Genomic DNA, 48,656 nt, shown 5'->3' on the forward strand with positions numbered 1-48,656 from the left:
ACCACCGCCGTGCAGGTGGACACGATCGCCGCGTCCGAACGTGACCGCGCGCTGATCATCCCCATCATCCTGGCGGTGATCCTGCTCATCCTCATGGTGTTGCTGCGCAGCATCCTGATGCCCGTGCTGTTGATCGCCACCACCGTGCTGTCCTTCTTCTCCGCGCTCGGCGTGGCCACCCTGGTGTTCCACCTCATGGACATCAACCAGGCAGACCCCACCGTGCCACTGTTCAGCTTCGTGTTCCTCGTGGCGCTGGGGATCGACTACAACATCTTCCTCATGAGCCGCGTGCGCGAGGAAGTCGTCACCGCGGGCCACCGCAAGGGCGTGCTGGCCGGACTCATCACCACCGGCGGGGTCATCACCTCCGCGGGCATCGTGCTGGCCGCGACGTTCGCCGCGCTGGCCGTGCTGCCCATCCTGTTCCTGGTGCAGCTGGCCATCATCGTGACGATCGGCGTGCTCATGGACACGATCATCGTGCGCTCGCTGCTGGTGCCCGCCCTGGCCCTGGACATCGGCCCCCGCTCGTGGTGGCCCTCGCGCGTGGGCACCCCCGGGAAGCACCGCGCCCTGCCGACGACGCCGCGCTGAGCCTTCCTAACGCCGCACGGCTTACGTGCCCGCGGCCCGGGAACGGGCCGAGCGGCGTCGTGCCGGTGCCTTCTTTGTGCGCGCTTCCGCGGGGCCGATAAACTGCGACCATGTCCCAGAACTGTGCTGTCGTCGCCCTGGCCGTGTCCCCGGAGGACGGTGCCACCGAAGCCGTCCTCGACGCCGTGGAACGTGCCGGTGCCGTGGTCGAGACGCACAACTGGGTGCGGGTCACGGGGACCGCGTCGGACGGGCAGGCTGCGGACGTGGAGGGCTACAACGCCCTGACCGTGCGCGTGCAGACCGAGGACCCGCAGCAGTTGCGCCGCGCCTTGCAACCGGACCCGCAGCGGCAGTTGCTGCCGGGGATCGACCTCAACGTGGTGCCGCACACCTGGTTCGACCAGTCCCGCAAGAAGCTCGTGGTGCTGGACGTGGATTCCACACTCATCCGCCAGGAGGTCATCGAACTGCTCGCCGCCCACGTGGGCCGCGAGGCGGAGGTCGCCGCGGTCACGGAACGCGCGATGCGCGGTGAGATCGACTTCGCGGCGTCCCTGCGCGAGCGCGTGGCCGTCCTGGAGGGACTGCCCGCCTCGGCGATCGACGACGTCGCTGCCGCCGTACGGCTCTCACCCGGAGCCAAGGTGCTCGTGCAGACCCTGCTGCGCGAGGGACACGCGGTGGCCGCGGTCTCGGGCGGCTTCAGCCAGGTGCTGGACCCGCTCGCGGCGCACCTGGAACTCACCCGCGCGGCCGCTAACGAGCTCGAGGTCCAGGACGGCGTGCTCACGGGACGCGTGGCCGGGCGCATCGTGGACCGCGCCATGAAGGCGGAGGTCATGGGGCAATGGGCCCAGGAATTGGGCGTGGCACCGGAGGACGTCATGGCCGTGGGGGACGGCGCCAACGACATCGACATGGCCCGCGCAGCCGGGCTGTCCGTGGCGTACCGGGCCAAGCCCGCGCTGCGGGAGGTCGCGGACACCCAGGTGAGCATCCCCAACCTGGACGCCCTGCGCTTCTTCCTGGATCTGTGACCGAGCCGGGCTGCCACGGAGCGCCGGACCGCGAACCGGCGCGCGCGGGGCATTAGAGTTGCCGTCATGAGTTCAGTGCTTGATCTGGTGGACGTCACGGTGGTCCGCGGCGAGAAGACCCTGTTGGACGGCGTGAACTGGACCGTGCGGGACGGGGAACGGTGGGTCATCCTGGGCCCCAACGGCGCGGGTAAGTCCACGCTGTTGTCGATCGCCGCCGCCCGGTTGCACCCCACGCGCGGCATGGTGGACATCCTTGACGAGATCCTCGGCGCGGTGGACGTCTTCGAGCTGCGCCCGCGGATCGGTGTGAGCTCCGCACCCCTGGCCGGTCAGATCCCGCATGCGGAGACCGTGGCCAACGTGGTGCTCACCGCGGCCTACGGCGTCACGGGGCGCTGGCGCGAGGAGTACGACGACGCCGACGTCCAGCGCAGTGAGGAACTGCTCGAGGCCTGGGGCTTGGGGGCCCTGCGCGAGCGCACGTACGGCACCTTGTCCGAGGGCGAGCGAAAGCGTGTTCTGATCGCCCGCGCCCTGATGACCGACCCCGAACTGTTGTTGCTCGACGAACCCGCCGCCGGTCTGGATGTGGGCGGGCGCGAGAAGCTCGTGCAGCGCCTCGATGAACTCGCCCGGGACGAGGCCGCCCCGGCCACGGTCATGGTGACCCACCACCTCGAGGAGGTCCCGGACGGGTTCACCCACGCGCTGTTGCTGCGTGAGGGTGCCATCGTGGCAGCCGGTCCGGTGGCGCAGGTGATGACGCAGAAGAATCTCTCCCACACCTTCGACATGCCCCTCAAGCTCGTGCGCGTGGCCGATCGTTACGCGGCGTTCGCCCGCTGATCCGCCTCCATGCTGACACTGTCCTCAGCCATGGTCCCCACGGAGTTCTTCGGTTCCGGCGGGACCGTGGGCTTCGAGTGGTGGCAGGTGCTGCTGATCCTCGTGGCCGGGTTATGGGCCGGGACGATCAACACCATCGTGGGGTCCGGCACGCTCGTGACGTTCCCGGTGCTCGTGACCATGGGGGTTCCCCCGGTCACGGCGTCCATGTCCAACGCCATGGGGCTGATCGCCGGTAACCTCACCGGCGCGTGGAGCTACCGCAGTGAACTGCGTGGGCTGACCCGCACGCTGTTGAAACTGCTGCCGTGCTCGATCCTGGGCGGTGTGATCGGCGCTTCCCTGCTGCTGCACCTGCCCGAGGAAGTCTTCGGTGTGGCCGCGCCCGTGCTGATCGTGGTCGCGCTGCTATTCGTGGTGTTCCAACCCACGCTCCAGGCCAAGGTCCGCGAGCGCAAGGAACGTCAGGCCCGGGACGCCGCGGCCGGCGGCCTGGATGCCCCGCAGGCGGGGGAGGCGGCCACGGGCACCGAGGCCGTGGACCGGTCCCCGCAGCCCCTGATGTTGTACGTGCTCGTGTTCTTCGCGGGCATCTACGGCGGGTACTTCGTGGCCGCGCAGGGCGTGTTGCTCGTGGGCATCCTGGGTGTGTTCCTGCTGGCCCCGCTGCAATCGGCGAACGCGGTCAAGAACGCCCTGGTCGCGGCGGTGAACATCGTGGCGGCGGTGTCCTACGTGCTGCTCGCATTCGACCGGATCAACTGGTGGGTCGTGGTGTTCATCGCCCTGAGCTCCACTCTGGGGTCGTGGCTGGGCGCCAAGATCGGTAAGCGGCTGTCCCCGGTGGCGCTGCGCGCCGTGATCGTGGTCCTCGGTCTCGTGGCGCTGATCAACATGGTTTCCCAGTTGTTCTGACCCTTCCTCGTCCCCCCTCCTGTCGTCCGACGGGTCCCGTTCTTCCGAAACCCAGTCCGTTCAAAGCCTTGTTCCTCCGATTCCCAGGATGTCCGTGAGCACTCCCGCGCCCCTGTCCGAACGCATCGTCCCGCTGACCGACCCCGCGGACCCGCGCGTGGCCGACTACACGAGCCTCACGGACGTGGCCCTGCGGCGTCGGCTGGAACCCGAGCGCGGGCTCTACCTCGCGGAATCGTCCAAGGTGCTGCGGAGAGCGCTCGACGCCGGCCACCGGCCGCGCTCGTTCTTCATGGCCGAGAAGTGGGTTGAGGGGCTGCGCGACGTGCTCGAACGCTACGACGTGCCCGTGTACGTGGGCTCCGACGAGGTGCTCGAGCGGATCACCGGGTTCCACCTGCATCGCGGCGCGATCGCGGCCATGCAGCGCCCCGAGCCCCTCGAGCTCACCGAGGTCCTCGCACGGTCACGGCGCGTGGCGATCCTCGAGGACATCGTGGACCACACCAACGTGGGCGCGATCTTCCGTTCCGCCGCGGCCCTGGACGTCGACGCCGTTCTGGTCACCCCGCGCTGCGCCGACCCGCTCTACCGCCGGGCCGCGCGGGTGTCCATGGGAACCGTGTTCCAGGTCCCGTGGGTGCGCCTGGAGCACTGGACCGCGGATCTGCAGCAGGTCAAGGATGCAGGGTTCCTCACGGCGGCCCTCGCCCTGTCCGACGACGCCGTCACGGTGGACGAGCTCGCGGCCGAGCACCCGGAGAAGTTGGCGTTGATCCTCGGGACCGAGGGCCAGGGGCTGAGCGCGGCCACGCTGCATCACGCCGAGCGGCACGTGATCATCCCCATGAGCCACGGCGTGGACTCGCTCAACGTGGCCGCGGCGAGCGCGGTGGCGTTCTGGGAGACCCGCCCGCGAGGGTGACCGCCGCGATTTCGTCCGGGTGCCATCCTGGCCCATCTTGCTGCCCCGCACCGCATGTCCACCCATGAACTTCCAGGCACCCTAAGGCCACCCACGAGTTTCTGGGCACCCCGAGGCCATTCGCGGGGGTCTTTCGTGGCCTCGGAGTGCCTAGGAGTTGCCCAGGTGGCCTCGGAGTGCCTCGGAGTTGCTGGACGGCGCGGTGGTAGCTGGGAGCTGCGCGAGGCGCAGAGGTGGCAGTGCGCCGTCGGCGGATACGGGCTGGGAATGACCGCAGGGCGGTTCCCGGGAAGGGAACCGCCCTGCGGCGTTGTAGATGTCCCTCACGAGGGAGGGGCGACCGGGGGAGGGGTCAGCGGGTGGTCCACACGCCGCGGTGGGGGGTCCAGTGGGCGGTCACGCCGTTGGAGAAGCGCTGGAGCACCTCGCCGCCGCTGCGGTACTCATCCGTGACGGGCCAACCCCATCCGCGTTCGAAGCCCGCGCGCTTCCACGCGCCACCGATCCCGCCGGTCTCCTTCACGGCATGAGGGCCCGTGGCGGGGGTCCACAGCACCTTGGTGAGCGAGGACCCGTTGCGGAAGAGCTGGTAGGCGCCGCCGGGGACCCGGCGCTCGTCCGAGCTGGGGTACCCGTAACCGCGCTCGCGGCCGGCGGCGATGAACCTGGAACCGATGGCCGTGGGGTTCTCCACCACGTAGGCGCCCGTGGAGCGGCTCCAGTAAATGGTGGTCTTGCGTCCGTTCTTCACGAACTCTTGGTAGCGACCACCGTTGGCGGCGTTGGCCTCGTTCATCACGGGGTTGCCCCACTTGGCGGCGCCACCGGTGGCACGCCACTTGGAACCGATCCCACCCGCGGCGGTGTAGGACGCCTGGACGGTGGTGCGAGGCGTGACGGCGCGCACGGCGGCGGCGGGGTCCAGGTTGAGCGAACCCAGCGGGCCGCTCGCGGTGGAGGTCAGCAGCTGCTCGATCCGCGCAGGGGTGAGCCCGGGGTCCCGCTGCTTCATGAGCGCCACGGTGCCGGAGACCAGCGGGGTGGCCATCGAGGTCCCGTAGAGGTTGCCGTAAGTAGGAGCACCCGGGACCGTGGTGCCGGAGTTGAACGTGGAGAGCATGGGGTTGGCGACGGTCCCGCCCGGGGCCAGGATGTCCACGACCGCGCCGGTGTTGGAGTAGCCGGCGGTGTAGCCCGTGGTGTCCGAGGCGCCCACCACGATGGTGTTCGCGCAGTTGGCGGGGGCCGTGCCACCGGCGTTGACCGAGCTGTTGCCTGCGGCCACGACCACGGGGACCTTACGGCTGACCGCGGTGTTGATCGCGTTCTGCATCGTGGTGCCGCACTGGCCCGGGTAGTTCAGGGACAGGTTGATCACGGACGCGGGATTGCGGTTGGCCGGCTGTCCGGCCACGGGAGCACCCGCGGACCACGAGATGCCGTCCGCGATGTCCGAGACCCACCCGTTGGTGCACTTGCCGAGCACGCGCACGGGGAGGATCTTGGCGCCGGGTGCCGCGCCGCTGATCCCCGCACCGTTGTGGGTCACACCGGCGGCGAGACCGGCCACGTGGGTCCCGTGCCACGAGGAGTTGCGGGCTCTCGCGGAGCACTCGCCGGGAGCACTCCAGTCGCCCTCGTCGCGGGGGTTGGCGTCACGCAGGTCGTAGTCACGGGAGAGGTTCGTGTCGTTGATGAAGTCCCGTCCGGGCACCACCTTGGAGCCCAAGTCCCCGTGCGGGGTGATCCCGGTGTCCAGCACGGCGATGGTCTGTCCGTTGCCGCGGGACATGTCCCACGCGGCGGGGAAGTTCACGCCGCCCTGCTGGGGGAGCAGGCTCCACTGGAACTGGGTATAGGTGTCGTTGGGCACCCAGGACGCGGAGGCGAGCCGGTCTGCTTCCGCGTATTCGACGGCGGGATTGGCCTCGATCTCGCGCACGAGGTCCTTCTGCTCGGACTCGTCCAACTCGCGGTCTAGTTTGATGACGTCCGCTCGCGTGGTGGTCTGCTTGACGTGTTCCTCGACCTCGGGGGTCTTGGTGTCACCCAGTGCCTGCTGGGCGGCGGTGTCTACGACCTTCTCTTTGGCGGCCTCCGGGGCCGCCGTGTCGCGGAACTTCACGATCACGCGATCGGATTCGGTGGGCGGATCGGAGGGCACCGTGGCGGCGGGGGCATCCGGGCCGGCGGCCGGGTTGGTGGGTGCGGCCACGGCGGGTTGTGCGGTCAGTGCCAATGCGGCGGTGACGGCGAGAGGCAGGACCGCGCGGCGCACCAGGGCGCCCATGGAACCAACCGACGGAGGAGTGGTGGCGGGGGGCAGGGGGGAGTGCAGGTGTGTAGAACTCATAGGTGGGGGAGACCTTTCGGTGGTCCCGGCACGAAAGAGGGGGGGGAGCACCGGAACCTGGGGGGATAGAGCCTCGACCATCCTAGGGGAGAGATCACATTTTGATGACGATTGCATGTTTCATGTCCCCATGTGCCCGCACACGACAACGCCCGGCCCACCGAAGGGTGGACCGGGCGTCAGGGGGAGAAGTCGGACTTACTTGCCGGACTTCCCGAAGTTCGCGAACCGCTGGTTGAAGCGCTCCACACGGCCGGCGGAGTCCATGATGCGCTGCTTGCCGGTGTAGAACGGGTGCGACTCGGAGGAGATCTCCACCTCGATGATGGGGTACTCGTTGCCGTCCTCCCACGTCTCCGTCTTGGAGGAGGTGGCGGTGGAACGGGTCAGCACGACCTTGCCGGACGCGAGATCGCGGAACAGGACCGGGTGATAATCCGGGTGAATGTCAGCCTTCATGGTGTCAACCTTCTGTAGGTGCCTGGATTTTGCCAGGCACGGCGTTGCTCGGATGCGGCGCACCCGAACGTGGGCACACCAACGCACCATGATACGCCCGCAGCGGCGCACAGTCGATCCGGGCCGCGCGCACCCCGCTAGACTGGGCCCGTGAGGACCTCCCCCCGCCCTCCCGTCACCCCCGGGCGCACCGCACCGTCACCCGATCCGTCCCGTTCGTCGCAGACCCCCGCGCTCTCCGGGCCGAGCACATCGTCCCTCCCACACCGCACGCCCCCGGTACGACGCCGCGCGCTCGCCGTCCTGAGCACCGTCCTATTGTGCGCGACCGCCTGCGCGGGACCGCAGCCCGACCCGTCCGCAAAGCCCGCACCCGAGCCCACCGGACCCGTTCCCGGGGTGGTCCGCAATGCGCCGTTGCATGCCGTGGACCCGGGCCTCGTGGCGGCCGCCCGGGACCTCCCCGAGACCTATCCGGGCAGTGCACCCCGCAAGGACGATCCCACCGCGCGGGTGACGCTGGGCCGCGCGAGTCCCGGGGACGAGGACTACCGGCACGGTTCCGTGGGGCTGTCCTTGGAGTCCACGGACCTGGCGGACCCTCGGTTGGGGGAGGACAATCACGACCTCGTCTCGATCCTGCAGTCCCTCCACGAACCGACCCTGCGCTTCGGGGGCAATTCCACGGACCGGCGCTTCTTCTTCACCTCGACCGACGAACCGATCCCCACCAATTGGCCCCTTGCCAAGGGGGAGAAAATCACCAAGGTCACACCGGCGGACCTGGAACGCGTCGCGGCACTCGCGCACCGCACGGGGACGTCCGTGATCCTGAGCGCCAACCTGGCCCGCTACGACCCGGACCGGGCGGCAGATCTGGCCGCACACGCACGTGCGACGTTCGGGGACCGGCTCGTGGGGCTGATGATCGGTAACGAGCCCAACGGGTTTCACCGGGGCTCGGACGACCCCCTCAACGTCAAGGGACCGGAGTGGAACCGGACGGTCTACGCTCGTCAACTCACCGCCTACGCCCGCGCGGTGCACCGGAAGGTTCCGCACCTGCGCATCGTGGCACCGGGGGCCTATTCCGATCCGTGGTGGGAAGTCGCCGCCGAGGCCCCGGGCACGGCTCCCTTCGCGCTCGCACTGCACCAATACCCACTCTCCGAGTGCGGGACGCGGTGGACCCGGCAGAAGCCCACGGTGACCAACGCGGTGGCCCCGCAGACCCGCGAGCGCGTGGACGCCCTGGTCTCCCGCGCCCGCTCCGTGGCGGACGAGCACCGCGTACCGCTGTGGATCACCGAGACCTCGCTGTCCTCGTGCCCCGGCGGGAACCAGATCACGGAGACCCTGGCCGCCGCCGTCTACCAGGCCGACTACTCCGTCCGGGTCCAGGCGCTCGCCGCGGAACGGGTCACCGCGCACTCGTCCCTGGGCCCGTGCCACGGTGGCCCGCCCATGTCCCCGCTGTGCTCGGACGGCACCGTGGGCTCGCCCGGCGAACGCTTCGGGCTGCGCGCCAACGGCCTCGCGCTCGCGTTGATCGCGAGCATTCCGCAGGGCACCATGACTCCGGCGCGCACCGGGTCCGAGGACCTCACGGCGTTCGCGGTGACCCACGCGGACGGGAGCACCTCGCTCGTGCTCTCCGACTTCCGGGACCCGGCCACCGCGGGCCCCCGCACCACCACGGTCACCACGCCCGGGCCGGTGCAGCGCGTCACGCAGTCCCAGTTGCGCGGCGGCTCGTGGCGCGCCACCGCTCCGGTGGGCGACGCCGCGGACGCCCCGGGCTCACCCGACGGCGCTACAGCCGGGGAGCAGGCGACGGACGACGCCGCGCCGGGGGCGACGTCGTCGTACCCCGCGGACCCGCGCGTGCACCTGAGCGTGGAGAACGCACTACGCTCCTCGGCCGACGGCGCGGTGAGCGTGGACGGCTACGGCCTGCCCATCACCCCGCCCGCCGACCGACCCGAGGTCGCTGGGGTGCGGTCGGGAGCGACGTCGTTCGCGGTCTCACTGCCCGCCGGCACCACCACGGTGCTTACCATCGAGACGGAACACGCCACGGCCCGGCCGAGCGCCACCGCGTCACCCTCCGGGGACGGGACCCCCATCCCGAAGGCCACACCGGGGGTGCCCCGGGCCACCACACGCAGCGGAGGTCAGTGAATGAACACGACGAGCGCACACGGGGAGTACAAGGTCCCCGGCGGGAAACTGGTGGTCGCGGACTTCGACGTCACGGACGGACACCTGGAGAACGTGTCCATCAACGGGGACTTCTTCCTGGAACCGGACGAGGCGCTCGCGGACATCAATGCGGCCCTGACCGGTCTGGCCGAGGATACGTCGCCGCAGGACATGGTCGAGCGGATCGAGGCGGCCGTGCCGCGCAACGCCGTGCTGTTCGGCTTCGACGCGCGCGCCGTGGTGATCGCGGTGCGCCGAGCGCTGGCCCGGGCCACGAGCTGGTCCGATCACGCGTGGGAGGTGATCCCCGCGCAGGTGCGCCCCACCCTCGAGAACCTCGCGCTGGACGAGGTGCTCGCCAAGGAGGTGGGCGCGGGACACCGCCGTCCCACGCTGCGGATCTGGGACTGGGACGAACCCGCTGTGGTGATCGGATCGTTCCAGTCCGTGCGCAACGAGGTGGACCCGGAGGGGGCCGCGCGTCACGGGATACAGGTGGTACGCCGGGTCTCCGGGGGTGGGGCCATGTTCATGGAGGCCGGTAACTGCATCACGTACTCGCTGTACGTGCCGCAGACCCTGGTGGACGGGATAAGTTTCGCGGATTCCTACCCGTTCCTGGACGCGTGGGTCATGCAGGCCTTCGCGGACCTGGGGGTCGAGGCGTTCTATGTACCACTCAACGACATCGCCACGCCCCAGGGCAAGATCGGGGGAGCGGCGCAGAAGCGCTTCGCCAACGGCGGGATGGTGCATCACGTGACCATGAGTTACGACATCGACGCCGAGAAGATGACGGACGTGTTGCGCATCGGCAAGGAGAAGCTCTCGGACAAGGGCACCCGCTCCGCGAAGAAGCGCGTGGACCCGTTGCGACGCCAGACGGGGCTGGCCCGCCGGGACGTGATTTCGGCGCTGACCCGCACGTTCACGCAACGCTACTCGGCCGGTGTTGGTAAGGTCTCAGACAGCGAACTCGCCGCCGCCCGGGAGCTGGTGGAGCACAAATTCGGGACCGAGGGATGGATTCACCGCGTGCCGTAGGTACTATGTGCGATAGCAATCAACGGCTCCGCTGACCGACGGCCCGCCCCCCCGGGACGTGATCCCCAGCGTCGCCGTGGCGGCAGCGTTGTCCGGTGAGTGTCGCTCGATTCCGACCCCCCCACCCACGGAGTGCCACGTGTCCATGAACCAGTTCGAGTTCGACGAAGAACAGTCCCGCCCGCGCGGAAAACACACCGGACGCAACATCCTGCTCACGGTGCTGGCCCTCCTGCTGGTGGTGGGCGTGGTCGCCGGTCTGTTCGTGTGGAACCTGGGTCGCAACTTCGATCGTGGGGCCTCGACCCTGGAATCGGCGTTCCCCGAGGAGTCGGCCCGCCCGGCCAAGGGCTCCGCCCAGGACGCCGGCACCACCGTGTTGCTCCTGGGTTCGGACAAGCGCCCCGACGGTGTGGACCCCAACGTCACCGGCTCCCGCGCGGACTCCATCATGCTGCTGCACATCCCCGAGGACGGGGGGCAGATGTACGTCATGTCCATCATGCGCGACACGTGGGTGGACATCCCCGGGGTGGGGGAGTCCAAGATCAACGCCGCCCTGGACCACGGCGGGATGCCGCTCATGGTCAAGACCATCGAGCAGAACTTCGGGACCCGCGTGGACGAGGTCGCGCTCGTGGACTTCGCGGGCTTCGAGGGCCTCACCAACGCCCTGGGCGGGGTGACGGTCAACGTCCCCGAGGCCTTCACCTCCCAGGACGGACACCGCTTCGAGGCCGGGCCCCAGGAGCTGAGCGGGGAACAGGCGCTCGCGTTCGTGCGGGAGCGCTATGCGTTCTCGGACGGTGACTACCAGCGGGTGCGCAATCAGCGCGCGTACCTGCAGGCCATGATCAACAAGCTCGTCAGTGCCGGCACCCTGACCAATCCGCTGAAACTCAACGAGGTGGTCAAGGAGATCTCCCCGTACCTGACCGTGAGTGACGGCCTCACCTCCGGTTGGATCGCCCAACAGGCCCCCAAGCTCGTGGGCCTGAGCAGCAGTGACATCCACATGTTTACGGTGCCCAACAACGGCGTGGGCACCTCCGCAGACGGCCAGTCGATCATCGTCGCGGACACCGACGCCATGCAACGGATCGGCAAGGCCATCTCCGACGGCACCCTGGACCAGTACGCCACGTCCCTGGACCAGCAAGGCCAGTAACCGCTCGACCACCCCCACCCATCCCGACTCGTGACCCCCCGCGAGAGGCCCATGAACCGCACACAACCCCCCGCAACCGGTACCTCACCGGGTGACCAGCCTCCGTTGAGGGTGCTGCTCATGGCCAGTTCCTACTGGCCCGAGCACTCGCCGCCCCAGCGGCGGTGGTACTCGCTCGTGAGCCACCTGCGGGAGCGGGGGTGGACCGTGTCCGTGGTGTGTCCCGTGGCGCACTACGGGGCGGGCCCGGACTACTCGACGCAGACGCGCGGTCGGGCGTGGCGGCGGCAGGCGGGGTTCCTGGGTGAACACATCTACCGGGTGCCCTACGTGTTCCTCGGGGACAATCGTGCCGGGAAGTTGCTGGACCAGCTCGTGAGCGCGGCCGCGTCCGTGGCGCGCGGGCTGTTCACGGGCCGCCAAAACGTCGTGGTGGTCACGGCGCCGTCGTTACCGTTGCTGGCGTCCGCGTTGCTCGTGGCGCGCGTTAAGGGGATCCCCCTGGTCGTGGAGATGCGGGACGCGTGGCCCAACCTGGCCGAGGACGCCTCCCTGGTGCGCGGCGGGTCCAAGTCCGTGGTCAACCGCGCCGTGGTGTACGTGCAGAACCGCGCGGACCTCGTGGTCACGGTGACCCAGGGCTTCGCGCGCACCCTGCGCGAACGAGGGGTGCACAACGTGGTCACGGTGCGCAACGGCATCCTCCTGGAGCGCACACCGCAGCTGCCCCCGCCTCCGGCACGACGGCGCGGGCTGCGGGTGCTGTACCTGGGCAACCACGGCGAGTCCCAGTCCCTGGACCGGCTCATCCGCGCCGCCCACCTGGCCGGGGACTCGGTCCATCTCACACTCGTGGGTCACGGCAGCCGCAAGCCCGCACTGCAGCAGCTGGCGCACCGGCTCGGCGCCAACGTGGAGTTCCTGCCCCCGGAGTACCGCGAGCGCGTGTTCGAGCGCTATCGCGACGCGGATTCGGTTGTGATCTCCCTGCGTGACGACTGGAAGTCGTTCGAGGACACCATCCCCTCCAAGACCTACGAGGTGCTCGCCGTGGGCCGGCACATCACCGCGGTCGTTCGCGGCGAGGCCGCCCACGTGCTCACCGACGCGGGCGAGGGGGACATCGTGGCCTCCGATCCCGAGCAGATCGCCGCGCTGTGGCGCGCGCTCGAGGCCGACCGTTCGCGGCTGGTCCCCAGTGGGTCCGGCCGGGAATGGGTGCGGCACAACGCGGACTACGCGGACCTGTCCGTGCAGTACGACCAGCACCTGCGCGCCACCGTCCGCGAGTACTCGCGCGTGTGCGGTCAGGGCGTGCTGCCCCGCCTGGGCAGGGTGCTGCGTGCCGTCACGCGCGGCGTCGCGGGGGCGGGTTCGCGCGAGTCGCCGTTCACCGCCCGTACGGCCCACGGCGGCGCTGCGCAGGGTCGTCCCGCCGCCGAGGCGGATTCCGGCACCCCTGATACCGACCACGCCTCTCGACGCCAGGGCGTCGCGGACGCGAGCCGCGGGGGCGTCGAGCGGATGGCCTCATGAGCTCACGGCGCCGCGAACGGTCCCGTGAACTCGCGGTCAACGCGTGGCTCACGGCTCGCACGATCGGCCAGCACGTCACCGACGACCCCGTGGTCTTCTGGTTGCAGGTCTCCCGCCGGTTGCCGCGGCGCTGGGTCACCCCCGCGGCCCGCATCCTCTCACGGGTCCCCGGCCCGCGTTGTCTCGCCGCCCGGGCCACCGCCCTGCATGTCCTGGGGGACGACGACGCTGCTCGCGTCGCCCTCTCCCGCGCCCTCGCCTCTGCAGGGGATTCGGAGCTCACGACGCAGGACCCGGGTCACGAGCACCGGGAACACGCAGGGCCGGACCAGACGCGTCCGGGCCCGCCGCGGCCGAGAACGGCGCTGAGCTCCCTGGCGCGGGGGGGCAGGAACGGGGACACATCGGCGTCGTTACGCGGCGGCGCGGAAGTGGCCCTGAGCATGGGGGACACCGGCCTCACCGCGAGCTTGCTCGCCGCACTCCCCGCCGACCATCCGGGAGCGGCTGCGACCCGCGCGCGCCTCGAGTGGTACCACGGCAACGTGGACCGCGCCGTGGAGGTGCTGGGCGACGCCGAGGCCCTCCGGCGGACCACCCGCGGTGAACGAGCCCTCGCGCGCCGCCTGGCCGCCGAGCGGGATCTGCTGGGCGACTTCTTCCCGCGGCTGGAACCTGTACGCGATTACCGGCCCAGGGACCGCACCGTGCTCTACGCCGTGACCAACTCCCTGCCGCACACCGCGAGCGGCTACGCGCAGCGTTCGCACTCGTACCTCACCGCACTGCGGGACGAGGGGTGGGACGTCCACGCCATGACCCGCCCGGGGTACCCCGTGCAGGTGGGCAAGGTGCTCGCCCGCCACACAGACGTCGTGGACGGCATCTCGTACCACCGCGTGCTCCCGCGGCGGCTGTCCGCGACCGCCACGGGACGTGTGCAGCAACACGCGCACGCGCTGCTGGAGCTCGCGCTGCGCACGCGGCCCGCTGTCCTGCACACCACGAGCCACTATGTCAACGCGTTGGCCGTACACGCGGTGGCCCAGGCTTTGGGTATCCCGTGGGTCTACGAGGTTCGCGGACTCCTCGCGGACACGTGGGCCGCGACCCGCCCGCCGGAGGCCCTCACGTCCGAGCGCTACGAGCGCTTCCAGGCTCGCGAGGCGTGGGCTGTGACCACCGCGGACCGCACCGTGACGCTGGGTACGGAAATGGCCCGGCGACTCGAGGAGCTGCCTACACCGGCATCCGCCTCCGAAAACCCCCTGCGCGTGGACCTGGCCCCCAACGCCGTGGGCGGGGCCCTCGTGGAGAACGCACCCTCCCGACACGACGCCCGCGCCGCCCTGGGCCTCGCCCAGGAGACGTTTCTGATCGGCACCGTGACCTCCGTGGTGGACTACGAGGGCATTGATGACCTGTTGCGCGCCGCGGCCCAACTGCGCCCGCACATACCGTCCCTGGCGGTGCTCGTGGTGGGGGACGGCGTGGCCCGCCCCACCCTGCAGCGGTGGGCCCGCGAGCTCGGTCTCGAGGACGTCGTGACCTTCACCGGCCGCGTGGACCGAGCCCTCGCACCGCAGTACACCGCGTCCTTGGACGTCTTTGTGATCCCGCGCAAGGACCGCTCCGTGACCCGCGCGGTGACCCCCCTGAAGCCGGTCGAGGCCATGGCTGCGCGCACCGCCGTGGTCGCAAGTGATCTGCCCGCCCTGCGCGAGAGCGTGCGCCACGACGAGACCGGGCTGCTCACACCGCCCGAGGACCCGGACACCCTTGCCGAGACACTGTTCGGCCTGGCCCGGGACCCCGAGCGCCGCGAACGCCTCGCGAACGCCGGACGGGACTGGGTGGTCGCACACAGGACGTGGCGGGTGATCGCCCAGCAGGCATCCACGCGGTATGGTGAATTGAATGAAGACGTCCCCCGGACAGCGATCTACCCCCCGAGGAGACCGGAGCATGACTAGCAACACCGCCCAGGTCAGCGGGGGACTCGGGCAACCGGAGGACCGCACCGTCGAGACCTTCGACCCCACCGCGATGCACGCCGTGGGCGCCCGCCCGCCCCTGCGTAAGTACCTCCAGGACCTGTGGGCCTCCCGTTACTTCATCCTCTACGACGCCCGCGTCCGCCTGGCCGTGAGCCAGGACCACACCCTGCTGGGCAAGGCATGGATCGTGCTCAACCCACTGCTACTGGGCTTTACGTTCTATCTCATCTTCGGGCTGCTGCTGCGCACCGGCCGGGGAATCGACAACTTCGTCGCGTTCATCGTGCTCGGACTCACGATGTTCTTGTACAGTTCCCGCTCCGTCGTCTCCGTCTCCCGCTCCATGACCTCCGCCAAGGCGCTTGTGCGCGGCTTCATGTTCCCGCGTGCCGCGCTCACGCTGTCCATCGTGGTGCGGGATGCCATGACACAGCTCTACGCTCTCGCGGCGATCCTGGTGTTCCTGCTGATCGTCCCGCCCCTGGAGCCCATCTCGTGGACGTGGCTGCTGCTGATCCCCGTCTTCGTACTTCAGAGCATCTTCAACTGGGGACTGGGCATGCTCCTGGCCCCGGCGGTGCACCGGATCCCGGACGTCTCCAACATCCTGTCCTTCTTCATGCGGCTGTGGATGTACTCGTCCGGTATCTTCTACGACCCTTCCCGCTTCGTGGACGACGAGCGCATTCTGGCCCTGTTCCACTTCAACCCCCTGTACCAGGTGCTCTACATCAGCCGCGATCTGGTGCTGCGCGCGCAGGTTCCCAGCTGGTCCTCGTGGGCCGTGTTGGTCACGGCATCCCTCGGGATCCTGATCATCGGTTTCCTCGTGTTCTGGCGCAACGAGGAGAGCTACGCGGATGAACGCTAGTCACGACGACGTCGCGTCGCACGCCCCGGGTATGTCGGGCGTTTCCGCGCAGCGCCTCAGCGGTGTGCCCGCCCCCGGCGACGGCGCTCCCGCACCTGCGCGGGAACCCGGCGCCGGGCCCGCCGTGGTGATCGACCACGTGAGCATGATTTACAATGTCACGTCCACGGGCGGTGGGGACGAGGTCCCGGTCTCCGCGCCGGTGCGATGGGCCCGGCGAGCGCTCGGGCGGCCCCCGATCGTGCGTAACCTGGCCGTCCACGACGTCACGCTCGCGGTGCACCAGGGCGAGTTCGTGGGGTTCATCGGGCGCAACGGGTCCGGGAAGTCCACGCTCATGAACATCGTGGCCGGGCAGATGAATCCTACGTCGGGGCGGGTCTACTCAGTGGACACCCCTGTGAAACTGGGGGTCAACGTCTCATTGGTGCCGGCGCTGTCCGGGGAGAAGAACATCCGCCTGGGCTGCCTGGCGCAGGGTATGCACCCGCGCCGGGTGGACGAATTGTTGCCCGAGCTGGTGGAGGTAGCTGCGCTGGGCAAAGCCATCCACTGGCCCATGAAGGCGTACTCCTCCGGGATGGCCGCGCGCTTACGGTTCGCCGTGGCCACCGCCACAGACCCGCACATCCTCATCCTGGACGAGGCTCTGTCCACCGGGGACGCCCAGTTCCGCGAACGCGGGCAGGCCCGCATGGCCCAGATCCGCGAACAAGCCGGGTGTGTGCTGTTCGTGTCCCACTCGATGAACGAGGTACGGGAGATGTGCACCCGGGTGGTGTGGCTGGACCAGGGGGACACACTCATGGATGGGGACCCCGAGACCGTCACGGAGGAGTACGAGCAGTTCATGAAGCAGCTCGCCGCCGGCAACAACCTGGCTGCCCACAAACGTAAGTTCGAGCTGATGGATCGGCTCGTGCGCACCGAACTGCGGGAGGTGCACGCGTGAGTCCCCGCTCGCTGACCGGTGATCTGCGCACCCAGTTGTGGCACCTGCGCCACGGCGGGGTGTCCCAGTGGCGGACCTACCGGCGCCGGGCGGGACTGCCCGCGGGACCGTCCGCGAGCGCCGTCGTCACCGGAGCCGGCCGCGACGCCGCCTCCGCCGGGAACGACGGCGCGCAGCGCACGGTCTCGTTCGCGGCGCAGGAGTGGCCCGAGCGCGAACCGGTGCGCGGGGACCTCACCGCCGCGGTGATCCTGGACGACTTCTCCTTGCGTGCCTTCCACTACGAGTGGCACCAGGTGGTGCTCACACGGCGGAACTGGCGCGCCGAACTGGCTGCGCAGCCCGTGGACCTGCTGTTCGTGGAGTCCGCGTGGCACGGCAACGCGGACGAGTGGCAGTACCAACTCACCGGGACCTCGGGCGTGAAGGAGTCGATGCGCGAGCTCGTGGCCCACTGCCGCGAGCAGGGGATCCCTACGGTGTTCTGGAACAAGGAGGACCCGCCACACTACGACGACTTCCTGGAGTGCGCGCGACTGTTCGACACCGTGTTCACCACGGACGTCAACAAGATTCCCGACTACCACCGGGACCTGGGGCACGAGCGTGTGGGGGTGCTGCCCTTCGCCGCGCAACCCGCCGTGCACAACCCCGCGCGGCCCCGGCACGGGTTCCACGAGCGGGACGTGGCCTTCGGGGGGATGTACTTCGCCCACAAGTTCCCCGAGCGGCGCGAGCAGATGGACGTGCTGCTCGGTGGCGCACATGATGCCTCGGCGAAACTTGACAGGGGGCTCGAGATCTTCTCCCGCTACCTGGGCCAGGACGAGCGCTACCAGTTCCCCGAGCCCCTGGACCAGCATGTGGTGGGCTCGCTGGGTTACGACCAAATGCTCACCGCCTACAAGGCGTACCGGGTCTTCCTCAACGTGAACTCGGTCGTGGATTCCCCGTCCATGTGCGCGCGGAGGATCTTCGAGATCACCGCGTGCGGCACTCCCGTGGTCTCCACACCGTCCGAGGCCGTGCGACGGTATTTCTCCCACGACCAACTGTCCGTTGTTGCGGACCGCGAGCACGCCGCGGACGTCATCCGTGCCCTCGTGCGCAGCCCGGAACTGGCAGATCGCATGGTACACCGCGCGCAGCGCGAGATCTGGGCGCAGCACACCTACACGCACCGCGTGGAGACGATCGTGGAACGCGCCGTCCCGCAGCTCGCCGTCGCCCGCACCCGGCCCAGCGTCACCGTGTTGCTGTGCACCAACCGCCCGCATCGACTCCCGGACGCCCTGCGCGGGATCGCGGCCCAGGTGGACGTGGAGCTGGACGTGGTGCTCGTGGCCCACGGCTTCGACCCACGGGCGCGGGACGTCCAGCGCGTCGTCGAGGACTGCGGGATCCAGCGCGTGACCACCGTGGCCGCGGACGCGTCCCTCACGCTGGGGGAGTGCCTCAACCTCGCGGTCGAGCACGCCACCGGGGACGTGCTGTCCAAGATGGACGACGACGACTGCTACGCCCCGCGCTACCTCGCCGACCTCCTGGACGCCCTGCGCTATGCGAACGCGGACGTGGTGGGCAAGCAGGGGCACTACATGTACGTGGAGTCCCAGGACGCCACCCTGGTGCGCTTCCCACACCGAGAGCACCGATACACGGACTTCGTCATGGGGCCCACGATCACGGGCTACCGCGAGGTCTTCCGGCAGATTCCGTTCCAGCGGCGCAGCACGGGGGAGGACACGTCCTTCCTGGCCGCGGTGCGCGAAGCCGGCTACGTCATCTACTCGGCAGACCGCTTCAATTTCGTCCAGTTCCGCGGCTCGGACAGCCACACGTGGCAAGTGTCCGACGCCGCTGCGCTGGCCTCGGGACGTGTCGTCATGTTCGGGGACAGCACCCGTCATGTGACGATATGATCCTAAGGATTCTGCATGTTTACGTTGAAAATGAATGGAAGTTCCGGTCAATCGGAACGAACCAGCAAACGCGTGGTGAGGTGCGTCAATGAGTGAGCCGTTGGAAGTCGTGTTCGTGGGGCTGGGGTACATCGGTCTACCCACCGCGGTGGTCATGGCGAATCACGGGGTACGGGTCCACGGCGTGGACGTGAACGCCTCCGCGGTGGAGCGGATCCAGCGCGGCGAGGTCACGATCGTGGAGCCGGGGCTCGAGGAGCAGCTCAAGAAGGCGATCGACAGCGGCCAGCTCACCGCGACGACCGAGATGCAGCACGGTGACGCGTTCGTGATCGCGGTGCCCACCCCGTTCAAGGAGAACTACGAGGGTGACCTGTCCTACATCCTCTCCGCCGCGGAATCCATCGCCCCGCAGCTGCGCGGGGACGAGACCGTGATCCTCGAATCCACTTCCCCGCCGCGCACCACCCAGACGCTCGCCCGTAAGATCATGGAGCTGCGGCCGGACCTGTCCCTGGACGGCGAGGACGGCAAGCCCGTGGTGTACTTCGCGTACTGCCCCGAGCGCATCCTGCCGGGCAAAGCACTCGAGGAACTGATCAGCAACGACCGCATCATCGGCGGCAGCACCCCCGAGGCCGCGCGCCGCGCCAAGGAGGTCTACGCGTCCTTCTGTCAGGGTGAACTGCTCGCCACGGACGACGTCACGGCGGAGTTGTCCAAGCTCACGGAGAACTCATTCCGTGACGTGAACATCGCGTTCGCCAACGAGCTGTCCCTGATCGCGGACAAGCTGGGCATCGACGTGTGGGAGCTCATCGAGCTGGCCAACCACCACCCCCGTGTGAACATTCTGCAGCCGGGCCCCGGCGTGGGCGGGCACTGCATCGCGGTGGACCCCTGGTTCATCGTGGCCGCCGACCGGGAGAACTCACGCCTGATCCGCACCGCCCGCGAGGTCAACGACGGGAAGCCGAAGTGGGTCATCTCCAAGGTGGAGGAAGCCTGCTCCCACGTTGAGTCCCCGGTGATCGCGGCCCTGGGCCTCGCGTTCAAGGCCAACATCGACGACCTGCGTGAATCCCCGGCCATGAACATCACCAAGGACCTGGCCGAGCACGTGAGCCACGCGACGGTCCTGGCCGTGGAGCCGAACGTCTCCGAGCTGCCGAAGGGTCTGCAAGGCCTACCGAATGTGCAGTTCGCGGACTACCAGGACGCGATCGAGCGCGCGGACGTGATCCTGCTGCTCGTGGACCACGACGAGTTCAAGACCCTGCCGGCCACCGCGCTCAAGGGCAAGGCCGTGGTGGACACCAAGGGTCTGTGGCGCTGAGTCACTGAGGCGGGGGCGGTGGGAGCACCGTCCCCGCCGCCCCCGCATCGTCTTCTCGCGCGCACCCCCGGCGCGCCGTATCCCCCAGGAGCACCCCCATGCATCCAGACGAACGCCGCGATCCGGCCCGGTTGCGGGAACTGGTGTACCGCCAGGTCGCCCGGGATCCGCGTGGCACGTTCGATCAGCTGGAAGCAGCACAACGCAGGATCCGGTCCTTGGAGGCCGCGGCCGCCACGGCCCGGTCTCGGATCGAGAAGCTCACCGCGCAGAACCGCACATTGGCCGCCTCGTCGACGACTACGGAGGAACGGGCATCGGAGTCTGCCGCGGAACCCGCCGGCGACGGAACCGGGGCCCCGGTCGAGGACGGTACGTCGGCGGCCGCCACGAGCCCAGCAACCCGGGTTCACGACGACGCCGCGGCCACCGGCCCGTCGTACCAGACGCCCCACGCGTCGTCGGCCGGTACCGAACCGACCGCAGAGGTCGAGCCCTCCCTCGAGGACGTCCTGGCCACCCTGGAGGCCGAGCCCATCGCGGCGCACTTGTCCGCTGCCCTCAACCGGCTGTGGTATCGCGAAGGGGACATCACACGTGCGGCGGAACTGGTCGACCGCCACCGCGGCCTGCTGCCGGATCTCACCGAGAAACAGCGCTACTTGACCGACCGCATCCTGGGCACCGTGGCATTGGACCGCACTGCGGCGCGACTCGTGCCCCCGCGCTCCCGCGGTGCGGCGTACCTGCCCGAGCGGCAACGCGTCCTGTACTGCGCGTACTCCACGCCGATCTTCCATTCGAACGGGTACAGCGTGCGCACCGAGGGAGTGGTGGCCGGGCTGAAGGCCGCCGGCGCTGACGTGACCGTGATGGGGCGCTCGGGCTATCCGTGGGACATCTCGACCGCGCGCGTCAAGCCTCGCAAGCGGCGCCACGTGGAAACGCGCAACGGCGTGGACTGGGTGCACGTGCCGGAAGGCAACATCAACCACCTCGCGCCGGACGTCTACGTCAATGTCGCGGCCGATGCCGTGGTGCGGCAGGCCCGGTTGCTGCGCCCGTCCGTGATCCACGCGGCGTCGAACTACCTCAACGCGCTTCCGGCGCTGGTCGCCGCCCGGCGGCTCGGTGTGCCGTTCGTCTACGAGGTGAGGGGTTTGTGGGAGGTCACGGAGGCCTCTCTGAAACCGGGATGGGACGAGACGCAGCGGTATGTGAACCAGGCAGCCATGGAGACCCTGGTCGCTCGTGAGGCGGATGCCGTGCTGGCCATCACGCAAGAGGTCGCGGACGAGCTCGTGCGCCGTGGGGTGTCCGAGAACAAGATCACGCTGCTGCCCAATGGTGTGAACACGGATGAATTCCTGCCGCTGCCCCGGGACACCGGCTACGCCGCGAAACGCGGGATCCGCACGGATGTGCCCGTGATCGGGTTTGCGGGCTCGCTCGTGGCCTACGAGGGTCTGGACACGCTGCTGCAAGCGGCCAACATCCTGCGCGGGCGCAAGGTGGACTTCCAGGTGGTGATCGCCGGCTCCGGTGGGGTGTACCCCGACCTGAAGAGTTATCAGGTCCGCAATAAGCTGCAGTCGCGAGTGAAATTCGTGGGCCGGCGGCCCGCGAGTGAGATCGCCCGGTTCATGAGCTGCGTGGACATCGTGGCGTGCCCCCGCACCAGCTTGCCCGTGACGGAGATGGTTTCGCCGCTCAAGCCACTCGAGGCGTTCAGCGCAGCCAAACCGGTGGTGCTCTCGGACGTCTCACCGCACCGTGCACTCGTGGGTGCCGTGGAGGGAGAGAGCGCCGGGCCGCGCGGTCTGCTGAGCCGAGCCGGGAACCCCAAGTCCCTCGCGAACGCGCTGCAGAAGCTCATCGAGGATCCTGAACTGCGCGTGTCGCAGGGGCAAGCCGGCCGTCTGTGGGCCGTGGACGAGCGGCAGTGGAGGAACCTCGGCCCGGTGGTCCGCCGGGTCTATGCCCAGGCCACGGCGGACCACGACGCCCTGGCACACGGTGGCCGGTCCCTCAAGGATCTGCGGATCGGTCTGATCGCGGACGAGTTCACCACGGAGACCCTGCGCCGCTCGGCCACGATCATCCCGCTCGGCCCGGCCGATTACGCCGAGCAACTGGCCGGCGAGAACCTGGACCTGGTGTTCGTCGAATCGGCGTGGTCGGGCAACGGCGGTGCGTGGCATCACAGGGTGGGGTACTACTCGGACGAGGAGCACACGCAGCTGCGGGACCTCCTGGCGCGGTGCCGCCACGCCGGGATTCCCACCGTGTTCTGGAACAAAGAGGATCCGGTGCACATCAACCGGTTCCGCAGGACCGGGGCGCTGTGCGATCACGTGTTCACCACGGACGCGGACATGATCCCGGAGTATCTTCACGCAGCGCGTTTCCTGAGCGGCGGTCGCGCCGTTACGTCCTCTTCCCTACCCTTCTATGCCCAACCCGCGATCCACAACCCCCTCCCGGGTGCACGGGCGCCGGAGGACACCATTGCCTATGCCGGGACCTACTACGGGCAGCGATACCCCGAGCGCTCCCAGCAGCTCGAGCAATTGCTCGGCACGGCCAAGCCGTACGGGCTGGCCATTTACGACCGGCAATTGGCCATCCCGGACTCACCGTACCGATTCCCACCCGAGTTCAGGCAATGGGTGCGGGGGGCATTGCCCTACGACGAGGTGATCGACAGCTACCGCGCGCACGTGGCCAGCCTCAACGTCAATTCCGCCCCGTACTCACCCACCATGTTCTCCCGCCGGGTCGTGGAGATCGCGGCGTGTGGGGGAGCGGTCCTCTCGAGCTGGGCGCGGGGCATCACCGAGACGTTCGACGGTGGCATTCCCTGCACCAACAACGCGGCATACGCCAAGGCTCTTCTGGGGGCATGGAGCGCCGATCCGGAAGAGCGGTTGCGCGAGGTGTGGCTGCAGCTGCGCACGGTCTTGCGCGCGCACACGGTGGACACAGCCCTGGTGATCCTCGCACGTACCGCGGGTCTACCGATCGAGGCGTTCTCGCTGCCACGGTGGGGTCTCACCGCGCGCCCCGAACAGGTCCCGGGGATCCTGCGTCAATCCGTCCTGCCCAGCACGGTGCGGTTGACGGACGACGACGCCGCTGCCCGCGCCGCGCTCGAGGCGCACGGCGTACGCGTGCTCGGCTATCGCGAACCCTATCCCCACGACGTCGAGTTCTGGGCGTACCCGCCCGAGGACCCCGCACGGACATGGGCGGAGGACCTGCTGCAGACCACGCGCTGGGGGCACTGGGACAAGATCGTTGCGCACTCGCGCGGGGCGGACGAGGATGCTCGAGTGTTCGCGGTTGCCGGTACGAACACGCACGATGCCTGGGGAATGCTTCGGGCGACCCTCGTGAAAGACCCGGACACGTCGTTCCGTGCCGTGGACTCGGCCGCCACCCTCACGGTGACGCTTCCGCCATCGGACGAGCCCACGCGTCAGCTCGTGGCCACCCCGTCCGGTGAGAGTGCGGTGGAGCGGGCCGGCACGATCCTTGTGGCGGGACACGACCTGAAGTTCATCTCCTCGTGGCTGAATCACCTTCGTGCCGCAGGGGCACGAGTGCTGGTGGATCAGTGGGACAACCACGCGCATCACGATGAACAGCGCTCCGCGGAGTTGCTCGCGGAAGCGGACGTGGTGTTCTGCGAATGGGGTCTGGGCAATGCGATCTGGTACTCGGAACACGTGAACGACCACCAGCGGCTGATCGTGCGGGTTCACGCGCAGGAATTGCGCGGGCCCTACCTGCGCCGGATCCGGCACGAGCAGGTGTCCCAGTACGTGTTCGTGAGTGATCTCATGCGCGAGGCCGCGATCACGAGTCACGGGCTTCCCCGCGCCACGTGCACGGTGATCCCCAACGTGGTCCGCACGGCGGACCTGGCCCGTGACAAGCACGAGAGCGCGCTGAAGACCGTGGGGTTCGTGGGGATCGTCCCTCAGTTGAAACGGCTCGACCGCGCCGTGGATCTCATGGAGCAGCTCGTGGCCGTGGATCCCGAGTTCTCGTTGCGGGTCAAGGGTAAGCGTCCCGAGGACTACGAGTGGATGCACAAGCGACCCGAGGAACTCGAGTGGTACCGGGCGTGCTACCGCCGCGTCGACGAGCTCAATCAACGCGCCGGCCGGGAGGTCATCCGCTTCGACCCGCACGGCAACGACATGGCCGAGTGGTACCGGGGTGTGGGATACGGCATCTCGGTGAGCGACCACGAGTCATTCCACCTGACCCTCCCGGATGTCGCAGCATCCGGTGGTGTTCCCGTGTCCCTGGACTGGCCCGGTGCGGATCTCATCTATCCCAGGGAATGGCTGGTCTCGTCCGTCCACGAGATGGCGCAACGCATCCTGGATCTCTCGCGAGACCCGGAGACGCGCCGTTCGTTCAGCCACAACGCACACGACTTCACGACATCCACGTTCGACGCCGCCGCCGTCCATGAGCAGTTGGACCGCGCCCTAGCCCCCATCGGAGGCCCACGATCATGAATGCGCACCCGACCCCAGTGGGCGCCGCCGCCGACCACGCCGACGCGGTCGATGTCCTCAGTGACCTTCTGGCCCAACAAGCGCAGGAAATTCGCCGACTGAGCGAGGAACTGGTGGCCAGTTACGAGAAGGAGATCCGGTTCTTCCAGAACCTCGAGTCCCGGGACGAGCAACTAAAGACGCAGGAACGGACCTACCTGAAGAAGGTGTGGTGGTTGGAGTCCGAACTCCGTAAAACGCGTGAGGAGCGGGACACTGCCCGCGAACAGTGGGAGCGCACTAGGGCCTCGCGTACCTTCAGGTTGCAACGACGCGTGTGGAAGCTGCGGAAGGCGGTGCGGTCATGGCGATGAACATGGACCAGGTGAAGCGACGGCGTGCGAAGGTTCGAACGCGGATCAAGGAACTACAGCTGAGGGAAGCCACGGCTGCAACGGACCAGCACTGGTTCCACTCCCGGGCGTTCAAGGACTACGCGCGCCGTAACCGCACGGACCGGTTGAACCCGGTGATCGCGCAGGAGCAGTATCCCGAGTGGTTGTCACACAACGGGCGAGCCGAGCAGGTCCGCGACCTCGTGGAATCCGTGGCGGGGCTGCCCGATCACACCGGTACCCGTGTCTTGACCCCGCACCCGGCCCGGGTGGCCATGATCGCGGATACGTTCCTGTACGAGACGTACGAGGGCACGGCGAACATCACGTACGTGACACCGGAGAACTTCCGGGACGTGGCTCGCACCAGCGATGTGCTCATCCTGACATCCACGTGGCGGGGCCGGTTCGAGGACTGGCACGGCACCACGGCGTCCGCGGGGCTCGTGCGCTCCGAGGTCATCCCGGCCTTCCGCGCACGCGATGTGCCCGTGATCTTCTACTCCAAGGAAGACCCGCCCAACTACGCCCGGTTCCGTCCCCTCGCCCAGGAAGCGGACGTGATCTTCACGTCCGCACAGGAAATGATCCCGAGCTACGCTGCGGATTGCCCCGAGGTGGGGGACATCCGCCCCCTGACCTTCGGTGTCAACCCCCTACTGCACACGCCCGTAGGATCCCGGCGGGTACGCCACTCCGAAGTCTTGTTCGCCGGGTCCTGGCTCTCTCACAAGTACCCCGCCAGACAATCGGCGGCGCGGTTCCTGTTCTCGGGCGTCCTGGATGCCGGACGGGATCTGTTGATCGTGGATCGGAACTCCTCCCTGGGCGATCCCAAGTACTTCTACCCCCGGGAGTTCGTGGACCACGTGGGCCCAGGGCTGGGCCACCGTGAACTCATGAAGGTCCAACGCAGCGTAGACGTCCATCTCAACCTCAACTCGGTCACCAATTCCGGGACCATGTACGCCAACCGAGTGGTGGAGCTGCAGGCGATGGGCGCGTTCGTTCTCTCCAACTACTCGCTCGCCGTCAACGATCGTTACCCCGAGGTCCAGCTGATCGACCGGCCGCGGGAGGTACCCCTCATCCTGGACGGCATGACGGGGGAGCGGCTCTACCGCGCACAGTCCGACGGTTTGCGGCGCGTGTGGGAACACGACACGGCGTGGCAGCGCATGTCGGACATGCTCTCCGCCGTGGGTGCCCCCGTCGCGTCCTTGCACGAACGAGTGGCGGTCGTTCCGGACGGTGACACCACGATCGACCACGCGCGTGAGATCGCCGACACGCAGACAGCACTCGTGAGCGTCCTCACTCGGGGCGAGTTGGCGCAGCGCCGGGATGACTTCGACGTCGTCGTGCCCGTGTCCGCCGATCATGACTACGCGAGCGGCCACGTGCGCGACCTGCTCAACGTATTCAGGTACGCGGACGTGGACGTGGCCACGAAGAACGGCTTCGAGACGAACGGCGGGATCACGAGCCTCGACGATCACGAGCTCACGGGCCGGGTTCGCAGCAGTGCTCGCAGCGGCCTCCGCGTCCAGGCGGACACCCCGGTGCTGCAGACGTGGCTCGACTCCGGGCGGGTCGAGGGGCGGGCCTACAGCACCGCGCCGTTCGGCGCGGGGCCCCGGGTTGGCGAGCGCATCGAGGTCACGCTCACCGACGCCCCACAGTTGACCGTGGTGGTCCCGGTGTTCAACAACGGCAAACACCTGGTCTCCAAGTGCTTCCGCTCCCTGGAACGCTCCACGATCTTCAGGGACATGGAGATCCTGCTCATCGACGACGGCTCCACCGATCACGACACGGTGCTCGCGGTGCGCGAACTCGCGGCGCGGTACGCCAACGTGCGCGCCCACTTCTTCGAGACAGGCGGATCGGGCAGCGCGTCCCGGCCGCGAAACGAGGGACTGAAACTCGCGACGGCGCCCTACATCACGTACTTGGACCCGGACAACGAAGCGCTCAACGATGGGTTCCGCGTGTTGCTGGAGACCGTCCGCGAGCTAGGGGTGCAATTCGCGATCGGGGACATGATCAAGCTCTCCTCGTACCGCCGGCACGTCCCGAACGTCAAGATCCTGACGAAGAACCTACCGGAGGATCCCACGGGCGGTCTGATGGTCCCGGAGGACGCCCTGCAGCGGATCAACTTCCAGCCCATGAGCATCCAGGCACTCGTGGCGAACACGCAATGGTTGCGCGCCATCGGTCTGCATCAACCGGTGGGTGCCCTGGGCCAGGATTCCCTGGCGTTCCAGCAGATGCTCCACGGGGCCAGGCGGATCGCTACGGTCCGCCTGCCCATCCACGTCTATTACGGGGCCGTGTCCAACTCGATGATCAACACGGTGGGGCCGAGCCTGTTCCGCAAATACCTACCCCTGGAGCACTACCGGGTGGAGTGGCTCCGACGGGAGGGGCTGTACGACGCCTATTGCCATACCCGGGTGGACGCATTCTTCGACGGGTGGCTCGTGAACAAGTTCAACCGTTTCGTGCCCGCGGAGCAGAAGGCCGAGTGTCGCGCGTTGCTGGACGAATTGTGCGCGCTCTACGAGGTTGAACTCACACACGACGACCCGCAGGAGCCGGCGTCGCCACTGCGCGTTGTGCCCCGGCCCGCGGAGGAGCAACTCGCGCCCGCGGATGTCCTCGTCGGCGCGGAGAACTGACCCGCATGGTGAACCTCGACGCGGCTCGGCGACAGGCGCTGGGCACCCACTTCCGTCCATCAGCCGATGAGGACGCCAAGGTCAACGATCTCAAGGCGGGCCGTCTCACCATGGCGCCGCACAAAGCGTGGTCGCTCCCGGAAGAACCCACCTGGCGGGAAAACCCTTTTCAGGACAACAACTGGCAGTTCCAGTACCACATGCTGCGGTGGCTGGACCCGCTGCGGCGCGCCGCCAACCGCGGAGATGTCGAGGCGGCGCAACGGTGGGAATTCTTGGCGCATTCGTGGATCGCCGCCAACCCACCCGGCGCGGGACAGACGCGGTGGTCGTGGATTGACATGAGCGACGGGATTCGAGCCATGGAACTATGTCACGGTCTCACGGTGGTGGGGGAGCAGGAGTGGCTCCTGAGCTCTCTCCACGACCATGTGGCCTGGCTGTCCGAACCCTCCCATCTCAAACGGGGTAATCACGGATTCCACCAACATGTGGGGCTGTTCGTACTGGGCGTGGTATTGGAAGATCCTGAGGTGACCGAACTCGCGCTCGAGCGGCTCTTCGACCAGCTCGCGGCGGCCTACGACGAACAGGGCGCGAATGAAGAGGGTTCTCTCGGCTACCACCTGCAAAACTACGAGTGGTGGAACGATGCTCTGAGACGCCTGGATCTGGAGGGGATTCCCCGCCCGGAACTCTCGCATCGACTCGACCTGGCACCGCAGCTGTTGGCCCACGCGACGAGTCCGCTGGGACGGTTTGCCCGGATCGGGGACACCGACGGTGGCAATCCCCGCAGGATCAACCACCCGCTCACTCGTTTCGTGGTCACTCAAGGGCGAGAGGGAATTAAGCCCGATTCGACCACTGCCATTTACGACGCCGGCTATGCATTCCTGCGTAGTGGTTGGGGAGAAGATCGCCCCTACCAGGATGAAACATTCGTCACGGCGGTATGGGGCCGGCAGGACAAGGTCCACGGTCACCGCGACGGTGGTTCGGTGACTTTTGGTACCGATGGGGTGCAATGGCTCGATGACTCGGGCAAGTACTACTACGGAAAGAGTCCCATGCGGGACTACGTCGTGGGCCGGGAAAGTCACAATGCCGTCGTCATGCCCGGAAAGACGTACCGGAGGGACACCGAGGTCTCCTTAATCGGCCACTCGGAAACCGGTGACCACGTGGACCTGACGTTCAGCGATCCCGGGTACGACGACGTCGGAATCCTTCGGCGACTCATCTACCTCAAGGCCCGGCGTCAACTCCTCGTCCTCGACTCCGTGGAAACCCCGGAATCCACCGTCGTGGAACAGTGCTGGAATTGTGGTCGCGACGTAGAGGCCCAGCGTCTCCGCACGGGTTTCATCCTTCGCCGCGAGAAGAAGAGCATCCACGTGAGCACCTTGAACGGCGGTCCGACGGAGGTCCGCCGCGGGGAAGAGAACCCCCTGGCGGGCTGGACGTCCACGGGATGGCGGAGGGCTTCACCCGTGGAGCAGCTGGCCGTCACCGGGCAGGGACCCTCGTGTTTCTTCCCGACTCTGATCGGCCCGTGGGACGAGGCGGCGGTTGACGTGCTCGGCTCCCGCATGACGCACGTTGCATTGCACGGACGGGTCGAAGACGTGATCCCGTCCGCGCTACTGGCACGGGATCATACGGTTTCAGTCGTCGAACACGCCCAGGACAACACCGGGATGGCGGTCACGGTGTCCCGCACGGACCGTGGCCTGGTACGCGTGGTTGTCCGCGGTGGCGGGCCTCTCTACGCGTTCTACCTCATTCGGTCCGATGGCGCCATTGAACGGACGCCATACAACCGGCGCTCGTCTCACACGTTCTACGCCGACGATTCGGCGTCCTGCCGTATCCGCGTGTTCTCCCGTGACAACGCGCAGACGATCAAGGTAAGGACGGTGACAGCGGCATGACCCCACAGAGAATGCTATACCCATGATGGATATAATATCGGTTTCGAGAAATACTGCGCACGCAAAGAACCCCCAATAAGCCTTTCACGCCCACGTCAGCTGTACGATGACCCGTAGAACCTTGCATAAGCTATCCCCACTTTCGATATACGGAAACCGCCCCGGGTGGTTCGCAAGTTCGCTTCCTCGGGCTATTCGGCGACAATCGCCTATCCATGCAATTTAATTCCTTTTCGCCCCCCACAGAAAGTCTCGGACATGATCTCGCACAGCTCTGCTCGTTCCCTTGCCCGGCGCCTTTTCTTGACCTCAACTGCGGCTGTCATCCTCCCGCTGACGTTGATCGGCTGCGGCTCGTCTCAGCCCGGAGAAACCGCAGCGGGTCAGACGAGCGCCGTGCCGGCTGAACAGACGTCGGCCTCGAACACCCTGCCGGACTTCAATGACAAACCCCTGTACGACGCCATCATCTTCGCGCGGGATAACGACGTCTCCTACACGGTGAAAGACCGCAAGGGACACACCCCAGAAACCAAGAACACGCGAGAATGGAAAGTTGTCTCGCAAACTCCCTCTGCTGGCACGCCTTTCGAACCGCGACACAAGATCGAACTAACCGTAGAAAATTCCAAGTAAGCTATCGAGCAGTTTTCCGGCGGGTTCACGGAGTCGTCGGTCATCTTTCGGAAAGGCCCATGGAGCCAGCAACCTACGAAGTCATCAGGCGCATCACGGACTCATTCGTGCCTGAGATCGCCAACGATGCGGCCCGCCAGCGCGCCCGCTGCTTTCTGAATGAGCGGGTCATCATGCATCCCACACTGGGTGGGATCGACGCCTCTCGGGTGGCGGTGTGGCAGACCCCGCTGCCTCGGACCCACGGACGTTATCTCCATGGCTTCCTGTTCTTCGCGGATTGGCATGCCACCGTTCTCGCCACTCCTGGGGGAAAAGAGACGGCCCATCAGCATGCGCTGAACTTGGTCCTCTCTTGGGCCACTTGCAACACCGGCGTTCCAGGTTCCTCAGACATGGCCTTTCACGATGAAACCACCGCGCAACGAAGCCTACAGATGGCGCGCTTGCTGGATGAGTTCCCGGGTGGTGTGCCCGAGGAGTACGTATCGGCCGTGCAAGCGCTGGTGACGCTGCATGTCGATCTGTTATCGGCTGCCTCGTTCTATGCCGGTAACAACAATCACGGGATGTTCCAGGACATTGCTCTACTTCGCCTGGTGACGTCGGACGTGGGTATGGCAGTCACGGACCCTCAGCACAGGGACGACCTACTGCACCTGGCCGCAGACAGGCTGCACCGTTACTTCACCTCAAGCTTCACCCGCGATGGCGTCCACGTGGAGAACAGCCCGGGATATCACTTGATGGTCAGCCGCTATCTTCGCGATCTGATTCCGGTACTGGACCTGCTGGAACCCGGTACATCCGCATCCTTGCACGGAATCTACGAGGGTGCTGAACGTTTCGCGACCCACATGATCATGCCGAACGGGTTTCTGCCGCCCCTCGGGGACACCAAAGTGGCCCGTGTGAGGGACATGTCCCACAGAAGTACGTTCTCCTCACCGGCCTACGACTATGCCGTCCACCAGGGGACCAGAGGAGTTGCGCCGTCGGAAACCACCGCCGTTTTCCCGGACGGGGGCTATGCGGTGCACCGTTCATCATGGGAAGTCCAAGACGCCGACTGGCTGGTCTTCAAGTCCGGGTACCGGTCGAACTACCACCATCACGCGGATGACCTCTCGTTGCTGGTGTACACCCACGGTCACCTGGTGTTGGGGGAGGCGGGACCATTCGGCTATGACTATTCTGACCCGCTTACCAAGTACGCGTTCTCCCAGTTCGCTCATAATGTCATCACCGTCGATGGCGTCAGCCAACCCCGTGCGGACCGGGAGCCCGGGGGCATCGAGTTCACTGATCACGGAAGCGAACCCACCGGGGAGCTGCTGGTCCAAGGTGTCAACAGACGTTCCGATCATTTCTGCCACATCCGTGACATTTCGACAGCACAGCTAGAAGATGCGCAGGCACCGCGGACCGCTGTCCATGTGGATGATCAGGTCACGACTGACGACGGGCACGAACACGACTACGTTCTTCGTTGGCATCTCGGCGCGGGTACTCGTCCCGTGCTTCGCGGTAACGGCCTGGAACTCTTTGTGGGCTCTCGAAAGGTTCTGGAGATGACCTGGTCTGGGCCTCGGCCTTCCACCACCCGGATTCGCCGGGCCGGGGAAGGCCCGGGTGTTCATGGACATCGTTTCCCCACATTCGGCAAATCCGAACCAGGTGCCGTCCTCGAGATTGCAGCACGAGGTACCTCATTCCGACTCACCACGCTCATCTGTACAGGTGACTTCACCCTGCGTGACTGGGGTGTGGGCGCACCAGGAAGCGCCTGGCGACAGTTCCAAGCTGAGATGCCTGTGAATTACCTACTCGAAACTCATCCCGGCGCACGCAAGCTCGTGGTGGTCTTCTCGGCCATGGCCCCCGTGGGGAGCTTCACGTACAACTATCGGGATGCCGTGTCGGTCCTCGATGCGCACACGCTGTTCGTCATGGACGACTGCGGTGATCAGGGAGCGTATTTCTTCTCTGACCACCGCGACGAGAGCATACGCCGGTCGGTTCTTTCGGCTGTGACGGACGTCAAGGATCGACTGGGAGTGGACTGGTCGGACGTGGCCTTCGTGGGCAGTTCGAAGGGGGGGACGGCGGCTTTGATCTTCGGCGGTACCGTCCCCGTGGGGCGGATCGTGGTGGGAGCGCCGCAGACACGGGTGGGCTCCTTCCTGAAAAAACCTCACCCCAACGTCCTCGAGTACATGACAGGGGGTACGGACGAGGCGGACATTGCATGGGCGGATGAGATCGTGCCTCGGCAGTTGCGCGGTCTCGCACCAAGCACCTCGGTTGAGGTGATCATCGGCACCCGAGACCACCATTATCGAGATCATTTGCCGCTATTGCGCCGGGAGCTATCGGCCATGGGCCATTCGAACCTCCTCGTGCGTGAGGTGCCGGGGCTGACCCACGCCGAGATTGGTCCTCCGTTCCGCCAGTTCATTAGGGAGCGATTGGGCCCGTGGGCCGGTGAGCGTAACCCTGGGGCGCAGACTGCACCCGCAGCGCCCGTTGTCGATGCCATGGCCCGGGGCGCGTGTGTCTCGGCCTCGGTGACGGGCACGGATCTCCCCGTGAGCGCGGCTTACTACCTGTATCGGGGCAAAGAGGCGATTCGCAAAACCGCTTATACGAAATACGCGTACGACATCCAGTTCGACGATGTCCCACCAGGCTTATACCGCGTCCGCTGTTTCCTGCGCACCCAGGTCACCGACACACCTACCGCCGTTTCATCTCCCTCCGTCAGGGTGATATGAGACCGCGCTCGCAAACTGCTGTGAATCTTAATGATGGAGAACGATGGATAACGGGACCGAAGAAGAACTCCATCCTTTGGTGGACCTGAACGAAGCAATCACGTTTCCGGACGCGCTGTCACCTGATTCCTGGGTACGTGTGGACCCCGCGGGTTACCAGCGGTACGTTGAGCTGGACCGCGCCGCCCGTCGCTCCGTAACGGAGGGGTTAGCTGTATGCGCGGGCGTCGTAACGGATGACGTGGACAAGATGCGGTTCATGGCGGGCTTCGCGAGCCAGCGCGCCGTACGCTTCCACTACGTACCCTCGGTGGACACGGCGGATTTGAAGTTGCTGCTTGCTCCGTTCCTCGATCGGGACAATCGGGCACCTTCGATCGTGTACCTGCGTCACGAATTGGAGGAGCTCCCGGGGTTAGGACACGACGTCCACCAATTTTTTGATCGGCTGCCTGAAGGGTCTGCAGCCATGAACCACCATGCACTGCTGATCCCATCGGCCCAGCGTGATGAACAGGGCAGACCAATGCCGCGGAGTATCGCGTCTCATCTGGTTAACGCTGCCTACGACACCGGCGCAGTCCAGATCCTGACGGATGACGTGCATGTGGCCTGGTCGCTGTTGGGGCACAAGAATTTGTCACCTCGCGTGATTTTCGTTGTGCCCGGGCCGACGGGCGACGAATCGGCCGCCACCGGGGCGGAGGACCTGATTCCACTCGCGAAAGTTCTGCGGTCACGCCAAGGGCACCTCCTGTCTGCAGACGCTGCAACTCGAGATTCCATGGAATTGCGACTCGGCATCAGTGATACTCGTGTCTCGCTTTACGTTCCCGAATGGGGAATTCCTGCCGTCCAGGATCTCGCGGAAAGGGCCCGTCCCATGGCGACCTTGGGGCGGGACGTCAACTTGTTGATCGCCGGCCATGACTTCAAGTTCTTGGGTGAGCTGGTTAACGCCTTGCAACGAGTGCACGGGCTCACCCTCTCGTTCGACCGGTGGCAGACCCAACGGCACCAGGATGTGCAGGCATCTGACACCGCCCTGTCAGAAGCGGACGTCATCTTGTGCGAATTCTCGTCGAACAACGCCGTGTGGTACTCCTGGCACAAGCGTCCCGGACAGACATTGATCGTCCACTTCCACGGCTATGAACTCTTCCAGGACATCGTTCACGACATCAACGTGGCCAACGTGGACAAATTCGTATTCGTCTCCGAGTTCTACCGGCAACGCGTGATCCAGGAGCTCGGGTGGCCTGCTGAGCGGACCACTGTCATTCCCAACATGATCGAGGTGGCTGAGTATCTCGGCACCAAGATCGATGATGCACGGTTCCACCTCGGTTTGGCGGGCTACGTCCCCATCCTGAAAAGACCTGACCGGGCCCTCGATCTGCTCGAAACCCTCCTGGAACACGACGACCGCTACGTGCTGCATCTGCGGGGCCGCAACCCTTGGGACTACGCCTGGATGTGGCGCCAACCGGTGGTCCAAGACGCCTATCGGGCGTTCTACGAGCGGCTCATCGATAACCCCGAGTTGCTGGCCCATGTCTCCTTCGACGCGTTCGATCCCGACATGGGGCGGTGGTTCCGCAGGATCGGGTGGATGCTCTCCCCGAGTTCTCGCGAGACCTTCCACCTCGCCCCGGTGGAGGGGCAGGCCAGCGGCGCTGTCCCCGTGGTGTGGGATCGCGAGGGCGCCCGCGAGATCTTTCCCGAAGAATTCGTACATGCGGACACGGCCAGTGCGGCGGATGGCATTCTGCGTGCCAACGCCATCGAGTCAGGTTTCGACCAGGCATCGGCACGCGCCCGACAGGCTGTCCAGCGTTGGGACCTCAGCCGCATAGCCCCACTCTGGGCCGATGTCCTGTTCGCCGGCTCAACGCAACGCCCAGCTGTTGCTGACGAATTCGATCTCACGCGGATGCAGCAGAAATTCGACGAGACCGGTGACGTCGCAATGCTGGACCGGATGCTGTTGCTATTGTTCATCCGCGAGCGCGACCTGGTCGCCGCGGAGGCGCTACTGAACCGGTACCCCGGTCGGGAAGAAGAACTCAGCGCGCGGACCCGTGAACTCTTGTCCGAACATCGGGAGGAACACTTGTTCCGCTCGGGCAGTTTCGTGCGTCCGCTGCGGAGTCCAGGCGCGGCTTACCTGCCCGTCCGGGATACCGCGCTCGTCATTTCCCATGAGACTGCAGGGGTCGGCGGGGACGTCGTTGCCGCCCCGGAGGTCAACGAGGCAGCCGCCCTACGGATCACCACCCTGGGTTCAGCGGCTCCGGCCTCGGACATCGAATCCCTTGTCGCGGACCCAGAACTCCATCCGGTGCAGCAGGTGCAGTGGATCGCCGATGCCGTGACCCGTGCGGCCCGCGTGCACCGGCCGGCCGCGCTCGTCACGTCAGCACACCCCACCACGGCATGGGGGACGGTGCTCGCAGCTCGCAGGCTCGGCGTCCCCGCGATCCTGGCCCCAGCCGGCGGCGAACCCGATACCGCATGGATGCCGGGGTCGGACGAGTTCGACGCCGCGGTCGACACTGCGGCCGAGGTGACCACGGATGTCGTCACAGCTGCAGTATCGGCGCACGCCCATCGCACGGCCGCCACACCGTCTGTGACCCTAGGGGACCTCACTGTGGGTGTGATCGCCGACGAGTTCACGCAGCGGACCGTCGCTGGCCGGTGTCACGTGGTGAGCATCCCCCGCCGTGATGCCTACTTGCACGTGGCGTCCCGGAACCTCGATGTGCTGTTCGTGGAATCCGCGTGGACCGGTCAAAACCGAGAATGGTTCCACGGCGTCGCCTATTACCCGAACGAACGGGACGACATCGAACGCGCCATCGCCACGGCACGGGCGCTCGGAGTCCCGGTGATCTTCTGGAACAAGGAGGACCCGGTCCATTTCCGGTCGTTCGCGCCCACCGCGGCCTTGTGTGATGCCATCTACACCACTGACGCGGATCGAATTCCCGCCTATCTCCAACTACCGGATGGGCATCGACCGGCCACTGTGGCTTCCATGCCGTTCTACGCCGAGCCCGTGCTGCACAATCCGCTGCCTGGTTCGTGGGCTGAAAAGCATACGGTCAGTTATGCCGGTACGTACTACGGAGCCCGCTACGCGCACCGCTCCGCCGAGTTGGACGCGTTGCTCGCCGCAGCCGCCACGCAGGGGTTGACCATTTACGACCGCCAGGTCAACGTGCCCAACTCGCCGTACCACTTCCCCTCGCGCTATGGCGATTTCATCGAGGGCGGACTGAGCTACGACCAAGTTCTCGAGGCTTACAAAGCCCACCCGGTCCACATCAACGTGAACTCGGTGGACGATTCACCCACCATGTTCTCACGACGCGTGGTGGAAATCGCGGCATCCGGAGCAGTCGTGGTCAGCGGAACGGGCCTCGGATTGAGCCGCTGCCTCCCCGCGGTCCCCACGGAGAACGACCCCTCACGGCTCGAGGAGATACTGGCCCCGTGCATGAAGGACCGCGCACATTGGCGTCAGCTCTCCTGGGAGCAGCTGCGGGAAGTACGGCGTTCCTATCTCGCGGAGCACGCGCTCGCCATCATGTTCCGGGGCGTTGGAGTCCCCGTCGCGATACCGGATGACACGGCGTGGAGTGCCGTGGTGGAGAATCTGACGCCCGATGTGGCCGCTGAACTGTTGGCCCAGACCCTTCGACCCCGGAATGTGACCGTGGCGGCCGCCCATGAGGATGCGCTGGTCACTCTTGCTTCAGCCGGCATCCCGGTGGTCTCAGAACCCACAGCGCCTTGGATCTGCACATGGCGCGGGCCCGCGGGGGAGACGTGGGCGGAGGACATCATGCACGCCGCGCGGTTCGCTCCACGAGACGTTCATCGTCTGGGCGCGCGGGTGGGTGAATCCACGGAGCACGGCTTGATGTCGTGGTCGGGCGCCACGAGTGGGCCGGTATTCGTTCGGCGCGGAGGGTCCACGGGGCGCACCCTGGTCTGGCTGTTGCCAGTACCCGAGGAAACGACCCAGGAGGAGAAGAACAATGACTGATCGCACTCGACCGCTGGTGGGTCGCGCCGCGACGCCTGAGCCTCCCGGCATGGGTTCCACGACTCTGGGGGACATTCTGAGTCTCGACGAATGGAAACAGTACAGCGGGCGCCGCGCAGTCATCGCCGCATCGACCTCGCATGGCCGCCAACTGCTTGATGACGCGGGATTCGTGGTGTTCCCTGCTGTTCCGGGCCTGGTGGAAGAGGCGGTGCGCCGACTTCGGCCCGGAGCCCTGATTCTGGACGCAACGGCTTTGGAGGTAGGCCCATGGAGCGGCGCGCTCACCGACGCGGCCCCGGAGCTCGGGGCGGAGCTGATCCGGACGGTTTCAGCCGCGATCGACGCCGACGTGACGGTGTACTGGGTGGGAGAGGCCGCCGACGGAGGTGCCCTGTTCCACGATGTGGTGACGGATGCGGTATTGGTCGTGGCACCCGGTAGCGAACTCTACGCGGGTACCGAGGAGGGCGCACCCGCGAGCCGCCTCGTGAGGGCCCTGCGCTCCATGGCCGGTCGCGTGTTGTAGGTCGGTCACCCACTACGACATGGGCGGACGGTAGATGAGACACCCGGCTCCGGTGTCCCGGATCACCGACGCCAGGGTTGGGGCTACAGATCGGACACCAACCGTACGAGTTCGCCACGGAAATGCTGGTAGACGCCGGATACGTAGTGGAACGGGGTCAGGTTCCAACGATGCTCCCGATCAGCCACCAGAATCTCGACCGGATATGAGATCACATGGCAGGGGATCCGTGCTTCGAACGCGGCGTACATCGCTCGGAGGGCCTCGTTGTGAGCGCGCACGGGGTATTGGGGTTCGAGTCTTTCACCGTGATTGTCCGTCTCCGCCCAATAGATCTTGTTCAGGATCACTCGTTCCGGTTGCACCAGTTCGGCGAACTTCGCAACCGCGTCGTCCCAGAGAGGCATGAACCCGTGGGACAAGGGGGTGAACTCCGTCCCCGAGTCCTTATGCAACCCCGCCTCCTTGGCCTCATTCGATCTGGTGTAGGCGCCGGTGTCATCCACGTGTACCGCCAGCCGTTCGTCGATGAGATCGACGATCATCAGGTGGTGGGGTGTCTCTTCGAGCAATGTGGGCAAACTTTTGTTCAGATCCCGCTCGACCATACGACGTTGGAATGCACTCGACAGCTGCTGCGGGCTCCCGTCGACATCGCCCATGTCCGGCTTCTCGCCCATCGCAGACAGCAAGGGCGACCTGGCCACATAATCGGCCACCTCGGGCATACCACTCAGGTTGAAAGCGTCACGCGTGACGCAACTTCCGTAGATGAATGCCTTGAGCTCAGACAGGCTGGGGTCCTTTCGCTCAACGGGGAGCACGGCAAGCGTATTGTTCATACCGTCACGCACAATCAATTTCAACTCACCGTCGTGACGTACCCTGCGGGGCTCCACGGGAATGGATGTGGCGTCGGAATACCACGCGAGCTGTTCGGACTTCCCGGCTGCAAGTTGCTGCACCCCGAACCTCAGACCGCCGTATCCCGCCTTGACGTCCCCGCCCATTGACACTTCTACGATGCCCGACAGGTTGGCGTACTCGGCATGCACCGAGGGTGCAATCGAATCCCGAAGATTGCGAAGATCCCGGGGCGCCTTTGCGAGGTTTTCCCTCGATCGACACGTGTTCAAAGCCAGACGACGTCCGATCTCCAGCGGTGTTTCCTCGTTCGCGAGGAATGATCTCAGTGATTCCGCCAAGGCATCCGGTTCCAGGGGCGCATGGCCGGCTCCCCAGTCGCACACCTGCACGCAGTGCTGGGGATCGATCATGTAACTGCCCGTCCCGAGGTGCAGAATCCCGTGCGCGGCCACATAGGGCGCACAGTGGGCCACCGTTCGCCAGTCCGATTGGTTCTGCAGGTACAACAGTCGGTCGATACGACCAGGTCTGTGCAGGCGGGGATCATTCAGGTTCTCCATGATGCCCGCTCGGCGGAATTGGACGCGACGCCGGTCTTGCCACTGAGCCGGGGGCACCTCCTCCTCGAACGTCGTCGGGTGGGCGAGGCGAAGGTAGGCGTCCACGAGCTGGCGATTATAGGACCCCAGATCAGTGGGGGGATTCCAGACGAAAGCGGAACCTGCGGTCCGCATCCGCGACGCATACGAAAGCGCGGCGAACGCGCCGTCGGCCCCGCCGATGAGAACGAGTTCGCGGCCCCAAACCCGCGCCATGGTGTCCAACACGGTGAGGATGACATCCGCGGCCCGCGTGCCCTCCATGCCGGCGTACCAGCCCATCTTGAGGGAGTCCGCAAATTCCAGGGATGGGTCTGCGATCTCCACAAATCCATGGGCGACTCGGCGGCCGATGGCTGAGCCCCAGAATCGCGTCGCCCCGGAGGAGGATTCCCGACCGGCCGCGAAGAACACGGGCACGGCGCCCTCATGGTGACCGACGGCCCCGCTCACTCGGAGTTTGAGGTGGCGACCATCACCGATCGGCACGTGATGTTCCCCGGCGTAGTCACGGCTGAGGGCTTCTCCGAGGCCGTCGACGTCATGGTGCACGTGGAGTGTCCGGGTGCGGTCGGGCCCGGTGGCTGACTTGTTCATGTGCGGTGAGCTTTCTCGGGGGATCGCGTTCATCGGGTGTGCTGGGACAGGTAGCGGCCGAACTTGTCCAGCTTGGCGTCGAACTCGTTGAATCGATTGACGAGTGCGGACAACGCATTGGCCAGCGTGTCCAAGGCTTGCGTGGCTTCGTTCCCAGAGGCCGGCATCGCTACGAGAGTAGCTGTCGCGTTGAACACCCCGAGAACCACGTAGTCGTGATCGGCGAGCCAGTGCCGGAGTTGGCGATCCATCTCCTCGTCCCGGGCCTCGATGACGAGAACCGGTCGGTCGCGTCCGATGGTGGCCCGCGCACCGGCCAGAACATCGAGCTCCATCCCCTCGACGTCGATCTTGATCAGGCGTACCGGTACGGTTCGGGACTTCACATCCAGAGTCGTCATGGTGATGGGGCCGCCGTCCCGGGTCTCGAGGCTCGTGCTGCCGACATTCTGTGGATCCCGCGATCTGATACCCAGCCGGCCGCTTGAAGCGCCCACCGCGGACGGGATGATCTCCACCTTCTCATCCAAGAAGTTGTCCATCACATTCGCCGTGAGAGAGGGAAGCAAGACGGGCAGTGCCTCATACGATTCCACCGTGCATCCCATGGGCCCCGCGAAGAAAACAGTATGGTTTCCGATATTGGCTCCGACGTCCAGGACCAGGTCACCGGGTTCGACCAGAGTGGAGATGAACGAAAGTAGCTGTTCCTCGTAGAACTGGCCCGTGCTGTGGAGCATCCGGAAAATGTGATCATCCTCGGTGGTGCCATACATCTTCCACTCCCGGCCTTGAAAAGCCACTATTGTGCTGGGCATTTCCAGTCGCTGGGTGCCCGGCATCCACGGTGAGCGAGCGTCATCGCAGTCGATCGAATCGTTAATGATTCTCACGGTCGTGGCTTTGTCGATGGCATCGTGACCGGCCGCTGCGTCATGGTACTTGTGGATGGTCCAATGCGGTGCGAAATCGGGATGTTGGTAGAGAAAATCCTGGACCTGGCCCAGATCCACCTCGGCATCGTGGTCGGACCCGAGATTCACCCAATAATCCACGTGTGAGGCCGGTGGGGTGCGCAGCATGAGGTCCAGCACGTTGGCGCGTTCCGGATGGCTGTGCTTGAACGCCTCGGCATCCATGCCTCCCAGGCGTTGTTCCGTGAGGGTCGTAACCGTTCGAGGGATCCAGCTCGTCCAGTCGAACTGCGCATTGTTGATCACGGCTCGCGACCCGGGGTCATGAGCGCACAAGGCTACCGACAGAAAACCTCCGCCGGAGGATCCGTAGTACACCCGGTCTGATGATGCATGCACCCCCAAGATTGAAGAAATTTGTTGAATTGCCACGGCCGCGTCCGGGACCATCCAGTAGTCGGGAGATATTTGCCCCCAGGCGAGACTTACGGCCCCTGGGTCGACGGTGGCTGGATCACACACATATATTTGGTGGTGGAATATGTCCTTCCACCAAGAGGACCGTTGGAAAATAGCACGCCCCCCCGATTTCTCGAGTCCTACCGCGGCGTTCGACAAAGTGCACAGTCCGGTCGCTCCATCCCGCCGGACCACGAGTAATGGGATTGTGGCGTGATCGGTCTGGATATCGATCCTGGTGGGTGACTCCGCAGGGAAAGCGGATCCGTTCAATGCAGCGAGGGAATCAACGGAGATGCGCATGTGGGGATGTCCTTCTTCGCTCGTAACGGATCCACGTGGCGACCCACCTCCGCCTCGATGGCGCGCGTTGACAACATGTTCAACGGTAGTGGATTGGGGGAGGGGGTCACTGAAGTTCCGAGGGCAATTCAAAATCTCCAGAGTCTGTTCTTTAGACATCGGATTGTGCCCTGCTACCGGGTCTTCGTATGAATGGATTTCGACGCCCCGAGTCAGCCGTGGGTGGGAACGCACGAATGCCGCGAACATCGGGTGGTCCACCTCGCGGTCGTGTTTGGATGCAAGGTTCACGTAGTAGATGATTCGGACAGGCTTGCGGCGCTTGGCGAGCATGTTCAGCACGTTGGTGCGCACCGGATGCACTTTCCGGAGGCGGCTGGGGAGCATGTTGTCGAACCGAGCTTCGCGCAGCGGGTTGAGACCCGTGGCCATCCAGCGCGTCCAATCGAACTGAGCATTGTTGATGACCGCGGCGGCCCCCGCGTCCCCGGCCATCAGCGCCAGCGCCATGAAGCCACCAGCCGAGGAGCCGTAATACACCCGTCGATACGGTTCTTGCACACCGAGTTGGGCGGACAGCGCCTTCACGGCCCGTGCAGCGTCATAAACCACCCAGTGCTCCTTGCTGAGTTGCCCCCAGGAGAGAGACAGTTGGTCCGCGCCCAACGTGCCGGGGTCGCAGAAGAAGATTTGGTGGTGATCAATCTCGTGCCACCAACTGGATCGCTGAAACACGGGGCGACCCTGCGCGATGTTGTGATCCACTGCTCCGTTGTTGAGTACGACCACCTTGTCGGCTCCTGTCCGAGGGACGACGAGGAACGGTAGTACCGAGTGCTCAGCAATGACATCGATGCGATGCGGGGTGTCGGGTGCGAGGAATTCAAGGTCGTTGTTTTCGAGCGCCTCTAGAGTGACGGTGGTCGTATTCAAGTCGTTCACCGAACGCGTCATAGGGTGAGGCAGCCGGTCATTTGGCGCGTCGCTGTGACCTTGTCCCCGACGATGAACCTCGCGGACCAGCCCATCCCGCGCAGGTCCGCAGGTCCATTTCGAAAGATCAGCATCGACGAGGGCACGGCAACCACCTTGGGGGAGAGGAGTAGTTCGGCACGCCGCACTGGGCGACTCTGTCCCAGTTTAGGGGACACCTCGAGTAGACGGGCTACGACCGTGGAGCACGAACGCCTCCTAGGTACGCGGGGTGATCGGTGCGGTTTCGTACTCTGCGCAGGTGCCGGCCTGTTGTTCGAGAGCGCGTCATAAATACATGATGCTGAAACGCGCCGGAAATGGAGACTTGGGCCGTCATGTCGCGGATCTCCTTCTCGATTCCTTTGCATTATCCCCGTAGAATTTCCGATTGTTATGGAGCGGTGTTCCCTCCCGCGCGCCCACCCCCCTCAATCTTTGGGTGCGGACGAATCGGGTGATTCGTGGGGCACGGGACCCGACATGGACCGGGAGAATCACATGCACCAGCACCAGAAAACGTCCTCGCCCGCCGGGGTCTCTCGGCGCGGCCTTTTCTCGGCGGTGGCGGTCATCGGATCGGGGGCAGCACTAGCGCCGCTCATGCGGCCCGTGGCCGCAGCTGCAGCCGCTGTCGTGCAGGGAACGGAGGCACCGACGGGAAAGCTCGGGCTGTCCGGAACGGTTGTCGCACGCCATCGCAACATCTTCCGCAGCTTCACGCTCACGTCATCCAATGGCATCGGCGTGATCGCGGTGGGACAAAACCGGTACGCAGTCACGTTCAATGCGGGAGACGGGTTGGACACGGTCCAGATCTTCAACGCGGACACGGGCGTGCTCCACTACAAGGCATCAACACCAGCGAAAGTCGGTGGCAACTTCGTCCACGACGGCCAGGGGAACCTCTATTTCTCCGTCGGCAAACTGGTGATGCACCTATCCGTACCCGACAAGACAATTCGACAGCTGGCGAGCGTACAGGGCGGAATCACTGATCTGTACGATTTCCAGCTCGACTACAAGGGGCGACTGTGGGCCGGAACATACCCGACCGGCGTCCTCATATGCCTGGAGCGGGCGACCGGGAGGGAAATCACTCGCACACCGCAGCTGGGAACTGGCAACCACTACGCACGTGGCCTGTCCATTTCTCCCGACCGCAAGACGGTCTGGGCGGGTACGGGGACCGCAGATCCAGACCTGTTCCGCATCGACGTCGATGCCCCCCCATCACCTAGGCGAGTCGGCATTCCCGGTGTCGGGAAGAACTCCACCGTGTCACGCACGGCAGCCAGGGGACGCAAGGTCTTCGTCTGGCACAACGGCAGCACCGGGAAAGAGATCCTCTCGGTCTATGACACGGTGACTCGTACCTGGACGCCGTCCCCGACCTCCTTCGTGGGACGATCCGTGTCCGAAACGGACGCGGCCGGGTACGTCTACGTGAATGCCTGGGGCGTCCTGCGGCGGATGCGCCCGGGCGACGCGGCCATGAAGGCCGAGAACGTGGCCACCGTCTCGGAGAAATCTCTCGTACACCTCGGAATAGCCGGCTCACACCTGTACTTGTTCACCGAGGCGCCGTCCGTGCTGAGGGCGACGAAGATCACCACGGCCGGGGCGCCCGCTAGGAGCGTGGGCTACCGAGTGGTTCCCGTCCCGCTCGTGACGCAATCGATGGTCATTGATCCGCGCACAAACACGCTCTTTTCGGGCGGCTACCGCGGTGACGGACTGTGTTCCACGAATCTGGCCACGGGGGCGTTTGCGCACTCGGCGCCTGCTTCCGGCATCGAACAGATCGAGGGGATGGTCGTCGACGGCGAGAAGCTCTACGTCGGTTCTTACATCTCCAGCGTGATCGTGGAACACCGGACAAACCGCGGTGTCACCGACTCCGCTTCCTACCGCACTCTTGCAAGGCTGGGACCGTCGCACCGTCAATCGCGACCCTTCGGATGGGCGGTCACCACATCACACGTGGTGTTCGGAACCGTGCCGGAGCCCGGGTATCGGGGCGGGGCATTGGGGACCATCGAGCGCTCCACCGGAAAGGTGACGGTCTACAACAAGATCGTGCCGGAGCTGTCGATCGTGGGCCTCGCCGCCGCCGGCGACATCGTTTATGGCTGCACGTCTGCACGGGCCGGGTACGGTGCGGACGATTACGAGGGCGCCTCCGTGGTCTTCGCAGCGGAGGCCCGCACCGGGGCGGTTCGCTGGCGCCGGGCACTGCCCGGTACATCCGAGAATTACGGCCCGGTACTGATGGGCAGCTTCCTCTACGTCGGCACCCTTGACACCGTTGTCGAACTGCGGGCCTCGGATGGCCGCGTCATGCGCACCTTTGTCCTCGATGAGGGACGGTCGGAACGGCCCGCGTGGCAGAACGTGGAACTCGTCCGCATTCCGGGTACCACCAGATTGGCACATCTTGCCTGGGGCACGGTAACGGTCCTGGACATTGCAACCGGGCAGTACGGACGTGTATTGGCCAAAGCGCACAAGCACATGTCTTTCGACTCAACCGGGGCACTGTGGGTGACAACGGGTAACGACGTGGTCAAGTTGCGTCTGGATGCCGTAAATACCTCGGGTGCCATCGGTGCCAAGTATGCCGCCATGGGTGGCGCCCCCATACTGGGTTACCCCGAGGGGCCACAGCTAGCGGTGGCCACGAATTCTGGAATCATGCAGAGGTTCTTCCGAAATGGCAAGGCCACCTCGATCTATTCCTCGTCCAGCACCGGTACGCATGCGGTTGAGACCTCTAGCGCTATAGGCAAGAAATTCGTTGGCCTCGGCAAGGAGGATCGGGGCTATGGACTCCCGAGCACCGACGCTGTGCGATTCTCCGGCGGGGCGTACCAGGTCTTCAACAACGCGGGCCGTACGACTCGGGTGGTCACGACAACCCAGTACGGCACGTTCTCGATCGAAGAATATTGGGGTATTGGCAAGGCATGGGTCGCGGCCGGGCGCGACACAGCCTGGGGCTGGCCGACAGAGGACGAGCACGCCGTGGGCTCCGAGTACGTGCAGAGGTTCTCCAAGAACGTCACCGCGCATCGCGTGCCGGGCAAGTCAGTTTGGATTACGAAGTAGACGGGTATCGTCTGCTTCGGCCGAGGCGACCGTCTCTTTGTTCCCCGAACCTCTGGGGGGGGGGAGAGAACCGGACCTGACAGACCAGTTGGCAGCCGGATGGGACGACATCATCGACGCCTGAGACCAGGAGCTGTTTTCGGCTTCTAGTCCGGAATCGCCGGCCAGTCATCCGAGGCTGGCACCCACGGACGAGTCCCATTTCTTCCAGAAGTAACCCGCGGGGAACCACCAGAATCGCTACCTGGGCCATTGTCCTTGCCATGGTCGCAAACATTGTGTCAACTCGTACGTTTTACCACATTTCCGTGTTGGGATATTTCAGTGTCGACAATCCACGAGGGGTTGGAGAAACCCGGATGAAAACTGCTAGACATTAAAACATTCCGTCCCGCCGTAGGTCCCAGTGACATCAGTGGAGACTCTGCAACTCGATAGCAGTTCGAATTTTTTGTTCACGGGCAGGAAAAGTATAGTTCGATAGCGTCTTTCGACTGCCGCAGAGCCGTCGCAGTGCTGGCCCGTCACTGGCTTTGCTTGAGAATCGAGACCGCCCGTTTGTGTGGCTGCGGCTACGCAACTTCAATCGTTGCAACCGGCGATGCCCGGCTGGAGATTTGGCTGTTCAATCGGTGCCCAGCTATGACACGAATCATTCACGACGGTGGCTGGGGCGCAACCTCGACATCGAGCTGCGAGTGCGGTTCTGACGCTGCGAGCGCCGCCTACTGCGCAGTGGTCAGTGCCGCCGCCCCAACGCCCGATACCGCCACCCCGCATCCTGCCACGCCGCGGGGTCCAAGACGTTGCGGCCGTCGATGATCGTGGGCGTGGACACCAGCTCCGAGACCCGACGGGGGTCCATCTCCCGGAACTCCCGCCACTCCGTGAGCAGCAGGGTCACCTGCGCACCGGAGACGGCGGCGTCGAGCGAGTCCACGTAGTCCAGGCGGGGGTAGCGCTGGGCGGCGTTGGCGTTTGCTTGGGGGTCGTAGAGGCGCACGTCCGCACCCATGGAGTGCAGGCGGGCGGCGATGTCCAGGGCGGGGGAGTCCCGGACGTCGTCGGACTCGGGCTTGAACGCCGCGCCGAGCACGGCAATCTGCGTGCCGTGCAGGGAACCACCGCATTCCTGGACGGCCAGCTGCACGGTGTATTCGCGCCGCCGCAGGTTGATGTCGTCCACCTCGGCCAGGAACCGCAGGGACTGGTCCAGGCCCAACTCGGAGGCGCGGGCGCGCAGCGCGCGGATGTCCTTGGGGAGGCACCCGCCACCGAATCCCACGCCAGCGTTGAGGAACTTGCGACCAATGCGCTCGTCCAACCCGATCGCGTCCGCGAGCGTACGGATGTCCCCGCCCACGGTCTCGGTGATCTCGGACAGCGCGTTGATGAAGCTGATCTTGGTGGCCAGGAAGCTGTTGGCCGCGACCTTCACGAGCTCCGCGGTCGCGTAGTCGGTCACGATGAACGGGATCCCCGCCTCGAGCTGGTGCGCGTACACCTCACGCAGCACGGCCTCGGCGGCCTGCGCCGCGGAGGTGGGGCGACCGGCGTCGTCGTACTCGAGACCCAGGACCATACGGTCGGGACGCAGGGTGTCCTCCACCGCGTGACCTTCGCGCAGGAACTCGGGGTTCCACACGAGGCTCACGCGCGTGCCCGAGGGCGCCGAGGTCAGGGCCAGTTCCTGTAACCGGGCCGCCGAGCCCACGGGAACCGTGGACTTGCCAGCGATCACGCAGTCGTGCGTGGCGGCGCGGGAGATCTGCTCCACGGCCGAGTCCACGTAGGTCATGTCCGCGGCGTGGCCGTTGCGCTTCTGGGGCGTTCCCACCCCGATGAAGTGCACGTCCCCGAAGGCGCCGGCCTCCTCGTAGGACGTGGTGAAGCGCACCGCGCCCGTGGCCACGTGCTTGCGCAGCAGCTCGGGCAGCCCCGGCTCGTGGAAGGGCACCTGCCCGGTGGAGAGCAGATCGATCTTGGCCTGGTCCACGTCCACGCCGAGCACCTCGTGACCGAGCTCGGCCATGGCCACCGCGTGCGTGGCACCGAGGTACCCGGTGCCGATGACTGTCATGCGCATGAAAAGACCGTGATCCTTCCGTTCGAGGCGAGGGGGTCGGGCTTACGCCTGGGAATCGAAGTCCGCCACGCGCCGGCCCACATCGAACATCTGCTCGATCGCGGCCAGGGAGCGCTCGGCGGCCTTGCCGTCACCATACGGGTTCACGGCGTTGGCCATCTCGTGGTAGGCGGCATCGTCGTTGAGCAGGCGGTCCACCTCGGTCACGATCCGCTCCTCGTCCGTACCGATGAGCTTCACGGTCCCGGCCGTCACGGCCTCGGGACGTTCGGTGTTCTCGCGCATCACGAGCACGGGCTTGCCGAGCGACGGCGCTTCCTCCTGCACCCCGCCGGAGTCGGTCAGCACCACGTGCGCCACGGACAGCATGCGGGTGAACTCGCCGTAGGCGAGCGGCTCGGTCACGACCACATTGGGCTTGCCCTCGATGGCCGGCAGCACCGCCTCGCGCACCACCGGGTTGCGGTGGGCGGGCAGCACGATGGTCAGCTCGGGTTCCGCGTCCGCGATCCGGGCCAGGGCGCGTCCGACGCCGCGCATCGCCTCGCCCTGGTTCTCACGACGGTGCGTGGTCACCAACAGCACACGCTTGCCGGAGGACGCGATCTTCTCGAGCTGGGGGTCCGTGAAGGGCAGCTGCTGCTCCACGGTGTGCAGCAGAGCGTCGATCACGGTGTTGCCCGTGACCACGATGTCCTCCTCCGTGATGGCCTCGCGCAGGAGATTCTCCTTGGACGTGGCCGTGGGGGCCAGGTGCAGGGACGTGATCTGCGAGGTGATCTTGCGGTTGGCCTCCTCCGGGAACGGGGAGAACAGGTTGAAGGAACGCAGCCCGGCCTCGGCGTGGATCACGGGGATCCCGCGGTAGAACGCGGCGATCGCCGCAGCGGTGGAGGTGGTGGTGTCACCCTGGACCACCACGGCGTCCGGGGGAGTGTCCTCGAAGATCCGGTCCAGACCCTCGACCGTGCGGGTCAGCACACCGTTCAGGGTTTGGCGGGGCTGGATGATGTTCAGATCGTGGTCCGGCGTGATCCCGAAGATCTCGTTGACCTGGTCCAGCATCTC

The 48,656-nt window shown here is 66.1% G+C and carries 29 protein-coding genes (1 of these 29 running past the window's edge); 23 read left to right on the plus strand and 6 right to left on the minus strand.

The features are described from left to right. From B3I25_RS05795 to B3I25_RS05815, 5 genes are all read left to right on the plus strand, one after another. On the plus strand, positions 1 to 597 hold the end of the coding sequence (locus B3I25_RS05795; RefSeq protein ID WP_286738228.1) for an MMPL family transporter. 1,635 nt of this gene lie to the left of the window's left edge; the window shows 597 of its 2,232 coding nt (coding positions 1,636-2,232); the start codon falls outside the window, past its left edge; it ends in the stop codon at positions 595 to 597. A 110-nt stretch (positions 598 to 707) separates the two neighbouring features. Further along, on the plus strand, positions 708 to 1,637 hold the full coding sequence (gene serB, locus B3I25_RS05800; protein WP_193519513.1) for a phosphoserine phosphatase SerB: 930 nt from the start codon (positions 708 to 710) through the stop codon (positions 1,635 to 1,637). Between the two features lie 66 nt (positions 1,638 to 1,703). Further along, complete coding sequence (locus B3I25_RS05805; RefSeq protein ID WP_131332912.1) at positions 1,704 to 2,486, plus strand: ABC transporter ATP-binding protein; 783 nt, start codon at positions 1,704 to 1,706, stop codon at positions 2,484 to 2,486. A gap of 30 nt (positions 2,487 to 2,516) precedes the next feature. Beyond that, complete coding sequence (locus B3I25_RS05810; RefSeq protein ID WP_286738232.1) at positions 2,517 to 3,401, plus strand: sulfite exporter TauE/SafE family protein; 885 nt, start codon at positions 2,517 to 2,519, stop codon at positions 3,399 to 3,401. Between the two features lie 94 nt (positions 3,402 to 3,495). Further along, positions 3,496 to 4,326, plus strand: a complete 831-nt coding sequence (locus B3I25_RS05815; RefSeq protein WP_286738234.1) for a TrmH family RNA methyltransferase — start codon at positions 3,496 to 3,498, stop codon at positions 4,324 to 4,326. A gap of 352 nt (positions 4,327 to 4,678) precedes the next feature. Here B3I25_RS05815 and B3I25_RS05820 read toward each other — a convergent pair whose 3' ends face one another. Further along, complete coding sequence (locus tag B3I25_RS05820; RefSeq protein ID WP_286738236.1) at positions 4,679 to 6,679, minus strand: S8 family serine peptidase; 2,001 nt, start codon at positions 6,677 to 6,679, stop codon at positions 4,679 to 4,681. A gap of 198 nt (positions 6,680 to 6,877) precedes the next feature. Then, a complete protein-coding gene (locus B3I25_RS05825) occupies positions 6,878 to 7,138 on the minus strand; it encodes a type B 50S ribosomal protein L31 (RefSeq protein WP_035962003.1) in 261 nt (86 codons plus the stop codon). Positions 7,139 to 7,288: 150 nt separating this feature from the next. On the opposite strand from B3I25_RS05825, the gene B3I25_RS05830 reads away from it, so the two are divergent. From B3I25_RS05830 to B3I25_RS05910, 17 genes are all read left to right on the plus strand, one after another. Next, the gene (locus B3I25_RS05830) at positions 7,289 to 9,319 is read left to right on the plus strand and encodes a hypothetical protein (RefSeq protein ID WP_286738237.1); all 2,031 of its coding nucleotides are present in this window, start codon (positions 7,289 to 7,291) and stop codon (positions 9,317 to 9,319) included. After that, on the plus strand, positions 9,320 to 10,384 hold the full coding sequence (locus tag B3I25_RS05835; RefSeq protein ID WP_286738238.1) for a lipoyl protein ligase domain-containing protein: 1,065 nt from the start codon (positions 9,320 to 9,322) through the stop codon (positions 10,382 to 10,384). 145 nt (positions 10,385 to 10,529) lie between these two features. After that, the gene (locus B3I25_RS05840; protein ID WP_286738272.1) at positions 10,530 to 11,552 is read left to right on the plus strand and encodes an LCP family protein; all 1,023 of its coding nucleotides are present in this window, start codon (positions 10,530 to 10,532) and stop codon (positions 11,550 to 11,552) included. A gap of 120 nt (positions 11,553 to 11,672) precedes the next feature. Continuing rightward, a complete protein-coding gene (locus tag B3I25_RS05845; protein ID WP_286738240.1) occupies positions 11,673 to 13,088 on the plus strand; it encodes a glycosyltransferase family 4 protein in 1,416 nt (471 codons plus the stop codon). Beyond that, on the plus strand, positions 13,085 to 15,061 hold the full coding sequence (locus tag B3I25_RS05850; RefSeq protein ID WP_286738242.1) for a glycosyltransferase family 4 protein: 1,977 nt from the start codon (positions 13,085 to 13,087) through the stop codon (positions 15,059 to 15,061). The genes B3I25_RS05845 and B3I25_RS05850 overlap by 4 nt, the downstream gene beginning before the upstream one ends. Further along, entirely contained in the window at positions 15,054 to 15,956 is a 903-nt protein-coding gene (locus B3I25_RS05855) for an ABC transporter permease (protein WP_286738245.1), read from the plus strand. The genes B3I25_RS05850 and B3I25_RS05855 overlap by 8 nt, the downstream gene beginning before the upstream one ends. Further along, complete coding sequence (locus B3I25_RS05860; protein WP_286738246.1) at positions 15,946 to 16,908, plus strand: ABC transporter ATP-binding protein; 963 nt, start codon at positions 15,946 to 15,948, stop codon at positions 16,906 to 16,908. Before B3I25_RS05855 ends, B3I25_RS05860 begins: the two co-directional genes overlap by 11 nt. After that, complete coding sequence (locus B3I25_RS05865; RefSeq protein WP_286738247.1) at positions 16,905 to 18,830, plus strand: glycosyltransferase family protein; 1,926 nt, start codon at positions 16,905 to 16,907, stop codon at positions 18,828 to 18,830. Before B3I25_RS05860 ends, B3I25_RS05865 begins: the two co-directional genes overlap by 4 nt. A gap of 88 nt (positions 18,831 to 18,918) precedes the next feature. Next, positions 18,919 to 20,166, plus strand: a complete 1,248-nt coding sequence (gene wecC / locus B3I25_RS05870; protein ID WP_286738249.1) for a UDP-N-acetyl-D-mannosamine dehydrogenase — start codon at positions 18,919 to 18,921, stop codon at positions 20,164 to 20,166. Between the two features lie 98 nt (positions 20,167 to 20,264). Then, positions 20,265 to 24,698 carry a glycosyltransferase gene (locus B3I25_RS05875; protein ID WP_286738251.1) on the plus strand — a complete coding sequence of 1,478 codons (4,434 nt, stop codon included), beginning with the start codon at positions 20,265 to 20,267 and terminating at the stop codon, positions 24,696 to 24,698. After that, positions 24,695 to 25,051 carry a hypothetical protein gene (locus tag B3I25_RS05880; protein ID WP_131332923.1) on the plus strand — a complete coding sequence of 119 codons (357 nt, stop codon included), beginning with the start codon at positions 24,695 to 24,697 and terminating at the stop codon, positions 25,049 to 25,051. Before B3I25_RS05875 ends, B3I25_RS05880 begins: the two co-directional genes overlap by 4 nt. After that, entirely contained in the window at positions 25,042 to 27,756 is a 2,715-nt protein-coding gene (locus B3I25_RS05885; protein WP_286738254.1) for a glycosyltransferase, read from the plus strand. Before B3I25_RS05880 ends, B3I25_RS05885 begins: the two co-directional genes overlap by 10 nt. Positions 27,757 to 27,761: 5 nt before the next feature. Further along, positions 27,762 to 29,690, plus strand: a complete 1,929-nt coding sequence (locus B3I25_RS05890; protein ID WP_286738255.1) for a heparinase II/III domain-containing protein — start codon at positions 27,762 to 27,764, stop codon at positions 29,688 to 29,690. Between the two features lie 258 nt (positions 29,691 to 29,948). Further along, entirely contained in the window at positions 29,949 to 30,326 is a 378-nt protein-coding gene (locus B3I25_RS05895) for a PASTA domain-containing protein (RefSeq protein ID WP_131332925.1), read from the plus strand. Between the two features lie 107 nt (positions 30,327 to 30,433). Further along, on the plus strand, positions 30,434 to 33,100 hold the full coding sequence (locus tag B3I25_RS05900) for a heparinase II/III domain-containing protein (protein WP_286738258.1): 2,667 nt from the start codon (positions 30,434 to 30,436) through the stop codon (positions 33,098 to 33,100). A 43-nt stretch (positions 33,101 to 33,143) separates the two neighbouring features. After that, the gene (locus B3I25_RS05905; protein ID WP_206478235.1) at positions 33,144 to 37,154 is read left to right on the plus strand and encodes a glycosyltransferase family protein; all 4,011 of its coding nucleotides are present in this window, start codon (positions 33,144 to 33,146) and stop codon (positions 37,152 to 37,154) included. Then, positions 37,147 to 37,683 carry a hypothetical protein gene (locus B3I25_RS05910; RefSeq protein WP_206478236.1) on the plus strand — a complete coding sequence of 179 codons (537 nt, stop codon included), beginning with the start codon at positions 37,147 to 37,149 and terminating at the stop codon, positions 37,681 to 37,683. Before B3I25_RS05905 ends, B3I25_RS05910 begins: the two co-directional genes overlap by 8 nt. An 83-nt stretch (positions 37,684 to 37,766) precedes the next feature. Here B3I25_RS05910 and B3I25_RS05915 read toward each other — a convergent pair whose 3' ends face one another. Next, positions 37,767 to 39,746 carry a DUF6270 domain-containing protein gene (locus tag B3I25_RS05915; protein ID WP_206478237.1) on the minus strand — a complete coding sequence of 660 codons (1,980 nt, stop codon included), beginning with the start codon at positions 39,744 to 39,746 and terminating at the stop codon, positions 37,767 to 37,769. Between the two features lie 29 nt (positions 39,747 to 39,775). Beyond that, entirely contained in the window at positions 39,776 to 42,364 is a 2,589-nt protein-coding gene (locus B3I25_RS05920; RefSeq protein WP_206478238.1) for an FkbM family methyltransferase, read from the minus strand. Between the two features lie 531 nt (positions 42,365 to 42,895). Here B3I25_RS05920 and B3I25_RS05925 point away from each other — a divergent pair. Then, complete coding sequence (locus B3I25_RS05925) at positions 42,896 to 45,502, plus strand: LGFP repeat-containing protein (RefSeq protein WP_286738263.1); 2,607 nt, start codon at positions 42,896 to 42,898, stop codon at positions 45,500 to 45,502. Positions 45,503 to 46,241: 739 nt separating this feature from the next. Here the strand turns inward: B3I25_RS05925 and B3I25_RS05930 are convergent. Beyond that, positions 46,242 to 47,588 carry a UDP-glucose dehydrogenase family protein gene (locus tag B3I25_RS05930; protein WP_286738264.1) on the minus strand — a complete coding sequence of 449 codons (1,347 nt, stop codon included), beginning with the start codon at positions 47,586 to 47,588 and terminating at the stop codon, positions 46,242 to 46,244. Between the two features lie 42 nt (positions 47,589 to 47,630). Next, positions 47,631 to 48,656 (minus strand): non-hydrolyzing UDP-N-acetylglucosamine 2-epimerase (gene wecB / locus B3I25_RS05935; protein WP_286738265.1); only part of this gene is annotated, 1,026 nt, incomplete at its 5' end.

This window comes from Kocuria sp. UBA1838, from assembly GCF_002338785.1.
GTDB classification, from domain to species: Bacteria; Actinomycetota; Actinomycetes; order Actinomycetales; family Micrococcaceae; genus Kocuria; species Kocuria marina.

Excerpts from the sequence above, each read along its gene's own strand:
- B3I25_RS05895 (WP_131332925.1), top strand. The coding sequence starts at position 29,949 with ATGATCTCGCACAGCTCTGCTCGTTCCCTTGCCCGGCGCCTTTTCTTG.
- B3I25_RS05890 (WP_286738255.1), top strand. The coding sequence starts at position 27,762 with ATGGTGAACCTCGACGCGGCTCGGCGACAGGCGCTGGGCACCCACTTC.
- B3I25_RS05875 (WP_286738251.1), top strand. The coding sequence starts at position 20,265 with ATGCATCCAGACGAACGCCGCGATCCGGCCCGGTTGCGGGAACTGGTG.
- B3I25_RS05915 (WP_206478237.1), bottom strand. The coding sequence starts at position 39,746 with ATGAACAAGTCAGCCACCGGGCCCGACCGCACCCGGACACTCCACGTG.
- B3I25_RS05850 (WP_286738242.1), top strand. The coding sequence starts at position 13,085 with ATGAGCTCACGGCGCCGCGAACGGTCCCGTGAACTCGCGGTCAACGCG.
- B3I25_RS05925 (WP_286738263.1), top strand. The coding sequence starts at position 42,896 with ATGCACCAGCACCAGAAAACGTCCTCGCCCGCCGGGGTCTCTCGGCGC.
- B3I25_RS05810 (WP_286738232.1), top strand. The coding sequence starts at position 2,517 with ATGGTCCCCACGGAGTTCTTCGGTTCCGGCGGGACCGTGGGCTTCGAG.
- B3I25_RS05860 (WP_286738246.1), top strand. The coding sequence starts at position 15,946 with ATGAACGCTAGTCACGACGACGTCGCGTCGCACGCCCCGGGTATGTCG.
- B3I25_RS05820 (WP_286738236.1), bottom strand. The coding sequence starts at position 6,679 with ATGAGTTCTACACACCTGCACTCCCCCCTGCCCCCCGCCACCACTCCT.
- B3I25_RS05885 (WP_286738254.1), top strand. The coding sequence starts at position 25,042 with ATGGCGATGAACATGGACCAGGTGAAGCGACGGCGTGCGAAGGTTCGA.
- B3I25_RS05805 (WP_131332912.1), top strand. The coding sequence starts at position 1,704 with ATGAGTTCAGTGCTTGATCTGGTGGACGTCACGGTGGTCCGCGGCGAG.
- wecC (WP_286738249.1), top strand. The coding sequence starts at position 18,919 with ATGAGTGAGCCGTTGGAAGTCGTGTTCGTGGGGCTGGGGTACATCGGT.
- B3I25_RS05825 (WP_035962003.1), bottom strand. The coding sequence starts at position 7,138 with ATGAAGGCTGACATTCACCCGGATTATCACCCGGTCCTGTTCCGCGAT.
- B3I25_RS05910 (WP_206478236.1), top strand. The coding sequence starts at position 37,147 with ATGACTGATCGCACTCGACCGCTGGTGGGTCGCGCCGCGACGCCTGAG.
- B3I25_RS05845 (WP_286738240.1), top strand. The coding sequence starts at position 11,673 with ATGGCCAGTTCCTACTGGCCCGAGCACTCGCCGCCCCAGCGGCGGTGG.
- B3I25_RS05855 (WP_286738245.1), top strand. The coding sequence starts at position 15,054 with ATGACTAGCAACACCGCCCAGGTCAGCGGGGGACTCGGGCAACCGGAG.
- B3I25_RS05835 (WP_286738238.1), top strand. The coding sequence starts at position 9,320 with ATGAACACGACGAGCGCACACGGGGAGTACAAGGTCCCCGGCGGGAAA.
- B3I25_RS05905 (WP_206478235.1), top strand. The coding sequence starts at position 33,144 with ATGGATAACGGGACCGAAGAAGAACTCCATCCTTTGGTGGACCTGAAC.
- serB (WP_193519513.1), top strand. The coding sequence starts at position 708 with ATGTCCCAGAACTGTGCTGTCGTCGCCCTGGCCGTGTCCCCGGAGGAC.
- B3I25_RS05880 (WP_131332923.1), top strand. The coding sequence starts at position 24,695 with ATGAATGCGCACCCGACCCCAGTGGGCGCCGCCGCCGACCACGCCGAC.
- B3I25_RS05840 (WP_286738272.1), top strand. The coding sequence starts at position 10,530 with ATGAACCAGTTCGAGTTCGACGAAGAACAGTCCCGCCCGCGCGGAAAA.
- B3I25_RS05930 (WP_286738264.1), bottom strand. The coding sequence starts at position 47,588 with ATGCGCATGACAGTCATCGGCACCGGGTACCTCGGTGCCACGCACGCG.